The sequence below is a fragment of the Flavobacterium sp. I-STPP5a genome (genome assembly GCF_009764685.1).
Taxonomy (GTDB): Bacteria; Bacteroidota; Bacteroidia; order Flavobacteriales; family Flavobacteriaceae; genus Flavobacterium.
The window spans coordinates 173,015-221,888 of record NZ_VHLM01000019.1; the positions used below are offsets into that span (position 1 = coordinate 173,015).

40 protein-coding genes (1 of these 40 only partly in view) are annotated in these 48,874 nt (G+C 32.8%); 27 read left to right on the plus strand and 13 right to left on the minus strand.

Annotated elements, in window-relative coordinates; all coding sequences use genetic code 11:
* The 6 genes from FJV36_RS05005 to FJV36_RS16440 all read right to left on the minus strand — a co-directional run.
* Positions 1–184, minus strand: partial view of an esterase-like activity of phytase family protein gene (locus tag FJV36_RS05005; RefSeq protein ID WP_233264935.1) — the beginning only. 956 nt of this gene lie to the left of the window's left edge; only the first 184 of its 1,140 coding nucleotides appear in the window; its start codon is at positions 182–184; its stop codon lies off the left edge, out of view.
* Positions 185–228: 44 nt separating this feature from the next.
* Positions 229–630 carry a group III truncated hemoglobin gene (locus tag FJV36_RS05010; protein ID WP_158729652.1) on the minus strand — a complete coding sequence of 134 codons (402 nt, stop codon included), beginning with the start codon at positions 628–630 and terminating at the stop codon, positions 229–231.
* A 57-nt stretch (positions 631–687) separates the two neighbouring features.
* A complete protein-coding gene (locus FJV36_RS16435; protein ID WP_370514392.1) occupies positions 688–828 on the minus strand; it encodes a DUF4136 domain-containing protein in 141 nt (46 codons plus the stop codon).
* Positions 829–922: 94 nt separating this feature from the next.
* The gene (gene ilvA / locus FJV36_RS05015; protein WP_158729653.1) at positions 923–2,167 is read right to left on the minus strand and encodes a threonine ammonia-lyase IlvA; all 1,245 of its coding nucleotides are present in this window, start codon (positions 2,165–2,167) and stop codon (positions 923–925) included.
* An 8-nt stretch (positions 2,168–2,175) separates the two neighbouring features.
* Positions 2,176–2,604, minus strand: coding sequence for a hypothetical protein (locus FJV36_RS05020; protein ID WP_158729654.1), 429 nt, complete (start codon positions 2,602–2,604; stop codon positions 2,176–2,178).
* 309 nt (positions 2,605–2,913) lie between these two features.
* Positions 2,914–3,282: a DUF4136 domain-containing protein gene (locus FJV36_RS16440; protein WP_233264596.1), complete on the minus strand. Its 369-nt coding sequence runs from the start codon at positions 3,280–3,282 to the stop codon at positions 2,914–2,916.
* A 94-nt stretch (positions 3,283–3,376) separates the two neighbouring features.
* Here FJV36_RS16440 and FJV36_RS05030 point away from each other — a divergent pair, with 94 nt between their 5' ends.
* From FJV36_RS05030 to FJV36_RS05085, 12 genes are all read left to right on the plus strand, one after another.
* Complete coding sequence (locus FJV36_RS05030; RefSeq protein ID WP_158729655.1) at positions 3,377–3,682, plus strand: YdhR family protein; 306 nt, start codon at positions 3,377–3,379, stop codon at positions 3,680–3,682.
* Positions 3,683–4,413: 731 nt separating this feature from the next.
* Positions 4,414–4,962, plus strand: coding sequence for a hypothetical protein (locus tag FJV36_RS05035; RefSeq protein ID WP_158729656.1), 549 nt, complete (start codon positions 4,414–4,416; stop codon positions 4,960–4,962).
* Between the two features lie 27 nt (positions 4,963–4,989).
* Positions 4,990–6,708 (plus strand): tetratricopeptide repeat-containing sensor histidine kinase, encoded by a 1,719-nt coding sequence (locus FJV36_RS05040; RefSeq protein ID WP_158729657.1) that lies wholly within the window; start codon positions 4,990–4,992, stop codon positions 6,706–6,708.
* Complete coding sequence (locus FJV36_RS05045) at positions 6,701–7,447, plus strand: LytTR family DNA-binding domain-containing protein (RefSeq protein WP_158729658.1); 747 nt, start codon at positions 6,701–6,703, stop codon at positions 7,445–7,447. Before FJV36_RS05040 ends, FJV36_RS05045 begins: the two co-directional genes overlap by 8 nt.
* A 423-nt stretch (positions 7,448–7,870) precedes the next feature.
* Positions 7,871–9,028: a hypothetical protein gene (locus FJV36_RS05050; RefSeq protein ID WP_158729659.1), complete on the plus strand. Its 1,158-nt coding sequence runs from the start codon at positions 7,871–7,873 to the stop codon at positions 9,026–9,028.
* Positions 9,029–9,523: 495 nt separating this feature from the next.
* Positions 9,524–10,375: a hypothetical protein gene (locus FJV36_RS05055; RefSeq protein ID WP_158729660.1), complete on the plus strand. Its 852-nt coding sequence runs from the start codon at positions 9,524–9,526 to the stop codon at positions 10,373–10,375.
* Positions 10,376–11,771: 1,396 nt separating this feature from the next.
* The gene (locus FJV36_RS05060; protein WP_158729661.1) at positions 11,772–12,356 is read left to right on the plus strand and encodes an RNA polymerase sigma-70 factor; all 585 of its coding nucleotides are present in this window, start codon (positions 11,772–11,774) and stop codon (positions 12,354–12,356) included.
* 171 nt (positions 12,357–12,527) lie between these two features.
* Positions 12,528–13,472: a FecR family protein gene (locus FJV36_RS05065; RefSeq protein ID WP_158729662.1), complete on the plus strand. Its 945-nt coding sequence runs from the start codon at positions 12,528–12,530 to the stop codon at positions 13,470–13,472.
* A gap of 76 nt (positions 13,473–13,548) precedes the next feature.
* Entirely contained in the window at positions 13,549–16,941 is a 3,393-nt protein-coding gene (locus FJV36_RS05070) for a SusC/RagA family TonB-linked outer membrane protein (protein ID WP_158729663.1), read from the plus strand.
* A gap of 18 nt (positions 16,942–16,959) precedes the next feature.
* Entirely contained in the window at positions 16,960–18,495 is a 1,536-nt protein-coding gene (locus tag FJV36_RS05075; RefSeq protein WP_158729664.1) for a RagB/SusD family nutrient uptake outer membrane protein, read from the plus strand.
* 156 nt (positions 18,496–18,651) lie between these two features.
* On the plus strand, positions 18,652–20,469 hold the full coding sequence (locus FJV36_RS05080; protein WP_158729665.1) for an alkaline phosphatase: 1,818 nt from the start codon (positions 18,652–18,654) through the stop codon (positions 20,467–20,469).
* Between the two features lie 100 nt (positions 20,470–20,569).
* Complete coding sequence (locus FJV36_RS05085) at positions 20,570–21,562, plus strand: phosphatidylinositol-specific phospholipase C (protein ID WP_158729666.1); 993 nt, start codon at positions 20,570–20,572, stop codon at positions 21,560–21,562.
* A 64-nt stretch (positions 21,563–21,626) separates the two neighbouring features.
* On the opposite strand, the gene FJV36_RS05090 is transcribed toward FJV36_RS05085, so the two are convergent.
* The 3 genes from FJV36_RS05090 to FJV36_RS05100 all read right to left on the minus strand — a co-directional run bounded on the left by FJV36_RS05090 (position 21,627) and on the right by FJV36_RS05100 (position 24,747).
* Positions 21,627–22,157, minus strand: a complete 531-nt coding sequence (locus FJV36_RS05090) for a DUF4136 domain-containing protein (protein ID WP_158729667.1) — start codon at positions 22,155–22,157, stop codon at positions 21,627–21,629.
* Positions 22,158–22,343: 186 nt separating this feature from the next.
* Positions 22,344–24,359, minus strand: coding sequence for a urocanate hydratase (locus FJV36_RS05095; protein ID WP_158729668.1), 2,016 nt, complete (start codon positions 24,357–24,359; stop codon positions 22,344–22,346).
* Positions 24,360–24,573: 214 nt separating this feature from the next.
* Positions 24,574–24,747 carry a DUF5522 domain-containing protein gene (locus FJV36_RS05100; RefSeq protein ID WP_158729669.1) on the minus strand — a complete coding sequence of 58 codons (174 nt, stop codon included), beginning with the start codon at positions 24,745–24,747 and terminating at the stop codon, positions 24,574–24,576.
* Positions 24,748–25,495: 748 nt separating this feature from the next.
* Between FJV36_RS05100 and FJV36_RS05105 the strand changes: the two genes are divergently transcribed.
* From FJV36_RS05105 to hemL, 4 genes are all read left to right on the plus strand, one after another.
* The gene (locus FJV36_RS05105) at positions 25,496–27,331 is read left to right on the plus strand and encodes a T9SS type A sorting domain-containing protein (RefSeq protein ID WP_158729670.1); all 1,836 of its coding nucleotides are present in this window, start codon (positions 25,496–25,498) and stop codon (positions 27,329–27,331) included.
* Between the two features lie 90 nt (positions 27,332–27,421).
* Entirely contained in the window at positions 27,422–28,318 is an 897-nt protein-coding gene (locus FJV36_RS05110; RefSeq protein WP_158729671.1) for a 1-aminocyclopropane-1-carboxylate deaminase/D-cysteine desulfhydrase, read from the plus strand.
* Complete coding sequence (locus FJV36_RS05115; RefSeq protein WP_158729672.1) at positions 28,311–29,243, plus strand: glucosaminidase domain-containing protein; 933 nt, start codon at positions 28,311–28,313, stop codon at positions 29,241–29,243. The genes FJV36_RS05110 and FJV36_RS05115 overlap by 8 nt, the downstream gene beginning before the upstream one ends.
* A 28-nt stretch (positions 29,244–29,271) precedes the next feature.
* Positions 29,272–30,558: a glutamate-1-semialdehyde 2,1-aminomutase gene (gene hemL / locus FJV36_RS05120; RefSeq protein ID WP_158729673.1), complete on the plus strand. Its 1,287-nt coding sequence runs from the start codon at positions 29,272–29,274 to the stop codon at positions 30,556–30,558.
* An 85-nt stretch (positions 30,559–30,643) separates the two neighbouring features.
* Here hemL and FJV36_RS05125 read toward each other — a convergent pair whose 3' ends face one another.
* From FJV36_RS05125 to lysS, 3 genes are all read right to left on the minus strand, one after another.
* A complete protein-coding gene (locus tag FJV36_RS05125; protein WP_158729674.1) occupies positions 30,644–31,111 on the minus strand; it encodes a hypothetical protein in 468 nt (155 codons plus the stop codon).
* Between the two features lie 468 nt (positions 31,112–31,579).
* Positions 31,580–31,747 carry a hypothetical protein gene (locus FJV36_RS05130; protein WP_158729675.1) on the minus strand — a complete coding sequence of 56 codons (168 nt, stop codon included), beginning with the start codon at positions 31,745–31,747 and terminating at the stop codon, positions 31,580–31,582.
* Between the two features lie 243 nt (positions 31,748–31,990).
* A complete protein-coding gene (gene lysS, locus FJV36_RS05135) occupies positions 31,991–33,700 on the minus strand; it encodes a lysine--tRNA ligase (RefSeq protein ID WP_158729676.1) in 1,710 nt (569 codons plus the stop codon).
* Between the two features lie 266 nt (positions 33,701–33,966).
* Here lysS and FJV36_RS05140 point away from each other — a divergent pair, with 266 nt between their 5' ends.
* Genes FJV36_RS05140 through lipB form a run of 3 tightly spaced genes read left to right on the plus strand, consistent with a single transcriptional unit; the run spans position 33,967 to position 36,248 of the window.
* Positions 33,967–34,692 carry a hypothetical protein gene (locus FJV36_RS05140; RefSeq protein WP_158729677.1) on the plus strand — a complete coding sequence of 242 codons (726 nt, stop codon included), beginning with the start codon at positions 33,967–33,969 and terminating at the stop codon, positions 34,690–34,692.
* Positions 34,693–34,746: 54 nt separating this feature from the next.
* Entirely contained in the window at positions 34,747–35,538 is a 792-nt protein-coding gene (locus FJV36_RS05145) for a hypothetical protein (protein WP_158729678.1), read from the plus strand.
* A gap of 5 nt (positions 35,539–35,543) precedes the next feature.
* Positions 35,544–36,248, plus strand: a complete 705-nt coding sequence (lipB, locus tag FJV36_RS05150) for a lipoyl(octanoyl) transferase LipB (RefSeq protein WP_086453901.1) — start codon at positions 35,544–35,546, stop codon at positions 36,246–36,248.
* 209 nt (positions 36,249–36,457) lie between these two features.
* Here the strand turns inward: lipB and FJV36_RS05155 are convergent, their stop codons facing one another.
* Positions 36,458–37,117, minus strand: a complete 660-nt coding sequence (locus FJV36_RS05155; protein WP_158729679.1) for a ribonuclease HII — start codon at positions 37,115–37,117, stop codon at positions 36,458–36,460.
* 183 nt (positions 37,118–37,300) lie between these two features.
* Between FJV36_RS05155 and FJV36_RS05160 the strand changes: the two genes are divergently transcribed.
* The 8 genes from FJV36_RS05160 to FJV36_RS05195 form a co-directional block, all read left to right on the plus strand.
* A complete protein-coding gene (locus FJV36_RS05160) occupies positions 37,301–40,438 on the plus strand; it encodes a TonB-dependent receptor (RefSeq protein WP_199250920.1) in 3,138 nt (1,045 codons plus the stop codon).
* A 20-nt stretch (positions 40,439–40,458) separates the two neighbouring features.
* Positions 40,459–41,898, plus strand: coding sequence for a RagB/SusD family nutrient uptake outer membrane protein (locus FJV36_RS05165; protein ID WP_158729680.1), 1,440 nt, complete (start codon positions 40,459–40,461; stop codon positions 41,896–41,898).
* A gap of 355 nt (positions 41,899–42,253) precedes the next feature.
* The gene (locus tag FJV36_RS05170; protein WP_347753135.1) at positions 42,254–44,080 is read left to right on the plus strand and encodes a putative porin; all 1,827 of its coding nucleotides are present in this window, start codon (positions 42,254–42,256) and stop codon (positions 44,078–44,080) included.
* A gap of 183 nt (positions 44,081–44,263) precedes the next feature.
* Entirely contained in the window at positions 44,264–45,625 is a 1,362-nt protein-coding gene (locus FJV36_RS05175; protein ID WP_158729682.1) for a pyridoxal-phosphate dependent enzyme, read from the plus strand.
* Between the two features lie 157 nt (positions 45,626–45,782).
* Positions 45,783–46,265 carry a 3'-5' exonuclease gene (locus FJV36_RS05180; protein ID WP_158729683.1) on the plus strand — a complete coding sequence of 161 codons (483 nt, stop codon included), beginning with the start codon at positions 45,783–45,785 and terminating at the stop codon, positions 46,263–46,265.
* 89 nt (positions 46,266–46,354) lie between these two features.
* Positions 46,355–47,626 carry a DUF2851 family protein gene (locus FJV36_RS05185; protein WP_158729684.1) on the plus strand — a complete coding sequence of 424 codons (1,272 nt, stop codon included), beginning with the start codon at positions 46,355–46,357 and terminating at the stop codon, positions 47,624–47,626.
* 57 nt (positions 47,627–47,683) lie between these two features.
* The gene (locus FJV36_RS16450; protein WP_158729685.1) at positions 47,684–47,911 is read left to right on the plus strand and encodes a PspC domain-containing protein; all 228 of its coding nucleotides are present in this window, start codon (positions 47,684–47,686) and stop codon (positions 47,909–47,911) included.
* Positions 47,912–48,051: 140 nt separating this feature from the next.
* Positions 48,052–48,874: transposase (locus FJV36_RS05195; protein WP_199250921.1), on the plus strand; the 823-nt coding region annotated here is incomplete at its 3' end.

Sequence of the window (48,874 nt, forward strand, 5' to 3'; positions counted from 1 at the left end):
CATAATCAATACCAGATAAGCCACCAATTTTTGTATTTTGAAATTGCGCATCAAACGGAACCTCAATAGTGTTTAAGAGCTTTAATTTTGGGACGTGACTGTGTTCAGCGCTTTGTTTTACATTGGCACAAGAAAAAAGAAAAACAGGAAAAACAACTAAAAAAAGTAATTTACGCATAGACATTAATAGTGTGTTGAATAAAAATAAGGTAGCTGCAACTAATACGGTTACGATGGATTAATCTGATTTTTTTCGGCGTTACGAAAATAGTCAATCTTGTAATGAAACATATCTGCCATAGCTTTCGCTCTGTATTTGGCTTCATCTGCCAGTGGCCCTTGGAATAATTGATCGGTAGTTTGTGTAAATAGTTCCATCCAACGGTTAAAATGATCTTTACCAATAGGGAGCTGCTTGTGAGGCGGAAAGGGACTTCCAGAATACGAATGAACTTCTAGCAAAATAGTTTCCCAAAATCCATACATTTTTTCTAAATGTTCCGGCCAACGGTTGCCTATTTTTTCGTTAAAAATAGGTCCTATTATTTCGTCTTTTTGCACTTGAGCATAAAAAGTATTGACTAAGAGTTTAATATCGTCTAAGGAAGCAATATCGGTTTGTGGTATCATAATTTCTATAAAAAAAGCCTATGCAAAGGTAGGCTTTATGTTTGATTGTAGTAATGTCTATTTTTCTTTTGGCGGAAATTGTTCTAGAATTTTGGCAACAAATTCGTTGATTCGTTCTTCTTTGTCTCTGCGGTTTTGAGTTAAATTCCCAACACCTTCTCCTTGCCAAAAGGCATGTATGTTGTTGAAATAAATGATGTAATTGACATTTTTTCTATGGGAATTCTAAAATAACAACTTCGATTTTGTAAAAAAAGGTTTTTAAGGCCGCCACATGCATGGCCGCCTTTTTTTAACCTATGAGTTGGGTGAATAAATCTTGTTTTTCGTTGAGGTATTGGTATTCGAAACCCATTTTATTCATATTGTCTTTGATAGCTAGGACATCGTTTGGATTTTTCACTTCTAAACCTACTACAACGGAGCCTACTTCTCGGCTATTTTTTTTGGCAAATTGGAAGTAGGTGATATCATCGTCTGGTCCTAAAATGGCATTGACAAATTCTTTTAATGCTCCTGGGCGTTGCGGAAATTGTATCATAAAATAATGTATTAATCCTTCATAAAGTAAAGAGCGTTCCTTGATTTCGGCGGTGCGTTCAATATCGTTGTTGCTACCGCTTACCACGCAAACCACGGTTTTCCCTTTTATCTCTTCTTTGTAAAAATCCAATGCTGCAATGGTCAAAGCGCCTGCGGGTTCTACGACCATCGCTTCTTCGTTATACAAACGTAAAATGGTAGTACAAACTTTTCCTTCGGGAACTAGAATGATATCGTCTAGATTTTTTTGGCAAATGGCAAACGTTTGGTTGCCTACTTGTTTTACTGCTGCTCCGTCTACAAACTTGTCTATGGTTTCTAAGGGGGTATTGGCTTGATTAGCAATCGATGTTTTCATTGAAGGCGCACCTTGTGGTTCAACGCCAATGATTTTGGTATTTGGGCTAAGGTGTTTAAAAACGGTGGATAGGCCAGAAGCTAAACCGCCACCGCCAATGGGAACAAAAACATAATCGATAGGTTGTTGGTATTGTTCGAGAATTTCGAGTCCTACGGTACCTTGTCCCGCAATGACTTTTTCATCATCAAAAGGATGGATGAACGCTTTTTGGTTGTTCTTGGCATCGGCAACTGCTTTGGCATAGGCATCATCGAAGGTATCGCCTGTTAAAACAATTTCGATCCACTTTTTACCAAAGAGCTGTACTTGCTTTACTTTTTGATTGGGCGTGGTTTTGGGCATATAGATTTTGCCTTGTATTTGTAAAAGATGACAAGAGTACGCCACACCTTGTGCGTGATTACCCGCGCTGGCGCAAACAATGCCGTTTGTTTTTTCGCTTTCTGTTAAAGATTTTATTTTATTATAAGCACCTCTGATTTTATAGGAACGTACCACTTGTAGGTCTTCTCTTTTAAGTAAAATAGTAGCCCCAAATTCTTCTGAAACATTAAAGTTTTCTGTTAAAGGAGTAACGGGAACTACATTAACTAATTCTTGTTGGGCTTGTTGTATGGATTGAAATAAGTTCATTTTTGTTTTTAATTGAATTCTAATTTTGCTTGCGTAAGGGTGTTTTGTAATGCGTAAAAGTGCTCGTTGGTTATTTTGCCGCCACAAATCCAATGCTCTTTTTCTTGAAATAGATAAGAGATAGGAAACTGTGTAATTTGATCATTGTGAATAATCGGGATTTTAAAAAGTAGGATTTGATGGGTTTCCAGTTCCTTTTGATTTTGGGTGTAACAGCAAAAAACCTCGATAATTCGTTCCAAAATAGCCACTATGGTTTTGCTATTCGTTTCGTCATCCCAATAAGCAATGCTGATTTTGTATACTGAAGTGTGCTCACAAAAATCTACCCAAAAATGGTCGATTTTTAGCTTTTTCCGAGTGAATACAAGGACAATTTTACTGATTAGGGTTTCTTCTTTTTCGCAAAAAAGCGTTAGGGTGATTTTTTCTTTCATTGTAATTGTGGTTCATTTTTAATCAAAAAAAAACCTTTCTCAAGTGACGAGAAAGGTTTCATAGTTACGCATAACATCCTGACTCGTCAACTTAGACGAATAATAATGATGTTAATGATAATAGTGTTTAGTGTCATATCTAAAAAAAAACCTCCCAATTGGGAGGTTCTATATTGTTATTGTTAATACTATACAGCGCCTCACATTCTCATCGAATGATAATTGAAATGCTGCTAATAATTGTGTTATTGTTTTTCATATAAAAAATGTGATACTGCAAATATAAACAAATAAGGTATTCACCACGATTTATTTTTTCACAGCAGGATATTGTGCTAACATTTTCCCCACAAATTCAGCAACTTCTTCGTCTTTTTTGTCCGTGTTTTTAGTTAAGGTTCCAATACCTTCTCCTTGCCTAATCATTTCTTTCATTTTCGCATCGATGAGGTCGATAAACAAAGTGCTTCCTGTTAATGCAACAGGATTAGTGATAGCAATAGCTACAGGTACTGCAATAATTACAGCAACAGCAAATGGTGGTGCAAAAATAGCAACAATGGTAGCGGTGATTTTATAGTGTCGTAAAATGGAGGCAACGGTATTTGGCTCCCGAGAATTGGAGTTCCAGTGATTGTGTAAAAGTTGAGCAGAATGGCTAAAAATGTGACAAATCACACAGAATAAAAGTGCGAAACTTCATTTTTTCACCTTTTTGTCTGTCGGATATTTGTACTGCAATTTTGCATTAATCTTAAAATATGTTACAAAAATGAAGTACGGACAAATTTTCTCTTATCGTCTTGAATTAAATTCAAAGGAAGAATACATTGAAAAATGGGTAAAACCATATGCGGAACCAATTGCAAAAGTAAAGGGACTTATCTCAAAAGTTTGGAAGTCAAATCACGAAGATTTATATTCAAGTTTTTATCTTTGGGAAACAAAGGAAGCTATGGATGATTTCATGAACTCTGCAATGATTGCCGAAGTAGCACAATTACCATTTCTTAAAGACTTAAATATTGTATCAATTCCAGTTGTCACTGAAGCGGCTGAAATTACAAGAGGTGTATAATTAACTAGATAAATATTAAGTTAATCCCCTAAACTTTTCGAGATCATATAGGCACGAATTATAGTTGTTTTTATACTAGAAGTGTTTTATTTTATTTATAAACAGTCCCAAATAATTATACATTATCTCGGGCTGGTTTTTTATATTTATTTTTCAGAGAAGCGTTTCGCAACCTGATTTCTATGTGAAATAAATCACTTGAAGTGCCTTTTCAAAAACAAAATAGCAAAGAATCTTCCAGACAAAATTTGTTTCGTATAACAAATGATTGTTCATGAGGTAATTCCGTTTTATTCTTCAAAAAAATGTTTGTGTTTGAAAGATATTTAAATTTTCCTTCTTCCATTTCGTCTCAAAAATAAGAGTATAGGTTCATTTTGGTAATTCGGCTCATGTGAGTAAGGTAAAATCCAAAATGCTTTCCTCTTCAAGTTATACTTTCGTTTAAATTTATTACGGCTGATGCAACTTCAACAAAGGCCAATTACTTGTTTTGAAGAAGATATCGAGGATTATGATGATGATTTAGGATAGAGAAATTGGTAAGAAATAATTTTAAGTCCACCTGATGTATTGGAATAGCTGTTCTAAGACATTTATTTATTTTGGACTTGACTGCTGTTTTACCGTTGATGTAGAAAATAAAATGAAAGCTAGCATTTTTTTATTAGATTTACACTACATTTCAAAAATGAACTAGCTAACAAATAACTAAATAAACAAATAATACTATGGGAATAATTACAGATTCTGAAAAAGACGGACTTACTAATCCACCAGGAACACTATTAGAGACAACAGTAGTGGTATCTAAAATTGGAAGTATTAATTTTGGTGAGACTTTTAAACAGCCTTTGCCGACTTTAAATCAAGCTGTTAGGGTTGGTGAGGGTTTGGAAATTACAGCTGTTGTCTTAGTCGATACAACACTGAAGAGTCTAAATGTTAAAATAAACCAACTTTTTGTAGTTGGTAATTATGGTGAAAAGCAGCTCCAATTTTTTATTTACTGTGATGTAGATCAACTTACATTAATTAAAGAACATTTAACTACTGATAACACTTACCAAGCATTTAAAGTTGAATTCACGACTCATGTAACGACAGGGTTCCCTGAAGGACCTCATGTTGATGAACTTACAGAAGCACAAAAAGAGCTTTATATTCCTTGTAAAACTGAAATGAAAGATATCGAATTAGTGCAAACTTTCCTTTGGAATATAGATCCTAAGACTTCTAGAGGAACTGTGACGACTGTACTAGATGGAGCTCCTAATTAAATCAGAGATTATAATAAAAATAGCTAAATGCGATTATTATTCATTTTTTTAATTCTATTAACCACAAACTTTTTTGCACAAGAAAAAGATAATTTTGATCTAGAGGTAAAACAGATAATTAATTCAAATAAAGACATAGAGTATTTAGAAATCATTTATGAGTATTACAAAAAAAATGAATGGGATTCTTTATTAATTTATTCTGATAAACTATTAAAAACGACTAAAAATGAAAAGCTAAATAATTTAGCTCATTATTTTAGAGGGCATAGCTTTAGAAAGAAAAAAATATTCAATGAATCTTTAAAAGAATATAATTTAATATCCTCAAAATTTTCTTTCTATTCTTATGTTCAATGTTCAATTGGAGAAATATATTTAAATCAAATAGAATATAAAAAGGCATTAAAAATTTTTATTCCTTTGATAAAAAAATATAATATGCTTTCTTTTAAACCTAAAGAAAGTGTTCTATTACACAACATAGGCCTCTGCTATTTTCATTTAAAAGAATTTGAAAATGCAGAATCTTATTTGTTAAAAAGTACAGAACTGTTAAAACAGGAAAAGAATACATCTTTGTTAATAGCTTGCTATATGGATATAGCCAATCTTTATTACGAACAATATAAAGACAATCAAGCTATTCCTTATTTTCAAAAAGCCTATGCCTTGTCCAAAAAAATAAAAAATTTTGAGATAAAACAAAACGCAGCTTTGAATATGGCGGTTGTGGAAGAAAACAGAAAAGATCTTACAAAAGCTATGCTGTATCGAAAAGAATATGATACTTGGAAAGACTCCGTAAATAATCAAAACAAAATATGGGCTGTAGCAGAAACAGAAAAAAAATACGCTATAAGCCAGAAACAAAAAGAAATACAACTACTAGAGTCTGAAAATAAAGTAAAGGTTTCGCAACGAAATGGTTTTGTTGCTTCTTCAATTTTATTCTTATTACTTTTTGGGACAGCTTTTTACTTTTATAATCAAAAAAGTAAAACAAATAAAATCATAGAGGCCCAAAAAGAAGATTTAGATGCTTTAAACGCTACCAAAGACAAACTTTTCTCCATTGTTAGTCACGATTTGCGTTCCTCTGTCAATATGCTGAAAGGTACCAATACAAAGTTGTTAAAAGATATTGCAAATCGGGATTATGATGCATTAGACAAAATTGTACATAAAAATGCGGCGATTACCAACAGTACTTTTAATCTATTAGAAAACCTGCTGCATTGGGCAACGCTACAAACACAACAATTGTATTTTCATATCGAATCTGTTCACCTATATTCTGTTATCCAACAAATAGAGTACAATTATAAACCGCTGTTTGAAAATAAAAACCTTGTTTTTACGAATACTATTCCAAAAGCAACTCAGGTACTGGCAGATTTAAATTCTTTGAAAATAATTCTTCGTAACCTGCTCGATAATGCAATTAAATTTTCAAATGAAAATGGAATAATCTCTGTCTATATTGATGATAAAAATGATGCTTTTCATTACCTCATCATTGAAGATACAGGAATAGGAATGGATGAGGAAACAAGGACAAATTTACTCAAAGAAGGAAATTTGCTCAACAAAAAGAAAAATCAAAAAGGAATTGGTACTGGCTTAGGTTTACAACTTTGTAAATCGATGATTCAAAAAAACAATGGTATCTTTACTATTGAAAGTACTGAAAATAGTGGTACAAAAATGATCATCGGACTTCCTAAATACAAATCTAATGGATAAAATAAACATTCTCATTATTGAAGATACTCCTGAAGAAGCTACTGCACTACAAGCAGTATTAGAAGAAAATAATTATAATGTAGTTGGAATTGCCAGTACTTATCAAGAAGCTTTATCCTTATTCTACAAATTACCTATAGATCTAGTTATCATTGATGTTTTTTTAGACGGGAATCCAGATGGTATTACTTTTGCTGAAACTATTTCGACTATACCTAATGCTTTAAAACCTTTTGTTTTTTTAACCAGTTCAATAGACAGACAAATTTTTGAAAGAGCCAAACTAACCAAGCCTTTTAGTTTTTTACTAAAGCCTTTCAATGAGTTAGAAACTTTATATGCCATAGAAATGGCTTTAGAAAAATTTTATGATCAATCGAATGTTTTTATCAACGATCATCAAGATACTATAATAAGTGAGTGCTATCTTTTCATAAAAAAGAAAAATGCCTTAAACAAAGTAAAAATAAGCGATATCATTTACATTGATGTAGAAGATCGCTATTGTAATATCATCACAAAACAAGAGAAATTTGTCATTCAAATCTCCCTAGGAAAAATCAAAGAGTTATTATGCAGTAAAACCTTTGTACAAACCCATCGAAAATACATTGTAAATACCAATACTATCGAAAAAATTATTCTTGAAGATAATTTATTGATTTTAGAGGGAAATCACCAAGTCACGTTTAGCGGAACATATAAAGAAACAATTAAAAGTTTCACTATTTTGAAATAGGTTATTGCTAGCTCCAACCATTTAAAATCTTCTCCAACGGGAAGATTTTTTTATTTTATACTGTTTTGTAAATTACATTCACACCTCTTTTTCTTTCCATTCACAACAGAAAGTCTTCCATTCACAACATCTTTTTTATTTGCCTCTTACTCAAAAACTAATTTTATCTCAGAAAACAAAACCTAGCGCTAGAAAGTAGTTTTCATAAGTTCTAAAAATAGAAATCCAAATTACATACAACCCACAGGTGCATAACTGATTATACATGATGTAATAAGGAGTAAAAACTGTTTTTAAGAATATTCAAAAGATTAGAACAGTGGAGCAGAACCCACTTAAATAAACGAACTACTCCTCAGTTTAGTTAAAGTAAGTATAGAAATAGAAAGTATTTTAAGCTGATGAAATTAAATAATAGAAATTATGAAAACTAACGTTCAGGAATCTCACAAAAAACTATTTATTGACTCAAAGATTTACCAAGAAAAACTAATTAATGTTTCTGCCTATGCGTTAGCTGTAAGTTCGACAAATTTGCCAGTATTATATTATCCTAATAATTTTCCTGATTGGGGGAGTTTTGAAAAAACTTTTATAGACCTTAAAGGTAGCACGGGACAATGGCAGTCAAATATCCTTGATAAATTGCTTAATGTGCCAAAGCAGATTGCTGATACAAATACAAATATACAGGAAAATTTAAAAGACGCTTTAAATCTTGCTGTTCTTTTGACAAATCCAGATTTAAGCCCTGATGTTAAAAAATCGATTGCAGGTACGCTTAAAATTTATTTGAAGTTGATTCAAGGACTTATTAAAGTTTCTGATGCATCAGTATCTAATTTGATAACAAGCTTAACTAATTACAAAACTGACATGTCAAGTCAATCGAAGACTTTAATGGGATTGGCTAATAAAACATTATACGCAAAAGATGTTAATGAAAAAAAAGTAAAAGAACTTAACGAAGAAATTGAAAAACTAAAAGATAGAGTTATAGCGCTTTCATGGAGTATAGCTGGGTTAGCAGTTGCTGATGCAGCACTTATTACCATTACTGCACTAGCAATAGCTAGTGGGCCATTTGGTTGGGCAGTAGCTCCGTTTACAGCAATTGGTGCGGCAGTTGCAACTTATTATATAGTTTTAGATTCCATTGAACTTGTAACTACTAAAGATGTAATTGAGAGAAAATATTCTGAATTGAATAATGTAAGTAAAGATGTTGTTACATTAATTCAAACAGCAAATCAGTTTGAAACATTATCTAATAATGCCGTAGTTTCTTCTGAACAACTTCAAGGTATTATTGAGGCATGGCGTGATGTCGAGAATTTGATTATTAAGGCATTAGAAAGTTGTGAGGATGCTAATAATGATTTGTCAGATGAGAAATTTATTGCTGTTATAAGTGATATTCAAAGTGTTTCTGATTTTTGGAATAGCGCGTGTGAAGCAACTAAGCCTCTACAAATACAAATAAAAATTGAAAATGATGTAATGCTCGTTGTTGGGATGTCTGAAGACGAAGTAAGTAAAACACTTAAAAAAGGTGAGCCTGTAAGATTGGCAAAAGTATAAGAAAGTTAATTTTTAATTACAAAAGCATCTCTTTTTTAAGGAGGTGCTTTTTTCCTTTTTAAAATAGAGTACCATTGCAGTAATATAAGTTTTACTGATAAGATTTCAATTGTTTGATTTATGGTAAGATTTTTACTGTTATTTTATGATGTAAAAAAGGCTGCAGTATGATATCAATACAATATTAGGAGTTACAGTTTTATGTTTCATCGAACTATTAAAAATCTTCTCCAACGGGAAGATTTTTTATTTTATACTGATTCGTAAATTTCATTCACACCTCTTTTTCTTTCCATTCACAGCAGAAAGTTTTCCATTCGCAACATCTTTTTCATTTGCCCTATTTTCAATCATTAATTTTATCTCAGAAAACAAAACCTAGCGCTAGAGAGTAGTTTTCAAGATCAAAAAGTAGAGTTCAGAGACTACTATAAAAACGAGGCGAAATCTGAAAAGCCTCATGAGTAGGAATAAAAAAATAAACAATTAGAAACTATGGAAAATAGTAAAGAAAATTTTGAAGGAATTTATGAAGCCACTGGGCTTTTAGGTATGGGAGGATTTTTATTCTATGAAATCGGATGCGTATTTTTGGTAGCAGACCCTAAAAATCCAGTTTTACGATTTCATTCAGATGGAATTGGGGATGATTTTGATATTAGCACATCAGAAATAGAAGGCTCCTTCTCCAAACCTGTAGCTGATTTGGTAGGAAAGTGTACGTTTGAATTGGTAAACGTTGACTTTGAAGAAGGAGGGATTGAATTAACGATATTTCAGAATGATTTGCCCGTTGGAGTATTCACCGGTATTTCAGAAGGAGTCGGTGAGGCTGCAATAAAAGGCAAAGGTAAACTAACAATACCGGAAACAAAAACGCATAATAACAATATCATTTTTGCTGGTGACAAAACCATAAAGTCAATCTCCTTTGTCTATGGAGATCTTTATACGATTACTCCAGGACAACCATGGGGTGAAGTAGAGACAACCAGTTCTCATAATGGATCTACACTTAAAATTGACATAGGAGCTGGAAGAAAAGATAATCCAGAAAATGCCAAATGGTTCAATGACGTAGTTAGTTCTGTTAATGAAAAAATGTTTCATACAAGAGGGGGTGACAATGTGCCTAAAGAATTAAATTTTGCAATTAAAGGTTTATTAACAATAAACGGAGATAAATTCAACGTTTGCATTGGTCAAGGTAGTTCAGGCGATTACAACAACTGGCATATAGCTTCAGAAAATGCATCATCCAAACACCCATACAAAGATGGATACATAGGTAAATATTACTTTTCATCGGATGATTCAGATGAATTTAAAGTAACATTTAAGGGCTAATTACCAGCTCACAAAACATTACTCTTTCATTAACCTTGTTTTCATGCTCCAGTTTTGTCTCAAATAGCATAAGATAGAACTAGAAATAAGGTTAATAAAAGATAAAAAAGTATAATTAATAAACTACTATAAAAACGAGACGAAATCTGAAAAACCATATGAGTAGCTATGAAATTCCTGAAGATGTTAAAATCATATAAAGGTTTACTATTTGAAATAGCCTTTTATTCTCTCAAACTACTTAAAAATCTTCCCCACGGGAAGGTTTTTTATTTTATACTGATTCGTAATTTTCAGTCACACCTCTTTTTCTTGCTATTCACAACAGAGAGTCTTCCATTCATGACATCTTTTTTATTAACCTCATTTTCAATGATTAATTTTATCTCAGAAAACAAAACCTAGAGTTAGAAAATTGTTTTCAAAAAGTAGAGTTTATAAACTACTATAAAAACGAGACCAAATTGACACCATTTTCTAAAATTTCAATAGCCAAGCTAATTAATTTTTTCAATCCTTTACTTCTTCCTTTTTAATTTCTTCGGGACCTGCAATCACAAACTCATCACGTGAACAATACCTGTTTGGCTTTTTAAAATGTTTTAGATACCTGTCCGAGTTATGTTTCTGAACCGCTGTTGAAATCATAGAATCATCTAGTAAAAAAAACAACTGTCTGAAAAGAGATTTAGTTGAAAATACTTTTTTTACCCATCGTTATTTGAATTTTGTAACTCTAAATTACGATGTTTTTAAGAAGCCATTAATTTTGCTTCTTTTAGATCAGACAACAATGTTTAGAAATAATAGGAAAGGCTATTAGAATTGAAAATTTAAGTTTTTCAAACATAGTTACTGCTGTTGGACTTTCGTTATATCGAGACTTGGTACAAAGTCGGTTATAGCTGTTTTTACGTTCCCAAATTTATCATCATTACAGCGTTTACAATTATAGCCATTACACCATTTATCTCAGATAAAAATTCTAAACGATCCTTATCGTCTTTAAATCTCTAGTTGAACTTTATTGAATACACTCCTCTAAAAATATTGCGCTCTGTTATTTGACAAAGATAATTTATTGCTACCTAAAAGCTTAAACCTAAATTTTTATTTGAAGTAACCAAAAAAAAGCACAATGATGATGATCCCTTTGGCTCTTTTTTACAAATAAACGCATGCTTGCTTTACTAAATTGTTATTTGTTAAAATAAATGTTAATACAAGCGTAACTTTTTCAACCTACCTATTGTTTCCCATTGTAAGACTTACAAGTAACCACTTAAAGTTTAAACTATGTTTTTGCAAAATAGGGATGTAATTAGAAAATACTTCGATCCAATGCTTTTGTTTCATTTTAGGGTAAAATTTTTGAAATCCATAAATACATTTTACAATGTTTACTAATTTTTCTGATGAAGAGCTTGTAGTTATGCTACAAGAGGGACGTACAAAAGCTTTTGATGAGTTATATATTCGATATAGAGATTTGTTAGTGAACTATGTTTATAGGCGTGTTAAATCAGTTTCTATTGCCGAAGAAATTGTACAAGAGGTATTTATTACTATTTGGGAGCGCAGAAAAGTATTAGTTATTCAAAAGAAATTTGCTTCTTACATGTATACCTCAGTGCGATACGCAACCTTAGATTATTTTAAATCTAATACTATAAAAGATGACTTTATTGATGAAGTAGTTAATTCATATGAGGAATCTCCGAAAACAAATTCTATTGAAGAATATATTTTTTTTGAAGAATTACAAGAAGCTTTAAATAATGCAACACTGCTCTTGCCTACTAAGGCACAGGAGGTATTTGTGTTAAGTCGATATAAAAATTATACCAATAAAGAGATATCTGAGGAGTTGAAAATTTCTATAGAAACTGTGAAATACCATATTAATTATGCTTTGAAATTAATGCGAACAAATTTGAAGGAATTTTACTTTCTTATTGCTCTGCTTTTTTTTCGATGCTAATTTTTAACTACATCAAAAAGTTTCTTGTAAACGTAGAAATGGAGTTAAAATTAAATTTTGGTAAGTAACAGCATGCAGCTCTTTATTTAAGACTTAACATAAAGTTAATATTTCTCTACCAACTCAAAAGTATAATTCATAGACATCATTATAGACATAAGTTTTTTTTAAATGACAGATAATTTACATAAAGCAGTAAAAACATTTTTAGAAGGTAATTTTTCTGAAGAAGGAGAAAAAATTTTGAATTCTTGGTTTCAAAACTCAAATTCTAATGATCAAAATGACCTTGTAATAACCTCTCCAACAGATTTACAAAAGGAGATTAAATTTATTAAAAGACGAAAAAATAATTATTTATTTTCTATCAACACAATCCAATTACAAATAGCAGCAACATTGTTAGTCTTCCTATCTATTGGTACTTGGTGGATAAGTACAAATCAATCGAATGCTTTTTTGTCTTCTTTTTTTTGTAAAAAAACTGAAACAAGATTTGGTCAAAAAGAAATAGTAACCCTAAGTGATGGATCAGTAATCCACTTGAATTCAGGAAGTGTTTTGAAATATCCAAAAAACTTTAGTGGAGCAACTCGAGAAGTATATCTAGAGGGTGAAGCTTTTTTTGAAGTTGCCAAAGATAAAAAACATCCTTTTATTATTCATACTTCAAAAATGGATACCAAAGTTGTAGGTACCAGTTTTAATATTCGTGCGTATCCAAATCATAGAATACAAGAAGTTTCGGTTTTGACAGGAAAAGTTTCAGTCAGTTCAATTGATAATAATAAAAAAATAGCGCTTTTGCCAGGGCAAAAAATAACGGTATCCAATCAAGATAATACACTAAAAACGCATAACGATATTAATAAAATAGCCATTGGGGCATGGCGAAATAATATCTTGGTTTTTGAAGATACTCCTATAAATGAATTAATAGAAAATATCGAAATCAACTATGGGATTGAAGTTGAGTTCAATAACAATTCATCAAAAAACATTCAAATAAGTGCTCGTTTTGTTGCATTAGACCCTGACCAAATTATAAATATTCTTTCCAAAACCATTAACGGTTCCTTTACTAAAGAACAAAATAGATATGTAATCAAATTGTAAGTCAAAGCGAAATATTATAGAATCGAAGTACCATAAAAACACACTTTAAATTGAAATTAAAAAACCAGTAAAAATCATGAATTTAAAAAGAAAGTTCTATTCGAAATGGAATGAATTAAAAAGGAATTGTATCGCACAATCCATGTTAGTTTTAATAGTAGCGCTGTGGAGTACCACTGTTTATTCTTCATCTTCTAAAGACTTTAGCCCTTCAAAACTAACCATGAAGGTAGAAAACGAGTCATTAAATTTAGTATTTAAAAAAATAGAGAAGCAACTTGATGTTCATTTTTTCTATGAAACTTCACAAGTAAATAGTTTGCAAAAAATAAGTTTTGTGGCTAATAATGAAAGTTTACCCAACATATTAGATAAGATCTGTACGCCATTAAACTTGAAATTTGAAATTATAGATAAAAACATAATTGTAACAAAAGCTTCTGTTCAAAAAAAAGGAACTAAAAATAACTTAACAATTTCTGGAAAAGTAGTAAGTAAAGAAGACGGTCTGCCTATTCCTGGAGTAATAGTTAAACTAAAAGGAACTAATCTTGCTACTACCACTAGTTTTGATGGTAGTTTCACAATTGCAACTAGTAATGATAATGGAGTGTTAATTTTTAACTATTTAGGATACATTACTCAAGAAATTGAAATTAATTCCTCTGTTGCTAACTTGAATGTGATATTAATTCAAGATGCAAAACAATTACAAGAAGTGGTTGTAATGGGTTATGGTAGTGTCAAAAAATCACAAGTTGTTGGGGCTGTCTCTTCTGTTTCTTTAAAAGAAATATCCAGTAGAACTTACAATTCTACTGCAGAACTTTTGCAAGGTACAGCTGCTGGTGTAACGGTAATAAATAATGGTGGAGATCCTACTGCACCACCTACCATAAATATTAGAGGTATTGGTTCGCTCAATGCTGAGAGTCCTCTTCTAATTTTAGATGGAATTATTTACAGCGGATCAATAAACACTATTAACCCTAATGATATTGAGTCTATTAGTGTTTTAAAAGATGCAGCGTCTGCTGCAATTTATGGAGCTCGTGCCTCTGGAGGTGTTATATTGATTACTACCAAAAAGGGAAATGCTGAACGATTGAATATTAATGTGAATTTTCAATCGGGTATCCAAAGTGTAGCTAAAAAACTAGTTGCTTTGAATGCTGCAGAATATTCAGACGCAATGAATACAGCTACAGACAACGCTGGATTGCCGAGAATACCTGCATTTAACATTGCAAATGAACCTTCAGCTCGTACCACTAATACAGTATGGATGGATGAAATTTTTCGGGTAGGACAAGTTAGTGATTTGACTGCTTCAATTGATGGTGGGTCTGAAAAAATGAATTTTTTTGTATCAGGTGGTTATCGAAAAAATGAAGGAATCTTATTAAATACTTTCTCTGAAAGATATACAGCAAGGATAAACGCCGCATTTAAAATCACTCCAAAAGTGACCATTGGAGAAAATTTTAATTATTCACTAACCAATGGACAATCAGCCAATACTGATAGTGGATATACAGGAGCTATCTTATCTGCCATATTTTATCCCCCTAATGCAACAATTTATAAACAAGATGGTTCCGGAGAATTTGGTGGAGTCCCTACTAAATATGTCGGTTCGTATGGTGATGTAATCAATCCAGTAGCTTATTTGAAAAGATTAGATAATAGAAATCCAGTATCAAATATGTTGATCAATCCATTTTTAAATTGGGAAATAATAAAAGGACTTAGTTTTAAATCTAACTGGGGGATAACTCGAATTCAAAACGATAGTAAGATTTTTGAAACTAAAATTACGGAACCAGGTAAGATATTCGATTTTAATAGATTGACACAATCCTCAACTACATTTACGGATTTATTAAGCGAGCAAACACTTACTTTCAATAAGAGCATGAACAAGCATAATTTCTCGGCTTTGTTAGGGTATACGTATCAATCTTCAGAACAAGAATATTTTAGGGTAGAAGGTACGGGATTTGATAGTGAAGCGCCATCTCAGCGTTATTTGCTTAATGCAAAAACTATTGAACAAAAGGGTGCGGGTAATGATAAAGTGATGGTGCTTTCTTATTTAGGGAGATTGAATTATTCTTACAATGATAAATATTTGTTTACTGGTATTATTAGAAGGGATGGAACTTCTAAACTTACTAAGGCGAATCGTTGGGAAGTGTATCCATCAGTTTCTTTAGGATGGGTTTTGACTAAGGAGAACTTCATGGAAAGTTCAAAAACTATTGTTTCGAATTTGAAGCTAAGAGCTAGTTGGGGACAATTAGGGAACTTGGGGAGTTTAGGTCCTTATCAATTTAGTGTGCCATTAACACAAACTACTTCATTATTTGGAGCGTCACCAACATTGAATTTTGGCTTTTCGGAAAAAGAATTATCAAATCCTGAATTGAAATGGGAAAGTTCAGAGCAAAAAAATATCGGTTTAGATTTTGGATTCTTCAAGAATAGTTTTACCGGTTCTATTGATGTATTTGAAAAGACCAATAAAGATATGTTGGTTCGAGATCAATTACCGGGTGTAGCGGGAACACCTTCTGGAAGAATTGTTAATTCTGGTGATGTTCAAAATAGAGGATTGGAATTGAGTTTAGGATACAAAAAAACGAATGGAGCCTTCAAATTTGATATAACCGCAAATGCAGCATTTTTAAAAAATGAAATCGTTTCTATTAAGGATGGTTTGACAAATCTTGAACCCTTAAATGCCCCTAGGGTAAGAAACTTACCATTAGCAAATATATATCAAGTAGGTAGTTCAATTGGTGCTTTTTATGGTTTTTCTACACAAGGTTTGTTTCAATCAGATGCTGAAGCTAAAGCATATGTGAATAGTAATGGAGTTGCTTATCAACCCAATGCAAAAGCGGGTGATATACGCTTTAAAGATCTTAATGGAGACGGAGCAATAAATAATAATGATCGAACTATTTTAGGGAATTCTTTCCCTTCAACGACATACAGTCTAAATTTAAACATGAATTATAAGAGATTTGATTTCAATGTTTTCTTCCAAGGTGTTGCTGATGTTAGTGTATTTAATGCCGTTAAATATACAGGTTTAAATGGTTCTTTTCCTGGGTATAACTTGTTAGCTGAAACAAAAAATGCATGGTCTCCACAAAACACTAATACCAATATTCCGATTCTTTCAGCAAAAGATAATAATAATAATTTCGGACGTATTTCAGATTTTTACATTGAAGATGCTTCTTTTTTAAGATTACGAAATGTGTCTTTTGGTTATACTTTGAATGAAAATTGGGTACAGCATAAATTGAAGGCTAGAATTTTTGTTTCAGCACAAAACTTATTTACAATTACAAAATATTCAGGTATGGATCCTGAAGTAGGCATAAATAATTTTGGAACAGATTTAGGAAGATATCCTCTTTCAAGAATTTTTATAACAGGTATCAATTTAACTTTTTAATTATAAAATAAAGAAAAAATGAAAAAAACAATTCTCTTATTTTTTGGTTCCCTCGTGTTTTTCTTATTTATGGGATGTGAAAATGAGCTTGATTTAGAACCGCAAGGAGCTCCTTCTAGTGCTAGTTTTTGGAAAACTCCAGCTGATGCTAAAGCAGGTTTGAATGCAATATATGGTTTGTACAGTGATGATAATATGTATGGTAGAGGTTTTTTTTGGCTCAATAACGCAAGTGATGATATTGGGACAAAAACTAGAGCGAATGCCGAAAGGATTAAAAATTTTACAGTAGACGGTTCAGAATCGGATACTAAAAATATTTGGGCATTGCATTATGAAGTTATGAAACGTTGTAATGATCTATTGCGAAATGCTCCTAAAATCGCAATGGATGAAAAAGTAAAATCAAAAATGGTTGGAGAAGCTTATTTTAATCATGCTGTAATGCATTTAGAACTGGCTTACCGTTACGGTGATGAACATGCTGGAATTCCTATTCAAGATAGAGAAAACCCCACGAATATTTACGTGCCTCGTGCTAAAAATGTAGCAGAAAACTACACCTATATCGCAAATGATTTAATAAAGGCAGCTGAACTTTTACCTTATTTTAATGAACTAACACCCGATAATTATGGTCATGCTCACAAAACTGCTGCTTGGGGATATCTAGTAAGAACATATCTGTATGCAAAAGATTGGGACAATGCAATTAAATATGCAAATTTGATTATAAGCAGTGGGAAACATAAACTGTTAGACAACTTTGAGGATGTGTTCAAAATTGCAAATAACTGGTCTTCAGAGTATATTTGGTCAGTAACATCCAGCGCTTCAAATACTAGTTTGGGCTCTATTTTTCCAGGAGTTTGTTTGGAAGATAAAGGCTGGGGAGCCTATAATGGTTGGGGTAATTTCTATCCTACAAAAGAATTATTTGACTCTTACCAATCTGGAGATAAAAGAAGAAGTGCTACTATACTTCAAAAAGGCGATAAATTCATTTATTTTGGTCAAGAAGCAATATTCAACGAGGGCAAATATGTAGCAGGATCTAGTAATAGAACAGGGTACCAATTTAAGAAATATATGGAACCATTTACCTATCCAAAAACAGCCACCAATAGTGTAGATATTCGTTATGTTAATGCAAATGGAGACAAGCCTTCAACTGCTTTGAATTTACCCTTATTGCGTTATGCAGATGTTATATTGATGCTAGCCGAATCAAAGTTAATGAAAGGGCAAAATGCCGATGTTGAAATCAATATGATTCGTAACCGTGCTGGATTGCCTAATATAACTGGTGCTACAATGATAGATTTAAAGAGAGAAAGACGTTGCGAATTAGCAGGTGAATGGACGGATCGTCATTTTGATCTCGTTCGTTGGGGTGATGCACAAGCGGTATATGCACTTCCTTTACATCATTATGACGGTAAGGTTATTTATCCCTCACGAAATTTTAATCCAAAAGTACACCACGTTTGGCCAATACCTCCTGATGAAATTGCTGTAAGTAAAGGAAGTTTACCCCAAAATGCTGGTTGGTAAGATTACTTGTTGTTTGTTTATTTTTTAAAATCTCCAAGTTGCAATACAATGTAACTTGTGAGGTTTTACTATGATTTAAAAATAGCCATTTATTGTTTACAGTAACTGGCTATTTGTTTTACCCATGTAAATTATTTTATATAAATCAAATTCAAAATGAAATCAATTAAATTCTTTTTTTTTCTTTTTTTTCTTGTGCAGTTGCATGCTCAAGACTATAAGACTTTTAATATACATGCCCACAATGACTACGAAAACAAGGTACCGTTCATTGAAGCCTTTAATAATAAAGTTGGTGTCATAGAAGCTGATGTCTTTTTAGTAGACAATGAATTGTTTTTAGCACATTCTTTAAAAGAAATAACCCCTAGTTTTACGCTTAAAAAAGCCTATCTTGATCCAATCTCTGAAAAAATTAAACTTCAGAAAATGCCTCCTCACTCTGTTGAAAATAAGCTTGATCTTATGATTGATATTAAAACAGAGGCCATAAGTACTTTAGCTGTTTTGATAGAGCAATTAAAAAAATATCCAGAAATAACAAATGGACAGTTTATTAGAATAGTAATATCTGGCAATAGACCAAATCCAACTCAATGGTCTAGCTATCCAAATTATATTTTTTTTGATGGAAGAATAAATGAAGAGTATACTCTAGCGCAATTGGAACGTATAACCATGATTAGTGAAAGTCTTAAAAATTATACAGTTTGGAATGGTAAAGGGGTTCTTGTTCAAGCCGATTTAGATAAAATTCAAGGTGTAATTAATTCAGTACACCAAAAAAATAAAAAAATTCGTTTTTGGAGTACCCAAGATAATGTAAATACATGGATTACCCTTATGGGACTCAAGGTAGATTATATTGGCACCGATAAAACAACTGAACTTTCCAAATTTATAAATGATTATAAAAAATATTCTTTTCAAAACACCAATTTTCATACGGCTTATATCCCGAAGGTTAAACAACATAACAAAAGGCCTAAAAATATTATTTTATTGATTGGTGATGGCATGGGACTCGCTCAAATTTATGCAGGTTACACTGCAAATAAAGGCCAATTAAATATGTTTAACATTCCAACACAAGGGTTTTCGATCACCTATGCTTCTGATAGTTATATAACTGATTCTGCGGCGGGGGGAACAGCAATGGCTACAGGTTTTAAAACTAAAAACCGTTTTGTAAGTGTTGATCCCGAAGGTAAACCTATTGAGTCAATTACTCAGAAATTAGCAAAGAGAAATTTCAAAACCGCAATAATTTCATCAGGCAACATAACCGATGCAACTCCTGCTGCATTTTACGCACATCAACCTGAAAGAAGTTTCAATGAACCAATAGCAAGTGATTTTTTATCTAATCCATCCGATATTTTAATGGGCGCTGGTGTTGATGAGTTTATCAAAAGAAAAGATGGTCAGAATTTGGGGACCAACTTAATTGAAAAAGGGTACACATTTTCAACAAATTTAAATAGTATTGATACCATTAAAAACAACAAAATTGTACTCATAGACCAGGTTGCTGGTCTCTCTAAAAAAGCAGGTAGAGGTGATTTTTTGGTGAAATCTTTTGAAAAAACTTGTGCAGTATTTTCAAAAACATCAAATCCCTTTTTTATAATGGAGGAAGGTGCTCAAATTGATTACGGTGGACATCAAAATGACTTAGAGTATGTAGTTCACGAACTTTTGGATTTTGATCAATTAGTAGGAAAGGCAATGGAATTTGTTGATAAAAACCAAGAAACATTACTTATTGTAACTGCTGATCATGAAACAGGAGGTCTGTCATTACTCGATGGAAATTTAAAAACAGGTTATGTGCTGGGTAGTTTTAGTACCAATGATCATACTGCTATTGCTGTACCTGTATTTGCTTATGGAGCCGGTGCAGATACTTTTGCAGGAGTTTATCAAAACACCAGTATTTATTCTAAAATACTTGAAGTTTTGTTTAAAAAATAATTTTTCAAACAATTATTTAACTATTAATTAATGACTTAGATACTGACTAAAACCTTGTTTTGAAGACATAATAGTAGTGTTTAACCTTAATAAATAATTTATGAAAAATTATGTTCAAAGAGTAACGATTTTATTATTTGCGTTTGGATTCCTGTTTGTATCATGTGATTCAAATCTAGCCGATGACCTTCAGGCAAATGAAGCGGTAAAAAGTACTAGTAAAAACGATGTAAAGCAATTAACTTCCAAAACGGCAACTTACACGACGTCGAATTGGATGAGTGCACTAGATCAAAATTTGAAATTAACAGCAATATCAATGCCCGGAACTCATGATTCTGGTGCTAGATTTGAAACCTTTTCAGGAACTGCGAAATGTCAAAATTTAACTCTTGATGAACAACTTGCATCAGGTGTTAGGTATTTAGATATACGCTGCCGTCATTTTGAGAACAATTTCACAATACATCACGGATCGGTCTATCAAAATTTGAATTTTACCAATGTATTGCAAAGCTGTTCTGCCTTTTTGGCTCAAAATCCCTCGGAAACTATTATTATGTCTGTGAAAGAAGAATATGATCCTTCTGGGAATAATCGCTCTTTCGAAGCAACTTTTGACTCGTATGTAAACCAAAATGCAAACATTTGGTATTTAGGTTCAACTATACCTACTTTGAGTCAAGCAAAAGGTAAAATTGTTTTGCTAAGACGTTTTTCAACAAATAATACTAAAGGCATAGATGCATCTTCTTGGGGAGATAATACTGTTTTTGATATCTCTGGTGTTCAGCCAATTAAAGTGCAGGATCAATACAAAGTACCTAATAATGATACTAAATTTAATTTGATTAAAGGGTTGGCAGAAGAAGCCAAAAACGCAGCTAGCAATAATAATAAACTTTACTTAAACTACTGTAGTGGATACAAAGCAGGACTTTTTGGTATCCCTAATATCAATACAGTGGCTAACGCAATAAATCCAAAATTGACTTCATTCTTCCAAACAAATACCAAAGGAAGGTTTGGAGTTATAATCATGGATTTTGCCGTGGCTGATAGAAATAGTTTGATCGTAAAAACAAATTTCTAATAGTGGTTCAAAATTCTAGATAATTATAAAAAAAACGATGCCTACTATTTAGTAGGCATTGTTCTTATTTTTTTACAGGAGGATATTGTGCTAAAATTTTTCCAACAAATTCAGCTACTACTTCGTCTTTTTTATCCGTGTTTTTAGTTAAGGTTCCAATACCTTCACCTTGCCAAATCATTTCTTTCTTTTTGGCATCGATGAGGTCGATAAACAAGGTGCCTTCGGTAGAGGTAGAAACGGTGGTCTGGTTACCACCCATCATCCAAGGATTCCAGCCCCAGCCGTAACCCCAGCCAGCGTTGAACTGGTTCACATTGACTTGTTCTCTCGATTTAGTAAAAATATTAATTAACAAATCAGGCGTTTCGCTTTTAGTAAATCCTTTGGCTGCCATTTGTTGGTCAATGGCTCTCAAAATACGTTTTTTGTCTAAATCAGAAATGTCTACTTTATCAATACCCGCTTTATAATACGCATAGGTTTTGTAAGGAGAAAAATCTACATTTTTGTCGTAATCCGAATATACTCTAACGGAACTACAAGAACTAAAAAAAACAACTAGCACTAAGGCAAATAATGATATAGGTTTCATATGGATATTGTTTAAGTTATTATCTATTATCTATTATGATTCTCGCTTTATGCTGCAAAATAATCTATTTTCAGTTCAAGATAGTTTTTTTAACATTCGATTATAACTATCAAAATGTTTAGTTTAAAACCACCAGTACCTTTCAAAAAACGGATTTGTTACCAAGATTTCTAAGGAAATCTTGTGTTATAGCAAATAATCTTCAACAGCATTCGGAAGGGTCACTTTTAGTAAAGGTTCTACTTCCATAGCGCGTTTGATAGCAAAAATTGCTCCTTCGTTACGTGCCCAGCTTCTACGAGAAATTCCGTTGTTGACATCCCAGAACAACATAGATGCCAAACGTTTAGAAGCTTCTTTGGAACCATCAAGAACCATACCAAAGCCACCATTAATAACCTCGCCCCAGCCCACACCGCCGCCGTTGTGAATAGACACCCAAGTAGCGCCACGGAAACTATCCCCAATCACATTATGAATGGCCATATCAGCGGTAAATCTAGAACCATCATAAATATTCGAAGTTTCTCTATAAGGTGAATCGGTTCCTGAAACATCATGGTGGTCACGACCTAGAATAATATAGCCAATTTCTCCGCGAGCAATAGCTTGATTGAAAGCTTCGGCGATTTTAATTCGTCCTTCGGCATCAGCATAAAGAATTCTGGCTTGTGAACCAACAACCAATTGGTTTTCTTGTGCGCCTTTAATCCATTGAATGTTATCCGCCATTTGTTGTTTGATTTCTTCAGGAGAATTTTTCATCATTTCTTCTAGAACATCGCAGGCAATTTTATCAGTTTTTGCTAAATCTTCAGGATTTCCTGAGGCACAAACCCATCGGAATGGTCCAAACCCGTAATCGAAACACATGGGGCCCATTATATCTTGAACGTAGCTGTTGTATTTGAAATCGAGCCCCATCCTGCCCTTCCCCGAAGGAGAAGGAGAAGCAAGGTTTTTTGTTTTTAATACATCAGCTCCAGCACGAGAAGCTTCTAGTAAAAAGGCATTTCCATAATCGAAGAAATACGTTCCTTTGGCAGTATGTTTATTGATTGCATCAGCATGACGGCGCAACGTTTTTTGAACTTCTTCTTTGAATTTATCAGGATTGTTTGCCATTAGATCATTCGACTCGTCGAAGGTATATCCAATTGGATAATAACCACCAGCCCAAGGATTGTGGAGTGAAGTTTGATCGGAACCTAAATCGATATGCAAATTTTCTATATCGAAATGTTCCCAAACATCAACTACATTTCCAAGGTAAGCAATGGAAACCACTTCTTGATTTGCTAAGGCTTTTTTTACTCTTGGTACTAATTCGTCAATGTTTTCAATCACTTCATTTATCCAACCTTGACTGTGACGAATGTGGGTGATTTTTGGGTTTACTTCGGCGCAAACCGTTACGCATCCTGCTATATTTCCGGCTTTTGGTTGTGCGCCAGACATTCCGCCAAGTCCAGAAGTAACGAATAAACCTCCTTTTGGAGATTTTTTTATTTTTCTAAAACCGTTTAAAACCGTGATGGTAGTTCCATGAACAATTCCTTGTGGACCGATATACATGTAACTTCCGGCTGTCATTTGTCCGTATTGAGAAACGCCCAAAGCATTCATTTTTTCCCAGTCGTCAGGTTTAGAATAATTTGGAATAACCATTCCGTTTGTAACTACAACTCTTGGTGCTTCTTTATGCGATGGAAACAAACCCATTGGGTGACCAGAATACATGGATAATGTTTGCTCTTCGGTCATTTCTGCCAAATATTTCATGGTCAATAAATACTGCGCCCAATTTGAAAAAACTGCTCCGTTACCGCCATACGTAATTAATTCATGTGGATGCTGCGCTACGGCATAATCTAAATTATTTTGAATCATCAACATGATGGCTTTTGCTTGTTCGCATTTTCCAGGATAGTCCTGAATTGGCCGTGCATAGATTTTATAATCAGGACGAAAACGGTACATGTAGATTCTACCGTAAGTTTCGAGCTCAGCTTTAAATTCAGGAAGTAATTCAGCATGATGTTGAGGTTCAAAATAGCGCAAAGCATTTTTTAGTGCTAATTTTTTTTCATCATCCGAAAGGATTTCTTTTCGCTTTGGAGCATGATTTATTTCGTTGTCATACGGTTTTGGATTTGGTAAAACCGAAGGAATTCCTTGTATTATTTGTTCTTGAAAAGTCATTTTTAATGTTGTTTCGTTAATTTTTATGTGCTGATTTGTTAAAGACGCATTAACCTTTTATATAAAAATGAAACAACTAAGGGTAGCGAATATCCGACCTGTGGTAGGATTTGTGAATTTTGATTCTATATTTCTGTGAACAAATATCCATTTTGTTTATGTATTTTTTTAACAGACACTTTAGTGTGTTTGTGGTTTAGATTCTAAAATGCGATTACTTTTTATTGACTCCTGTTTTTTTATCAAATCCGTAAGGACAATGTCTGCAGTTATTTTTACAACAATAGCCTCGTTTAAGGTGGTGTTTTTCGGTAAAACATTTATATCCTTCTGGGGTATAATAAAAATCTTCCCCTTCTATCAATTTATTTTCATTACTTTGGCTCATTCCTTTTTTTAGATGCTATTTAGGAGAATATAATTTTACAAGTTCTCAAAGTAGTATTTCTTGAGTATTTTGTTTGTTTACAAATTTATAAATTTTAGTACGAATGTTTTTGATTGTGTCTAAATATTTAATTCCAAAAGGATATCGTGGATTAACGATTTTTCCTTTTGTGATAGTTAAATTCAAGGAAGATAAAGAAAATCCAATTTTACTTAATCATGAACGCTTACATATCAGGCAACAACTCGAGTTACTTGTTTTGCCTTTTTTTATTTGGTATCTTTTAGAGTATTGCATTCGATTGCTGTATTACAAAAATAGCTATCTCGCTTACAAAAATATTTCTTTTGAGCGGGAATGCTATAGGCATGAACAGGATTTAAACTTCTTAAAAAAACGTACTTTCTTTAATTTTTTAAAATTTATTTTTAGATAGTGTACTTTTTTATGCGCACTTTCATTTTTTCTTTCAAAAACAGAGGTGAATTACAGGTGTTTTTGTTGTTTAGGCTCGTTTATTTTATTGAGAGAAAAATCAGTATTTAAACCGAAAAAATGCATTTAGTCGATTATTTGTACTTTTTATCGGCTTTTTTATCGGTTTGTATTTTATTTTTTTTGTAACTTTATAAAATAAAATTCTGTTTCATGCTATTGCTTCATATATTTTCTTCTAAGATTTCGAAACAAATTAGCTGAGCTGTTTTTATAAAAAAAAGAAATTTAATATCTCTTAATTTAAAAGCTTATGAACACATCAATACTTCAAAAAGGAGCTTTCTTTTTTCTTCTCATTTTTTTTCAAAATGAAAGTAGGGCACAACTTTATGTGAGTCCAAATAGTTATGTATTTGCTACAAATGAGGTGGTTTATGTAAAAGAGCAAGTAGAGCTCAATGCAGCTACTAGTAATTTCTATTTAAGGGATAGTGCACAACTTTTGCAAGGATCTACAACTAGTAGTGGTAATAGCGGATTGGGGAGTTTGTCAGTTTTTCAAGAAGGATCTACTAATAATTTTCATTATAATTATTGGTGTTCACCAGTAGGATCAAGTCTTGCGACCGCTGGGAATTCAGCTTTTTCTATCACCCAACTTAAGGATGTTACGAGTTTGATAGGATTTAACAATCCAGTTATTTTAGCCACAAATAATTATAATGGCACTGCAAGCCCGCTTGGAATTGCCCCTTTTTGGATCAATAAATTATTAGGTTCATCGACTTATGCGAGTTGGTTGGCAGTAGGTGCGGCAGCAACTATAAATGCAGGTGAAGGATTTACAATGAAAGGGACTTCGGGGACAAATGCAATAACTGTAAATGGAGTTCAAAACAATCCAGGGAGTAAACAGCGTTATGATTTTAGAGGAAAACCAAATGACGGTACCATAACAATACCTGTAGGAGCCTCGCAATTTACATTGACGGGTAATCCTTACCCATCAGCAATAGATCTTGCTGCTTTTTTAATAGAACAAACAAATTGCACTGGAGTAGCTTACTTTTGGGAACAAGACAAGTCAGTAAACTCACACTATATTGCTGATTACAAAGGTGGTTATGGCGCTTATTCTCCTGTGGCTAGGGGTGGAACTGGTGTTTATGTTCCAGCTACTTTTTATTCCTATGATGGATCTGGCAATCCTGGATCATCAACAGGATTAGGTGGGGCTTTTGAAAGACGATTTTCTCCAATTGGACAGGGGTTTTTGATAGGTGGAGTTGTAAATGGAAGCGTTGAAATGAAAAATAGTTATCGAATTTATGTAAAAGAAGGTTTAGCAAATAATTCCGAGTTTGAAAAATCAATAAACGAACCAAGGATCAATAGTGAACAGGAGTATTTGTCTATGATTAAATCAACTTCAGGTTTTGATTATAAGACAGTTAGTATTGCTCAAACTCCTCAAATTCGCTTGAATGCTTTAATGAATAATCAGGGTGTTAGACAATTGGCGCTAGCCTTTGTTCCAGCGGCTACAGATGGTGCAGATCGTGCTATGGATGCTATGTCTAGTCGTGATAGTTCGTCAGCGGATGTTTATTTTCTAATTGAGAATTTAGAATACGTTATTAATGTCACTAATTTTGACGTCAATAAAAAAATTCCAATTGGTTTTAGAAATACAAAAAAAACTATTTTTAAAATTACTGTTAAGGAAATCATCAATTTTCCCGATGTCAATGCTGTTTTTTTGCATGACAAAATAAAAGATACTTATCACGACATCAAAAATAGTTTTCATGAAATGGAACTACCTACTGGAATAAATAATACACAGTTTGAAATTACATTTAAAGATAATAAAACATTAGGGGTTGATGCAGTTGCAAAAGAGGATTTCTTTGTGTTTCAAAATAATCCTTCAAAAAGCTTAACAGTTAGCAACCCAAACTCGATAGAATTAGCTACTTGCGGAATCTACGATGTTGCAGGGAAATTGATTTTTGCTCAAGATGATTTGGGAGATCAGGAAACTTTTACATTTTCTACAGCCGGTTATGGAGATGGTGTTTATATTGTTAAGTTGACAACAAAAGACAGTAAAAATTTCGGAAAAAAGATAATTGTCAAAAATTAGATTTGATGTGTTAAAATTCTAAATGCAATCTGAGTAAGGTTGCATTTTTTTATACAATTTAGTTTTACCTTTGTATTAAAATCTAATATTTTGAATCAAAAGGTAGTTAAGAAGTTCTCTAATTCCATCGAATTGTATATCAAAAGAGAAGATTTGTTGCATCCATTTGTTTCTGGAAATAAATTTAGAAAGCTCAAATACAATATCCTAGCGGCCAAAGAGTTTCAAGAAAAGCGGTTGCTCACTTTTGGAGGCGCATTTTCAAACCATATTGCCGCAGTAGCGTATGCTGGTTATGAAAGTGGTTTTAAAACTATTGGTATTATTCGAGGAGATGAATTAAAGGACCAAACGGTTTTAAATCCCACATTAGCTTTTGCAAAGCAATACGGAATGGAATTTGAGTTTGTTTCAAGAGCAGAGTATCAGCACAAGAATGAACCAGAAAATCTAGCGAAATGGACCAAAAAATGGGGTGCTTTTTATTTGATTCCAGAAGGCGGAACAAATTCACTAGCCATACAAGGGTGTCAGGAAATACTAAACGAGGAGGATTGTTGTTTTGATTATATCTGTTGCTCCGTTGGAACAGGTGGGACAGTTTCAGGCCTTATAAACAGTATTTTTCCACATCAAAAAGTTTTAGGTTTTCCGGCATTAAAAGGTGATTTTTTGAAAGAGGAAATTTGTAATTTTGTATCGAATAAAAATTGGGAATTACAAACAGACTATCATTTTGGGGGGTATGGCAAGGTAAATGATACTTTAATACAATTTATCAATCAGTTTTACATTGATTTTAAAATACCTCTAGACCCTATTTATACAGGAAAAATGGTTTATGGTGTTCTTGATTTGATGGAGAAAAATTATTTTCCCGAAAATTCAAAAATTTTAATGATCCATACAGGAGGATTGCAAGGCATTCAGGGAATGAATATCAAATTAAAAAACAAACAATTACCAACTATTGATATACATGTTTAAAAAAAATATAATAATACTTTTATTGCTTGCTCTTGTAAGTTGCAATACAGCTAAGCCAGTGATAATTACAAAAAAGGCAAATGCAAAGCCAGTTCTAAAAACTACGATAAAAACAAAACCGGAAACCAATATACCAGTAAAAAAAACAGTTATTATAGCACCAACAAAACCTAAAGCTACCACAACAAAAAAAACAAAAGAGACTGTAAATAACACACCAAAAGAGGTAATTGTTTCTACTTCAAAAACTATAGTTACCAGTGATGTAATTGTGTTATACGTGTCAAAATACAAGGACATAGCTATGGGGAACATGAAAAATTATGGTATTCCAGCGAGTATCATTCTTGCTCAGGGTGTTCTTGAATCTGGTGCCGGAAATGGTGATTTGGCCTTGAGTGCTAACAATCACTTTGGGATTAAATGCCATGTAGGTTGGACAGGAGAAACCGTAAATCACGATGATGATGCCTCTCAGGAATGTTTTAGAAAATACGATAATCCTTCAGAATCTTTTAGAGATCATGCACTCTTTTTAACCAGTAGAAGTAGGTATTCTAAATTATTTGAAAACCAAAAAGGCGATTACAAAGCATGGGCCAGAGGTTTACGGGAAGCAGGATACGCCACAGATCCTAAATATCCTGATAAATTAATTTCATATATAGAAAGGTATCAATTGCATCAATACGATGATTTGGTTTTAGGGATTAATTCAAATGCTAAAATTAAGGAAATCACAGATGAATTGAATGTTGTAAAAGACGACTCGGTTTCTTGGAATTCTGAAAGTTATGAAGTTCAAAAAGGAGATACTTTATATTCTATTGCAAAGAAATTTGCCTTACAAGTAGAGGATTTAAAACAAAAAAATAATCTCACTGAAAACGCACTCGCTATTGGTCAGCGGTTAATTGTAAAATAAGTATAAACACATAATTAGTACTCATTAGATGTTATATAAAAGAAGTAGTCAGCTTTTTGCTGAAGCAGAAAAAGTAATTCCTGGAGGTGTCAATTCTCCTGTTCGTGCCTTTAAAGCAGTAGGTGGTATGCCTATTTTTGTAAAAAGTGCCAAAGGTGCCTACCTGTTTGATGAAGATGGAAATAAACTAATAGATTACATCAATTCATGGGGACCAATGGTTTTAGGCCATGCGTACGAGCCTGTCGTTGAAGCTGTAATTGAAAGAGCAAAATTAGGAACCTCTTTTGGAATGCCAACTGAGCTTGAAACCCAAATAGCTGCTTTGGCCATAAAAATGGTACCTAATATTGATAAAATTCGTTTTGTGAATTCAGGAACAGAAGCCTGTATGAGTGCAATTCGTTTAGCGCGAGGGTATACAAAAAGAGATAAAATCATCAAATTTGCAGGTTGTTACCATGGCCATTCGGATTCTTTTTTGATCCAAGCAGGAAGTGGCGCTATTACATTTGGTTCTCCTAATAGTCCAGGGGTAACCGCTGGAACGGCTAAGGATACTTTGCTAGCACGATACAATGATCTATCCAATGTAGCTGAATTAATTGCTGCAAATCCAAATGAAATTGCAGCTATAATTGTTGAACCTGTGGCGGGTAATATGGGTTGTATTCCACCTAAAGATGGTTTTTTAGAGGGCTTACGCCAATTGTGTACAGATAATGGAATCCTACTTATTTTTGATGAAGTAATGACCGGTTTTAGACTTGCAGCAGGCGGAGTTCAAGAACTTGTTGGAGTTACTTCAGATATTGTTTGTTTTGGAAAAGTTATTGGCGGAGGTTTACCCGTAGGAGCATTTGCAGCACGTGCAGAAATTATGAATTATCTTGCGCCATTAGGTCCTGTTTACCAAGCAGGAACTTTGTCTGGAAATCCATTGGCAATGGCCGCAGGATTAGCCATGTTACAAGCCTTAGATGCAGATAGAGACGTGTTTAATCGATTAAAAGACAAAACAACTTACTTAGCAGCAGGAATAGATAGAGTTTTGCGCAATAACAACGTGGTCTTTACAATAAATACCATTGGATCTATGATTTCAGTACATTTTGATGAAAACGCAGTGGTAGATTTTCAAACAGCTGCAAAAGGAGATAATGAAACATTCAAGAAATTCTTTCATGGCTTACTCCAAGAAGGAATTTACATAGCACCTTCAGCGTATGAGACTTGGTTTATTACCGATGCGCTTACGTATGAGGATCTAGATTTTACCATTCAAGCCATTGATAAAGTGTCTAAAACTTTTTAAAAAAAGGTTTGACGTAAATAATATTTACATAAAAATGCCCCAAAAAAGTTTATACTATTTGGGGCATTTTTTATAAAATAAGTTTTTATTTTCTGTGAGACTCTAATCTATTTGCTTTTTTACCATGCTGATACGCTAGCCTTTTAGCAGCTCGCTGGTGTCTTTCTGTTCTTGAAGCATCCCATTTTTTAAACTGCTCGTTTGAAAGAATTTTTTTCATTCGTTCTTTCATCACAATTTGATTGTCTAGTATTTGGTTTTTAAGCTCAAAACGCTCATTAGATGTTAGTTGTTTTTTTTCTGCCGTTTTGTTTGCTTTTCTATCAGCAAGCAGCGCTTCACGTTTAGTGCTTTGTTCAACAAGAAGTGAACTAATTTCTTTTTGCTGAGATGCATTAAGATCTAGTTCCAGAGTCATTTTCTTGACCTGTAAGGCTCTTTTTTGATCGGTACTCATACGTTCCATTTTAGCACCCTCAGTTCTTGTTTTTCTTTCTTGCGCTTGACTTGTTATTCCAAAAGCCAAAACCATTACAATCAATAATTTTTTCATTTTTTTTAGTTTTAAAGTTTATTGCTATAGGACAAATGCAAAACAAAAAAGTTTAATACTTAACAAAAATTTATTATTTTTAAGTGTTGAAAATTAATGAGTTGTAAGTCTTTTAGAGCGAGTTATATGCTGTGGTTTAATTGATACAGCAATAGTGATTTTGTGTATTATGAATGTACAAATGAAAAATGTGAAGTATATGGTATAATGTAATGACGAATGGTCAAAACAAGTGTATTTAAAATTTACATAAGACTTTATTTTTTAAAATTCTCTTAAGTAAAGAAAATTTTTAGTGTGATAAAGGGAAGTAGTTCTGTGTTAGGGATGCTAAAAATACCTTAGGATCTTTTTTTGTAATATTTTTTTAATTGTGAAATGAAGTCACTTTCAAAAGTCTAACCTATTTGAAAATAAAAAACCGACTTAATTTAAGTTTTGCTTCCTTACCAAGCGTAGTGTTTTGTCTTAGAAAGCCATTTCACTTAATAAGGATGATCTAAACAATATGATGGTGGCAACAGTTGCTCTAAATGTAAAGTTTACAGATTTGTCAAGTAATAACACTTTTATTACCAGCAACGCAGGTAATCTATCTGTTTCAACTTGTAGTGTTGCAATCGTTGTATTGCTCAACTCAGGAAATATTGTCAGTATTAATTATAGACTAGTAACGCGGCAATTGTACGGTTTGTGTTAGTCAAGCCGTTTGTGTGTTAGTAACGAAAAAAGTGGCGTAGCAACTGTATGAAGTTCAGCTATTTTTGTAGTTGTAGTTGCACCTGTGAATGTTTCTTAATGTGATTTTTAATTAAAATTGATTCAAAAAAAAGGAACTCCAAAATGAAGTTCCTTTTTAATTTTATTTTTTTAATCAACTTATTCTTTTAATCTACAAGATTTTACATCACCATCAACTACAACTTCGGTCATTCCTAAAGAAGAAAGGTTTTTCATAGCTTTGTCCCATTTTTTACCACTCAATTGCGATTGGATTTTCAATAAACCAAATTCCATTTGATTGTTATTTACTTGTAAAAGCGTTACAATTAATTTTTCGTCTTCTTCAAGCTCAATTTTTACTTGTTTTTTCTCAGGACGCATTTGTGGAAACAACAATACTTCTTGAATAGAAGAATTATTAGTTAAAAACATCATCAAACGATCCATTCCAATTCCTAATCCAGACGTAGGTGGCATTCCATATTCTAATGCTCTCAAGAAATCTTCATCAATAGTACCGTTCGCTTCGTCATCACCTTTTTCTGCTAAGCGCATTTGGTCCTCAAAACGCTCTCTTTGATCAATAGGATCATTAAGTTCTGAGTAGGCATTGGCAACTTCTTTACCACAAACCATTAATTCAAAACGTTCTGTAAGTTCTGGATTATCACGGTGTTGTTTACAAAGCGGAGACATTTCTTTTGGATAATCAGTAATAAACGTAGGTTGAATGTAGTTTCCTTCGCATTTAGCGCCAAAAATTTCATCAATTAATTTTCCTTTACCCATGGTTTTGTCCACATCAATACCCATGCCTCTAGCAGCTTCAAACAATTCTGCTTCTGTTTTTCCAGAAATATCAAAACCGGTAAAATGCTTAATAGAATCCGTCATGGTAACACGTGCATACGGTGCTTTAAAATTTACCGTATGTTCGCCAAAAATAGCTTCGCTAGTTCCGTTAACCGCTATTGCGCAGTGTTCTAGCAGGTTTTCGGTAAATTTCATCATCCAGTTGTAGTCTTTGTAGGCTACATATATTTCCATGGCAGTAAATTCTGGATTATGCGTTCTGTCCATTCCTTCATTACGAAAGTTTTTAGAGAATTCATAAACCCCATCAAATCCACCTACAATCAATCTTTTTAAATACAATTCATTTGCAATACGCATGTAAAGCGGAATGTCAAGTGAGTTGTGGTGTGTAATAAACGGTCTAGCCGCAGCACCACCAGGAATAGGCTGTAAAACAGGAGTTTCAACTTCAAGATATCCTTTATCATTAAAAAAAGAACGCATAGCGTTAAACAATTTAGTTCTCTTAATAAAAGTAGCTTTTACATGATCATTTACAGTCAAATCTACATAACGACGGCGGTATCTTTGTTCAGGATCTGCAAAGGCATCGTAAGTTTTTCCGTCAGCATCTGTTTTTACAACAGGCAATGGTTTTAGTGCTTTAGATAGAACACTAAGTTCATGAACATGCACTGATATTTCACCTACTTGTGTCTTAAAAACCGTACCTCGCACACCTATGAAATCACCAATATCCAATAATTTTTTGAAAACAACATTGTACATCGTTTTCTCCTCATCATTTGAAATATCATCACGAGAAATATATACTTGTATACGTCCTTCGGCATCTTTCAATTCAGCAAATGAAGCTTTCCCCATAATGCGTTTTCCCATCAATCTACCTGCTAAAACTACCTCTTTGCCTTCGAATTTTTCAAAGTCAGCAAGTATTTCGCTTGAGTAAACTGTTGTAACAAATTCTGCTGCAGGATAAGGCTCAATGCCTAGGTTTCGCAATTCTGTGAGAGCCTCTCTACGTAATATTTCTTGTTCAGATAATGCCATTATATGCTGTTTTTAAGTCTGCAAAGATACTATTTAAGTTTTAAAAATTAAAGTTTATCAAGGCCCCTTTTTTTTCTTTTTTGATGCACACAATCATCTTTCAATTGGCGTCTATTCCTGCTATTCGCTCTATCTTTTTTTCTTGTTTTTACAAGAAAAAAAGGATGCCGCTGCTATCAGGGCAATACTAGAAAATTTATTTTTTCAGGAGTCTAAAAGTAGTATAATTCATGTATATTTGTCTTTAATATATCACCCTAACTCTTATGAAAAAATACTTAGGTTTAATAGGCCTCATTTTATTGACAAGTTGTCAAATTACCGAAACACTTACCATAAACAGTGATGGATCGGGTAAAATAACTCAAGAAGTTTTAAGGGATGAGCAAAGCTATCAATTGTTAGTGGGAGAGGAATATTCTAAAGAAGAAGAATACCAAGATACTACCTATGTTTTTAAGGATGTCATCGCTAAAAACCAAGAAACTTTTTCGAGACTGACAAAATTTGAAAAAGAGGTTTTCGGAAAATTCAATCCAGTAACGGTTCATATAAAAAAGAGTTCAATCGAAAAACATTTCAAAACTACTTTTACGCAAGAATTTAAGGGGGTTGAAGAAGTGGCCGACCTTTTAAAAACTGAAAATTATGTAAGCGATATTATTCATAATTATGCATTGGCTGCCGAGGAACATTATTTTAGTGTACAATATAGCTATGATGGTAATATTTTCAAACGGATTGTTAAAATCACAGATCCAGAAAGACTTAAAACGGAGCAAGCAAGAGTAGAGGCTAACAAAAAATATTACGCTTCATTAAAACTAGTAGAAAATTTTGTGCTCAAATACCAGTTTCCATTAAAAATAAAATCGGTTTCAAACCCAAATGCTAAAATTAGTTCTGATCAAAAATCATTGCAATTAGATTTTAAAATCACAGATTGTCTGTACAATCCAGACAGTACTAATCTGGAGGTGGTTTTGGAGTAATAATGAGTTCGGATTCTTTTGTAAAGAGTTTGTATATTTGAACAAAAAAATAATATGAAAAAAATAGCAGTATTTCTTTTGGTTCTCATTTCAATAGTGAGTTGTACCATAAAAGAGAAAATGGTAATAAATGAAAATGGTTCAGGAACATTTTCGTATGGTTTTGATATGGCTGCTTTATTAAAAATGGGAGGGCCAAAAAGTGATTCTACAAAAGTTTCTAAAAATGTAGATACCGTTTTTACATTCAAGGAAATGTTTGCAAAAATGAGTGATAGCATTGGTAAACTCTCTATCGTAGAAAAAGAACAGTTAAAATTACTTGAGGATTTTAAAATCAATTTAAAAGTAAATGAAGAAAAACAGCTGTTTGAATACAATATGACATTTGATTTTGCGTCTTTAGATAGCTTGAAAAATATGGTGTCTCCTCTAAAAAGTGCTGAGGTTTTGTCATTATCAGATAAAAGGTTAGGAGGTAAGGTTTCTAAAAAATCAGAGGACGAGAATGATTATAGAACTTCGTTTGTTTATGATGGTACTAGTTTTGAAAAGAAAGTATTAGATAAGAATAATAAAGAAATAAAAAATGCAGTGTCTACTTCTAGAAATAAAAAAAAGAGTGCTAAAAAAGAAGCTGATGATGAATTCTCAAAAAAAATGCAGGATATGTTTAAGGAATGTAAATATTCTTTAGAATATCATTTCCCAAAAAAGATAAAAAGCATCTCATTAAAGGATGCTAAGATTTCAGAAGATAAAAAAAGCTTTGTTGTTGAGATACCTATAGAAAACTTAAAAGAGAATAGTGATCAACTAGGATTTAAAGTGCTGTTTGAAAATTAAATAAAATGAACAAAGAAATCCAACTTCAAGATCTAGGAAATAATGATTACAAGGCTACTTGGGAATACCAAGAAGAATTATTTAAGGGTATTGTAGATTTAAAAATTCGGAATCGTCGAGAGGAACTTGAATTGACTACGCCTAATTATTTTCTTTTTGTAGAGCATCCGCATGTATATACACTTGGTAAAAGCGGTGACTTGACTAACTTGCTTTTATCTGAAAAGCAATTGGAAGCCAAAGGTGCTACTTTTTATAAAATTAATAGAGGCGGTGATATTACCTACCACGGCCCAGGACAAATAGTAGGCTACCCAATTATCGATTTAGAAAATTTTTTCACAGACATTCACAAGTACCTTCGTTTATTAGAAGAGTCAATTATTCTTACGCTACAAGAATACGGTCTTGCCTGTGGGCGTAGCGAAGGGGAGACAGGTGTTTGGCTTGGTGTAGGAACACCATTTGCTAGAAAAATATGTGCCATGGGAGTTCGAGCATCGCGATGGGTTACCATGCATGGGTTTGCATTGAATGTAAATGTAGACTTAGGTTATTTTGATAATATTATTCCTTGTGGTATAAAAGGAAAAGCTGTGACTTCACTAAATGTGGAGCTAGGAGTAAAAGAAGTGAATGAAAGTGAAGTAAAAGAAAAAATCCTGCATCATTTTAAAAATCTTTTTGAGTGTACTTTGGTTAAAGAATAAACTTTAAAAAGTTCATAGACTTATTTTCTAATTTATAAAAAGGTATAGATGAACTCAAGTTTATTTTTCAATTATCAACTTTTTTGTCTTAAATGAAACTTTTTTTTTGATTATATGTATAGGTAGAATTTTTCATGAAATATATAACTTCATATAGGCTTCATTGAAAGTTTTAAAAAAGTATAATTCTAGTAATTTGATTGGTTATTCTATAAATTAAGCTTTAATTGTTCAGGTAGAAGTCTAAAACTCAAACGATGGTATTTTGTGATACCATATTTTTTTATAGCCTCTCTATGGTCTTTAGTGGGGTATCCTTTATTTTTATTCCAGTTATACATAGGGAATTCTTCATGAATACGGTTCATGTATTCATCCCTATATGTTTTGGCTAGTATTGAAGCTGCAGCTATACTTTGGTACTTAGCATCACCTTTTATTATACATGCACTTGGCGTGTTAGTTAAGAAGACTATTTCATCTGCAGTAAAAAGTAAACCGCCGCGATTTTTAATTCCAGTTTTAGGTAAAAAAGGAGAGTTGCCATCTATAATTATTGATAAAGGCTTTGGATTTAATTGTAAAATACACTCCTGCATGGCTTTTATTGATGCGTTCAAAATATTTATGTCATCAATAATTATAGGTTCTAGATGTGTTATTGCGAAAGTGACCGCAGTTTCTTGAATAATAGGTCTTAAGTCATTTCTGTTTTTAGCAGATAATTTTTTACTATCGTTCAACAAAGGAATACTACGGTTTTCAGGAAGTATTACTGCGGCTGCTGTAACAGGTCCAGCTAAACAGCCTCTTCCGGCTTCGTCAGCTCCTGCTTCTAGGGATGTACTCAAATGGTGAGATAGCAACATATATTTTTTTTGTAAAATTAGGATTAAAATTAATGAGTTTGTTTTTTTTAAGTTTAAAACGTGCGTAATTAGTACTATTAACATTAATAGTGTAATTTGATTTGTGTTAAATTTTCTAAAAATTTGTTTCTTTGATATTTTATTATGATTTTTGTAACATAACTAAATCAAAACATATTTAATATGAGATCAAAATTTAAATGGATTTTTACGCTTTTACTAGCGTTCTCTATGCAGTTTTCTTTTGCCCAAGAAAGAACTATCTCAGGTATAGTATCTGATGCTTCTGGACCAATCCCTGGAGCTAATGTTCTTGTAAAAGGAACTAAAGTTGGTGTTCAGACTGATTTATCAGGAAAATACTCAATTAAGGCGTCTATTGGACAATCTTTAGTTTTTTCATTTATCGGAATGAAAGAATCTACGGTTAATGTTACAGGAGCATCTACAGTTAATGTAAAATTGCTAGACGCAAACAATGCATTAGAAGAAGTTGTTGTTGTGGGATATGGAACTCAGAAAAAGAGAAATGTGAATGGTGCAATTTCAAAAATTGGAGGGGATAAAATTAAAAATATTCCGGTTCAAAGTTTTGATCAGGCTCTTTCTGGTGCTGCTTCCGGTGTAAACGTATCGCAACCTAATGGAGTTTTGGGTAATCAAGCTGTTATTAGAATTAGAGGTGTGAACTCGATTACATTAAGTTCTTATCCATTAATAGTTGTTGATGGTGTTCCATCTTGGAATGGGGATAACTTAAATCAAAATCAAGCTGCGAACAACCCTTTAGCAAATATTAACCAAGCAGATATTGAAAGTGTTGAAGTATTAAAAGATGCCTCATCTGCGGCTATATATGGTTCTCGTGCTGCTGCTGGTGTAATTTTAATTACAACTAAAAAAGGTAAAGCAGGTAAGTTTTCAGTAAATCTTGACTCATCTATTAGTTTTACAAGTCCTTTTAATTTGATTGATGTGTTAAATGCGCAGCAATTTACAGATATCAAAAATGAAGGTTTAAGAAACGCCGGTACACCTGCAAATGGAACTACTAGAGGGTTTTATACTATGAATGATGCTAATGGGAAATTAGTTGATACAAATTGGTATGATTTAATATATAGAACTGGTGTTGCTGTTAATCATAGTGTGAGTATTTCAGGTGGTAATGAAAATACCAAATACTTTTTATCTGCTGGTCAGTTAGAACAAGAAGGTATTTTTATAAACAATGATTTTAGAAGACAAACAGGTCGTTTTACTTTGGATCAAAAAGTAACTGATTGGTTAACTTTAGGGGGTACGTTTAATTATACTAACTCAAGAAATAACGGTATTAGTACAGGTTCTGTTGCAGGTTCTAATTTTGATTCGTCTGGTGCAGCTAGGTTAGCTTTTGCTCAGGCTCCTAACGTAGGTCCTTTTAATAATAACGGTACATATAATTTAGCGCCTACGCAAATTGGTCAAGGGAATAACCTTACAGCTTTGCAATGGCCAAATGTTAAATATATTTTAGATAATAATAGCATTTCGAATCAAAACGATCATATTATTTCTAATTTTTATATTGGACTTAAACTTGCAAAAGGTTTAAATTTTAAATCTTTGTATGGAATTGACAACTTATTGGTAGGGAATAAAGATTTCTTAGGCCCTTTAAATGGAAACGGTCAACAATTTGCAGGAGCTGCTACTAATACAATGAATAGATATTCAAGAAAATCTATCCAAAATGTATTAGATTATAATGTTAGATTTTCTGATAATCAAGATTTAAGTGTTTTGGTAGGTTCAGAACGTCAGTATTCAAAAGTGGATGCTTGGGGTGCTTCTAGAAGAGGGGTTTCTGATCCATTTTTTAACGAATATCAAGGTGGCTTTAATACCATAGTTGTTTCGGGTAATTTACTTACTGAGAATTATTTAGAGTCTTATTTTGGACGTGTAAGTTATGATTTTAGTAAAAAGTATTTCATTTCAGCAAATGCAAGACGTGACGGGTTCTCTGCTTTTTCTCCAGTTAACAAGTGGGGTAATTTTTGGGGAGGATCTCTAGGTTGGTCTTTAGCTGACGAGGATTTCTTTAAAAACAGTATTGGTCCAGAGATTGTTAATCAATTGAAGTTTAGAGCTAGTTATGGTGTAGTAGGTAACAATCAAGGTTTAAACGATTTTGCAGCTAGCAGTTTTTTTGACGCTGGAGTAAATGGAGCTAATACTACATTGTTTTATAACCGTGCTGGTAACGAAAACTTAAAATGGGAGACTAGTAGTAAAACAGATTTCGGAATGAATTTTGGTTTGTTTAATGACCGTATTTCTGGTGAATTTGGTTATTATAAAAACTTAATTGATGGATTGATTTTAAGTGTTCCACAAGCTGCTTCTTTAGGAATTCCTGGAAACGCTATTTTAGCTAATGTGGGTAGTATGAAAAATACAGGTTATGAATTGACTTTAAACGCTAGGATTTTTGATAAAGGAAGTTTTAAATGGAATGCAAGTTTCAATATTACAACTCAAAAAAACCTTGTTACAGCACTTGATGCAAACAACTCTGATATTATTGTAGCAACTCAATTAGAAAATGCGAACATAATTAGAGTGGGACAGTCAATTGGTAATTTTTATTTAGTAAGAACAGATGGTGTTAATCCTGCTAACGGTAGAAGAATTTTCTATCATGGTGACGGAACTGCAGTTCAATACGATCATTCGGCACCTTTACCAAGTAGATGGACAAGAGTAAGTGATGGTGCAATAGCACGTGCTCCAAACCAGGCATTAGATGCAAAGGTATATGGTCCGGCTTTGCCAACATTTTTTGGAGGGTTAAATAATACTTTTTCTTACAAAGGTTTTGATTTAAATGTTGCTTTGTATTTTTCTGGTGGTAATTATGTTTACAATGGAACTCAAGCAGGTCTACGTGATCAGCGTGTTTGGAACAATTCTGCCGAAGTTTTAACGCGTTGGCAAAATCCTGGAGATATAACTGAGATTCCTAGAATAGTTTTTGGTGACAACGTATCAAATGGATCTTCTTTGCCTATCTCTGATAATTTAGAAAAAGGTGATTTTGTTAAAGTTAGAAATATTGCTTTAGGTTATAATTTACCTAAAAGTATCTTAGATCCTCTTAAGTTATCAAGTTTTAGATTTTATGTGAGTGCGCAAAACGCCTTTACATTTACAAATTATTCTGGATTTGACCCTGAAATATCTAGTAATGGTAATTCTAATGGTTCTCCAAGTGTTGATAGAAATTCTGCACCTATGGCAAGAACGTTTTCTTTTGGTTTTAACTTAGGTTTATAATTTTTAAAAATATAAAAAGTATGAAAAATTTATTTTTATCACTGATGGCTGTTATGTTCATCACATCGTGTACAGACGATGATGCGCTTAACCCAGTGAATCAAACAAGAATTAGTGACTCTAACGCATTTGCTACTCCTGAAAGAGTTGAACAATTAGTATTAGGGGTTTACGGTCGTGTAAAAGTAGGTAACTTTTATGGGGGACGATTTTTTAACTATCAAGATGTTAGAGGTCCTGAATTTATAAATGAAAGGAATAATGGAGTTACAAACTTATTTGTTTGGAATTTCGGTATCCAATCTTCTACAAATGAAGTTCAAAATTTATGGTCAGCAGCATATACCGCAATCAATAGTTCAAATATTGTTATAAATGGTGTAGAAACAGGAACGCTTTCGGCAGCTTTGAAAACAAGGTATACAGCTGAAATGCGTTTTTTAAGAGCATTATCTTATTATTCACTTGTAACTTTATATGCTAAACCGTTCACCGCTGATAATGGAGCGTCGCCTGGTTTACCATTAAGGTTAACACCTCAAACTGGTTCAGGTACAGGAGATTTAGCAAGATCATCTGTGGCTGATATTTACAAGCAAATATTAGACGATTTAAATTTTGCAGAGACAAATTTGCCTTTAACTAATACCTTGCCAATTAATAATACAACAAGAGCGCACAGAAATACAGCTATTGCTTTAAAAACAAGAGTGCTATTAAGTATGGGACGTTATGCTGATGTTGTTACTGAAGGTAATAAAATAGTTTCTGCTTCAGCTCCCTTTATGGCTTCAACAGGTGTTGCAAATGCTTTAGCGCCATCAATCAGTACTGTTTATGCTCGAGCAACTACAGCAGAAAATGTGTTTTCTTTTGCTTTTAGTTCTAACGATACTCCAGGTACTCAAAACAGCTTAGTTTTTTATTACAACTCAAGTACAAATGGCGGTAGTGAGTATTCATTATCACCACAAGGTATTATTGCTAATACGGGTTGGAAGGCTACTGACGCAAGAAGAACTTTTAATGTTGTAACTGGTGGTAAACAATGGCTTTACAAGTGGACTAGTCCACAAGCAGATCCAGATTTTGTTCCGGTTATACGTTACTCAGAAATTTTGTTAAATTTATCTGAAGCAATTGTGAGAAGCAGTAATTCTATTGATGCACGTGCTATTCAGTTATTGAACGCTGTTAGAGGGAGATCTGACGCGACTACCGTATTCACAGCTGCATCTTTTACTACAGTACAAGCGCTATTAGATCAAATTGCAATAGAAAGACGTATTGAACTTTTAGGTGAAGGATTTAGCTCTCCAGATATTATGAGACTTGGTCAAAACTTTCCTGCGAAAGGTTCTGCTCCTGCAGCATTGTCAACAGATACGCAGTATTTATGGCCAATTCCTTTAAATGAATTGCTTTACAATAAGCTTTGTGTTCAAAATCCAGGACATTAATAATAGAAACCTTCTCAAAATCCAGTATTGCGCGCTCAGCAAAACCCAGGATGGCAATAGTTTATATTATTTAATACAAGAGGCTGAATTTTATTCAGCCTCTTTTTTGTTTTATTTCTTTAGGGTGCGGCTTTTTTTTAATTTCATTACTTTTCTTTTTTCTTTCTTTCTTTTTTATAATCTACATTTGTAGCATGATAGGTTTTAATTTATTCTCTCATCCATGCAACAACGTCTTTTATTTCTTTACATCATAATATTGGTCCCGATCTTATTTTTTGCGCAAGTAAAAAATGAATCTATCGAACAAAAACCTAAATCAATTAGAATCCCAGATTCAATTAGAAACAAAAAATTGGCATCAATTGATCTTTACAAAGTAATCACACTTGATAACGATACCACATATATAGATACTTCATTGACTATTCAAAAAGAATACAGTCATAATTACTTACGAAAAGATATTTTTGGTTTACTTCCTTTTGCAAATGATGGACAAACTTATAATACCTTGCAGTACAGTCTGCGGGATTATAATCCATTACCTGAGTTTGGTTTCAAAGCCAAGCATTTTAATTTTCTAGAAGCACAACACTTACGTTACTATTCGGTTGCTACGCCTGTTACTGAATTGTATTTTAAAACTACAATAAATAGAGGTCAATCTGTAGATGCTTTTATTACTTTAAACACAGCAGAAAATCTTAATTTTTCTATTGCATACAAAGGACTTCGGTCAGAAGGAGAATATCTAAACCAATTATCTAGTACGGGTAATTTTAGGTTTACTACCAGTTATAATACAAAGAACAAGCGTTATTTTGCAAAGGCGCATTATACTTTTCAAGATATTTTAAATGAAGAGAATGGTGGCATCACTACTATTGAAGATTTTGAAAGTGAAAATGCAAGCTTTAATAATAGACAGCGTTTTGAAGTGTATTTTACAGATGCCAAATCTCTCCTAAAGGGCAAAAGATTTTTTTTGGATCATAATTTTAGAATAAATCCGGAAAAAGGAAATACAAATTTGTATGTTTCGCACCAGATAAATTACGAGAATAAATTATTCGAGTTCAATCAAAGTACAGTGTCGTCAACGGTAGGGTCAGCGAGTGTTGGTCGTTTTGGTGATTCGTTTCTTAATTCCAATATAAACGATCAAACGAATTATAATAAATTGTATAATAAAGTTGGTTTGACTTTAGAAAGTAGTTTATTGGGTAACTTTTATTTTTTTATCGATGATTTTAGATCCAATACTGTTTACAATAGAATATTAATTTTTAATAATGGTGCAAATATCCCTAGTGTCTTAGGCCAAGATATTAACACTATTTTAGGTAAATATACTTTTATTCGTGCAAAATTCTCTGGTGATTTCTCCTATCAGCGCTCTATAACACCGCAATCTCTTTCAAATCTTGATGCAAATTTTAGATTTAATTTCAATGAAGATTTCCAACTGGCTTTGCAATATCAAAATTTGAATAAATTACCAAATAATAATTATAACTTATATCAAAGTAGCTATATACAGTACAACTGGTCTAATGATTTTAAAAATGAAAAAATTAATATATTAAATGCTAATCTAGTTTCACCTTGGGTAGATATTGATTTTCAATATACCATACTCAATGATTATTTATACTTTACGAACATAGCAACAGCTCAGCAAAAGAGTGTTCAAACTCAAATTGTGACTCCAGCACAGTATAATGAAACTATAAATTATGCATCTTTAAAGTTAAGTAAAGAAATTAGTTTTGGAAATTTTGCTTTAGATAATACTGTTTTGTTTCAAAAAACAACACAAGATGAACTTGTTTTAAACGTGCCGGAATTGGTGACCCGAAACACCATTTATTATTCTAATTATTTCTTCAAAAACGCATTGTTTTTGCAAACAGGAGTTTCTTTAAATTATTTTACTAATTATTTTGCAAACGAATACAATCCTCTAATAGGCGAGTTTTTTGTTCAAAATGAGAAACAAATTGGGAATCACCCTAATTTAGATTTTTTCATTAATGCAAAAATTCAAAGAACTAGAATATACTTAAAAGCAGAACATTTTAATTCAAGCCTTACTGGCAATAATTTTTATGCTTCACCTAATAATCCATCTCGAGATTTTACAATTCGTTTTGGTTTAATTTGGAATTTTTTCAATTAATTTCAATTTTCTTTAGGGCGTTTTGCCGTGCTATCCGCTATATCTTTTCTTGCTTAAAGAAAGCAAGAAAAGGATACCGCTTCTATCACTAACGCAATCTGTCTTGAAGAAGAATAATTTCTAACAAAACACTATCTTTGCATTCGTTTTTGTAACAAATCTTAAATTTAAATACACTTTTTTATGCATTACGCAGAAAATATATTAGGTACCATTGGTAATACCCCGTTAGTTAAACTAAATAAAGTTACTGCCGAGGTGGAGGCACTCGTTCTAGCAAAAGTAGAAACTTTTAATCCAGGGAATTCTGTAAAAGATAGAATGGCGGTTAAAATGGTTGAAGATGCTGAGGCTGATGGTAGATTACAACCCGGAGGTACCATCATTGAAGGTACTTCAGGGAATACAGGAATGGGACTTGCACTAGTTGCTATCATTAAAGGATACAAATTGATTTGTGTTATCTCTGATAAACAATCAAAAGAAAAAATGGATATTCTACGTGCCGTAGGAGCAAAAGTTGTTGTATGTCCTACTGATGTGGAACCAACTGATCCAAGATCATATTACTCGGTTTCAAAACGACTAGCTGAGGAAACACCTAATTCGTGGTACGTAAATCAATACGATAATCCATCTAATGCAATTGCACATTATGAGCAAACTGGTCCTGAAATTTGGGAACAAACGAATGGTAAAATAACTCATTTTGTAGTTGGTGTAGGTACCGGCGGAACGATATCTGGAACTGCTAAGTATCTAAAAGAACAAAATCCAAACATCAAAATTTGGGGAATTGACACTTATGGTTCTGTATTTAAAAAGTATCATGAAACGGGAATTTTTGATGAAAACGAAATTTATTCTTATATCACTGAAGGTATAGGGGAAGATATTCTACCTAAAAACGTCGATTTTTCTCTTATTGATGGATTTACAAAAGTAACGGATAAAGATGCGGCAGTTTACACTCGAAAAATTGCACTTGAGGAAGGGATATTTGTTGGGAACTCGGCAGGTGCTGCTATCAAAGGATTGTTGCAATTGAAAGAGCATTTTAAGCCAGAGGATGTGGTAGTGGTGCTTTTTCATGATTCAGGAAGCCGTTACGTAGGGAAAATGTATAATGATGAATGGATGCGTGAACGTGGATTTTTAGAAGAAGAAGTGACTAAAGCAGAGGATGTTATAAAAGATCATATTGATAAGCCATTGATTGTTGTTCGTACCGAAGAGTTGGTTTCACATGCTATTGAGCGCATGCGTAAGTACAAGATTTCTCAAATTCCTGTAATAGACATTACTGGTTTTGTAGGCTCTGTTGACGAAAGTGATTTGTTTCAAAGTTATGTTGCAGATAAAAATGTAGCTGATAAACCAATAAAAGAGGTAATGGGAAAACCTTTTCCCGTTGTGAAACATGGAACACCTATAGAAGAGGTTTCTAAATTATTTACTAAAGAAAACGAAGCTGTTTTAGTTGAATTAGCAAATGGCAATCACCATATTATTACCAAGTATGATATTATAGGTTCTATTAAATAGATAGCTAATAATAGAATTTGAGGCCTACTTTGTTTTTACAATGTAGGCTTTTTTTGTTTTAATGAAGTCGTTTTATGATTATGTTAAAAGTGATTTAGAGTATCAGCAACTTATTTTTGATGTATTTTTGTAAATGTAACCTTAATAGAGAATTATAGTGACTTTTACTGCAATAGATTTTGAAACAGCAATTGGGTATCACCCTTGCTCTGTAGGTATTGTAACCGTTGAAAACGGTATTATTGTTGATGAATTTGTTACCCTGATACAGCCACCTAATAATTATTATTCCCCATACACAATTCAAGTTCACGGAATTCATCCATACGATACAGAGTACGCAAAGACTTTTGCTGAAATATATCCTGAAATCCACAAAAGGCTTTGTAATCGTTTAATTGTAGCTCATAACGAGAGTTTTGATAGGAACGTTTTGGCTAAGTCCATGGCGAATAATTACTTGGATTATTCGGATTTAAATATCGCAGATCGATGGGAATGTACGGTCAAAATATACCGAAGCAAAGGATTGAAGCCTACAAAACTAAGTGATTGTTGTCGAGAAATGAACATAGAACTCAACCACCATGAAGCACTCTCTGATGCTCGGGCCTGTGCGCAATTGTATTTGATGAAATAAAATTTTTCATTTCGGTTTTGTAGCTGTTATTTTTATACGTGTAAGTAGAATATTTTCATTACTTTAGTGCAATGTGAAATATAAAAAGTATGAAAGAAGATTTCCTTCATTACATCTGGAGATTCAGAAAATTCAATATTCTAGATTTGAAAACACATCAAGGTGAATCCTTGACTGTCATAAATGTTGGGCAGTATTTAGAACTTTCGGGCCCTGATTTTTTCAATGCTCAAATCCGTATTCAAGATCAAAAATGGGCTGGAAATGTAGAAATTCATATAAAATCTTCTGATTGGTATGTACATCATCACGAAAAAGACGATGCCTATGATAGTGTTATTTTACATGTAGTTTGGGAACATGACACCGAAATTCACCGAAAAAACAATACCGAAATACCAGTTTTAGAACTCAAAAATTATGTTGACCCCTCCATTCTTAACAAGTATCAATCTCTTGTAGCTCCTAAATCTTGGATTTTCTGCGAGAAACAAATCAATCAAGTTGATGATTTTGTTCTTAAAAATTGGCAAGAACGATTGTTTTTTGAACGTTTAGAACGTAAATCAAAACCTATTTTTGATTTATTGAATCAAACTAATCAAGATTGGGAAGCAGTTTTATTTTGTCTTTTAGCTAAAAATTTTGGCTTAAACACCAACGGAGATGCTTTTTTAAAGATTGCACAATCAATTCCATTTGCTATCATAAGAAAAGAAAGTTTTGAAGTTGGAAATCTAGAAGCTTTACTTTTTGGAACTGCTGGATTATTAGGTACAGAAAAAGAAGATAATTACTTTAAGGATTTAAAGTTTAGGTATTTTTATTTACTTCATAAATACCAGCTTGAAAAAGAAATTATAGAGCCAGTTCATTTTTTTAAACATCGACCTGATAATTTTCCTACGATAAGGCTTTCTCAATTGTCAAATTTGTATCATTTACATCAAAATTTATTTTCAAAAATAAGCACTTTAAAGTCTCTACAAAGTTGTTATAATTTGTTTCAAATTCCATCATCGTTGTATTGGAATACACATTATCAGTTTGATAAAATAAGTCCTAAAAAGAATAAAACGCTCTCTAAATCATTCATTGATTTGATTGTAATCAATACCATAATTCCAATACAATTTGCCTATTTAAAGAGTCAGGGTAAAGAAATAGCAGAGGATTTTATTAATTTGCTTATGGAAATTGCACCCGAAAAAAATTCAATTATTGATAAGTTTAGTTCTTTTGGAATCGTTTCCAAAAATGCTTTTGATTCACAAACACTTCTGCAATTAAAGAATGAGTATTGTAATCAAAGTAAGTGTTTACAATGTAGTATAGGCACTGAGTTGCTTAAAAACAAATAATTATGTACAAGTTCATGTGATAATAATTGTACTTTTGTATTTCAATACCACAGTATTATGTCAGCAATGCTAAAACTTAAATTTTTTTTCGAAAAACACGGATTTCATGTTTCTTCTAGATTAGCAGACACTCTTGGAATGCGGGCAAGTAGTGTGCGTCTTTTTTTTATATACCTCTCTTTTGTCACTGCTGGATTATGGTTTGCAGTGTATCTTACACTCGCATTTTGGATGAAGTTAAAAGATCTCATAAGGGCAAAACGAACTTCAGTATTTGATTTATAAAATAAATAAAAAAAGGCTCCTAAAATTAGAGGGCACTGAAAAAGTCTTTTTTCGAATAAATTGATAAATAAAAGGAGTAGAAAGCTTAGTATTTCTACTCCTTTTTTGGTATATTTAGCTGTAATTATAAGAGCTTTTAGATGTTAGTACAACAGCAATCAATACAGTTCAGTGAACATTCTTCTTTATATGATTTAATTATTCCAAAGAATAACATTCTGAGAAAAATCAATGATTTAATAGATTTTTCCTTCATTTATGATGAATTATTAAATAAGTACTGCACCAATAATGGACGTATGGCAGAAAGCCCCGTTCGTATGTTCAAGTATTTGCTTCTTAAAACAATTTACACCGTTTCCGATGTTGATGTAGTGGAACGTTCTCAATATGATATGTCTTTTAAATATTTTTTAGATATGAATCCAGAAGACGATGTTATCAATCCGAGTTCGTTGACCAAATTCAGAAAACTACGCTTGAAAGACACCGACTTATTAAATCTATTGATAAATAAAACAGTAACTATTGCTATTGAAAAAGGAATAATTCGTTCGAAGTCTATTATCGTTGATGCCACTCATACTTTATCAAGATCTAATCCGTTTTTAGCCATCGATGTATTGAGAGAACGCTCCAAGTTACTTCGAAAAACAGTATACACCTTTGACGACCAATTCAAAGAACGTATGCCTGAAAAGAATTCCGACAATGATTTAGAAAAGGAGTTGGTTTATTGTAAAGAGTTAGAAAAGCGTATCGAAAACGAGCCATCTATAAGTTCGATTCCTGCAGTGAAAGAGAAATTAAACCTGTTAAAGGAAACCGTAGAGGACACTCAAGAAAATTTAACACTATCAAAAGATACCGATGCAAAAATAGGTCATAAATCTGCCGAGAGTTCCTTCTTTGGCTATAAGACTCATTTGGCTATGACCGAAGAGCGCATCATTACTGCAGCTG

Excerpts from the sequence above, each read along its gene's own strand:
- FJV36_RS05035 (WP_158729656.1), top strand. The coding sequence starts at position 4,414 with ATGGGAATAATTACAGATTCTGAAAAAGACGGACTTACTAATCCACCA.
- FJV36_RS05080 (WP_158729665.1), top strand. The coding sequence starts at position 18,652 with ATGAAATCAATTAAATTCTTTTTTTTTCTTTTTTTTCTTGTGCAGTTG.
- lipB (WP_086453901.1), top strand. The coding sequence starts at position 35,544 with ATGAACAAAGAAATCCAACTTCAAGATCTAGGAAATAATGATTACAAG.
- FJV36_RS05145 (WP_158729678.1), top strand. The coding sequence starts at position 34,747 with ATGAAAAAAATAGCAGTATTTCTTTTGGTTCTCATTTCAATAGTGAGT.
- lysS (WP_158729676.1), bottom strand. The coding sequence starts at position 33,700 with ATGGCATTATCTGAACAAGAAATATTACGTAGAGAGGCTCTCACAGAA.
- FJV36_RS05095 (WP_158729668.1), bottom strand. The coding sequence starts at position 24,359 with ATGACTTTTCAAGAACAAATAATACAAGGAATTCCTTCGGTTTTACCA.
- FJV36_RS05050 (WP_158729659.1), top strand. The coding sequence starts at position 7,871 with ATGAAAACTAACGTTCAGGAATCTCACAAAAAACTATTTATTGACTCA.
- FJV36_RS05160 (WP_199250920.1), top strand. The coding sequence starts at position 37,301 with ATGAGATCAAAATTTAAATGGATTTTTACGCTTTTACTAGCGTTCTCT.
- FJV36_RS05010 (WP_158729652.1), bottom strand. The coding sequence starts at position 630 with ATGATACCACAAACCGATATTGCTTCCTTAGACGATATTAAACTCTTA.
- FJV36_RS05175 (WP_158729682.1), top strand. The coding sequence starts at position 44,264 with ATGCATTACGCAGAAAATATATTAGGTACCATTGGTAATACCCCGTTA.
- FJV36_RS05060 (WP_158729661.1), top strand. The coding sequence starts at position 11,772 with ATGTTTACTAATTTTTCTGATGAAGAGCTTGTAGTTATGCTACAAGAG.
- FJV36_RS05020 (WP_158729654.1), bottom strand. The coding sequence starts at position 2,604 with ATGAAAGAAAAAATCACCCTAACGCTTTTTTGCGAAAAAGAAGAAACC.
- FJV36_RS05125 (WP_158729674.1), bottom strand. The coding sequence starts at position 31,111 with ATGAAAAAATTATTGATTGTAATGGTTTTGGCTTTTGGAATAACAAGT.
- FJV36_RS05055 (WP_158729660.1), top strand. The coding sequence starts at position 9,524 with ATGGAAAATAGTAAAGAAAATTTTGAAGGAATTTATGAAGCCACTGGG.
- FJV36_RS05090 (WP_158729667.1), bottom strand. The coding sequence starts at position 22,157 with ATGAAACCTATATCATTATTTGCCTTAGTGCTAGTTGTTTTTTTTAGT.
- FJV36_RS05140 (WP_158729677.1), top strand. The coding sequence starts at position 33,967 with ATGAAAAAATACTTAGGTTTAATAGGCCTCATTTTATTGACAAGTTGT.
- FJV36_RS05040 (WP_158729657.1), top strand. The coding sequence starts at position 4,990 with ATGCGATTATTATTCATTTTTTTAATTCTATTAACCACAAACTTTTTT.
- FJV36_RS05065 (WP_158729662.1), top strand. The coding sequence starts at position 12,528 with ATGACAGATAATTTACATAAAGCAGTAAAAACATTTTTAGAAGGTAAT.
- FJV36_RS05165 (WP_158729680.1), top strand. The coding sequence starts at position 40,459 with ATGAAAAATTTATTTTTATCACTGATGGCTGTTATGTTCATCACATCG.
- FJV36_RS16450 (WP_158729685.1), top strand. The coding sequence starts at position 47,684 with ATGTCAGCAATGCTAAAACTTAAATTTTTTTTCGAAAAACACGGATTT.
- FJV36_RS05105 (WP_158729670.1), top strand. The coding sequence starts at position 25,496 with ATGAACACATCAATACTTCAAAAAGGAGCTTTCTTTTTTCTTCTCATT.
- ilvA (WP_158729653.1), bottom strand. The coding sequence starts at position 2,167 with ATGAACTTATTTCAATCCATACAACAAGCCCAACAAGAATTAGTTAAT.
- FJV36_RS05100 (WP_158729669.1), bottom strand. The coding sequence starts at position 24,747 with ATGAGCCAAAGTAATGAAAATAAATTGATAGAAGGGGAAGATTTTTAT.
- FJV36_RS05185 (WP_158729684.1), top strand. The coding sequence starts at position 46,355 with ATGAAAGAAGATTTCCTTCATTACATCTGGAGATTCAGAAAATTCAAT.
- FJV36_RS05030 (WP_158729655.1), top strand. The coding sequence starts at position 3,377 with ATGAAGTACGGACAAATTTTCTCTTATCGTCTTGAATTAAATTCAAAG.
- hemL (WP_158729673.1), top strand. The coding sequence starts at position 29,272 with ATGTTATATAAAAGAAGTAGTCAGCTTTTTGCTGAAGCAGAAAAAGTA.
- FJV36_RS05085 (WP_158729666.1), top strand. The coding sequence starts at position 20,570 with ATGAAAAATTATGTTCAAAGAGTAACGATTTTATTATTTGCGTTTGGA.
- FJV36_RS05045 (WP_158729658.1), top strand. The coding sequence starts at position 6,701 with ATGGATAAAATAAACATTCTCATTATTGAAGATACTCCTGAAGAAGCT.
- FJV36_RS05070 (WP_158729663.1), top strand. The coding sequence starts at position 13,549 with ATGAATTTAAAAAGAAAGTTCTATTCGAAATGGAATGAATTAAAAAGG.
- FJV36_RS05155 (WP_158729679.1), bottom strand. The coding sequence starts at position 37,117 with ATGTTGCTATCTCACCATTTGAGTACATCCCTAGAAGCAGGAGCTGAC.
- FJV36_RS05115 (WP_158729672.1), top strand. The coding sequence starts at position 28,311 with ATGTTTAAAAAAAATATAATAATACTTTTATTGCTTGCTCTTGTAAGT.
- FJV36_RS05075 (WP_158729664.1), top strand. The coding sequence starts at position 16,960 with ATGAAAAAAACAATTCTCTTATTTTTTGGTTCCCTCGTGTTTTTCTTA.